This window comes from Klebsiella sp. CN_Kp091, from assembly GCF_040065095.1.
Classification (GTDB): domain Bacteria; phylum Pseudomonadota; class Gammaproteobacteria; order Enterobacterales; family Enterobacteriaceae; genus Klebsiella; species Klebsiella aerogenes.
In genome coordinates this window covers 114594-171749 of record NZ_JBEAIO010000005.1, presented here as the reverse complement: position 1 = coordinate 171749, position 57156 = coordinate 114594, and the positions used below count along the sequence as shown (strand labels likewise).

Below are 57156 nucleotides of genomic sequence, written 5' to 3'. Positions count from 1 at the left end.
AGAATAGCGTGGCTCTGCGCGCGCAGGCGCTGCACGTCGCGCCGCGCCTGCGGCGAGGTGATCCACTGGCTTTCGCCGCTGGCCATCGCCGTACGGCCATCAAGCGAAGCGCCCATCTTCAGTTGGATCCACGGAAAACCGGTGCGCATCCGCTTCAGAAAACCTTTATTCAGCGCTTCCGCTTCATTCATCATCAGCCCATGGCTGACGTCAATACCTGCCTGCTGCAGGCGATACAGGCCGCGACCGGCCACCTGCGGATTCGGGTCCTGCATTGCCGCTACCACGCGAGCAACGCCCGCGGCGATCAGCGCATCGCAGCACGGCGGCGTGCGGCCATGGTGGCTGCAGGGCTCGAGAGTGACGTAGGCGGTCGCGCCTTTGGCTTTCTCGCCGGCCATACGCAGCGCGTGCACTTCGGCGTGCGGCTCGCCGGCCCGATAGTGGAAGCCCTCGCCGACGATCTCGCCGTCTTTTACAATCACGCAGCCGACGTTGGGATTAGGATGGGTAGTAAAGCGTCCGCGCGCGGCAAGCTTCAGCGCTCGCGCCATGTACATTTCGTCCTGCATGGCTTAGTCCTGTAAACGGGCGATTTCTTCGCCGAACTCTTTAATATCTTCGAAACTGCGATAGACGGAAGCGAAGCGAATATAGGCGACCTTGTCGAGCTTCTTCAGCTGTTCCATCACCAGATTACCGATCATTTTACTCGCGACTTCACGTTCACCGGTGCCGCGCAGATGGGTTTTGATGTGATTTACCGCCATTTCAACGTCATCGGCGCTGACCGGCCGCTTTTCCAGCGCTTTCAACATCCCGCTACGCAGCTTGTCTTCGTTGAAAGGTTCGCGCACGTCGTTGCTTTTTACCACCCGCGGCATTACCAGTTCCGCCACTTCAAAAGTGGTAAAGCGTTCATTGCAGACCAGACACTGCCGACGACGACGCACGGAGGAGCCTTCGCCGACCAGGCGAGAATCGATGACTTTGGTATCCACGGCGAAACAGAAAGGGCAATGCATGGCGCGTCCTGACAGGTAGTTAATCTGAAGGGTAGTTTACCCTGAAGTCAGCGGACTACAAAGAAAGAGCTTTTGAGACAAAGGATCTATGGTAGGCCAATTCAGTTTAGCTACCATTAATCATCCTCTGTAAACGGAATCCTGACCATGACAAGACGTTACCTACAACTGGCTATCATCGGCAGCCTGTTCACCCTTACCGCCTGCGCCCAGCAAAGCGAAGTTCGTCAGATGAACGAGAGCGTCAGTACGCTGAGCAAAGAGATGACCCAGCTGAATCAGCAAACGATAAAAATCACTCAGCAAAACGCACTGAATGCTAAATCCACCAGCGGCGTCTACCTGCTACCGGATGCTAAAACGCCGGCGCGGCTGGAGAGCCAGATCGGCACCCTGCGCATGTCAGTGGGCAGTATTACGGCCGATGGCGACGGTTCGCGCCTGACCTTACGTATCCAGGGCGAGTCTAACGATCCGCTCCCGGCCTTCACCGCGACCGTCGCTTCCGGGCAGATCACCGGTACCACCCACAGCTATCAGGAAGTCAACGTCCAGGATCAGCTGATTAGCGCCCCGGCCAGCATCCTGGCGCCCAGCGATGTCGATATCCCGCTGCGCCTGAATGTGACGCCTGATAAAGTCGGCTTTATTCGTATCCACGATATCCAACCTGCCAGCGCGCAGTAAGCGCTCACGCCGGGCAAAACGGCCCGGCGCCCCACTTTTCATCTATCGAAGTTATCCATTTACAACTTTTCATAAGAGTTCATTAGAAATCGCTCCTGAAGGCGATTTTCAGTAGCATTTTGTCAAGAAATGCATAGAATCGTGAACGCAATCGATTACGCATGTTCTGGTTATGTGAAACAACACGTATTTTTGTGAGCAATGATTTCTATAATAGACCCCCACAGAAAGACGAAATATTTAGCAACGCTTCGGCAATTTTCTTAACGCCTTTTGGCTTAATTTAAACAGTGGCATCAACATGAAAAAAACATTACTGGCAGCGAGCGCTGTTGTGGCGCTTTCCGCTTCTTTCACCGCTGGCGCGGCAGAAACTGAAAAACCGCAGTACCTGTCTGATTGGTGGCACCAGAGTGTGAACGTAGTCGGTAGCTACCACACTCGTTTTGGACCGCAGATCCGTAACGATACCTATCTGGAATACGAAGCGTTTGCTAAAAAAGATTGGTTTGATTTCTACGGCTATATCGATGCGCCGGTCTTCTTCGGCGGCAACAGCACGGCGAAAGGTATCTGGAACAAAGGCTCCCCGCTGTTTATGGAGATCGAGCCGCGTTTCTCTATCGACAAGCTGACCAACACCGATCTGAGCTTCGGGCCGTTCAAAGAGTGGTACTTCGCGAACAACTATATCTACGATATGGGCCGCAACGACTCTCAGGAGCAAAGCACCTGGTATATGGGTCTGGGTACCGACATCGATACCGGTCTGCCGATGAGCCTGTCGCTGAACATCTATGCTAAATACCAGTGGCAGAACTACGGCGCCTCCAACGAAAACGAGTGGGACGGCTACCGCTTCAAGGTGAAATACTTCGTTCCGCTGACCGACCTGTGGGGCGGTTCGCTGAGCTATATCGGCTTCACCAACTTCGACTGGGGTTCTGACCTTGGCGACGACAACTTCTACGATATGAACGGTAAGCACGCGCGTACCAGCAACTCTATCGCGTCCAGCCACATCCTGGCGCTGAACTACGCGCACTGGCACTACTCTATCGTCGCACGTTACTTCCATAACGGCGGCCAGTGGGCTGATGATGCTAAGCTGAACTTCGGCGATGGCGATTTCAGCGTACGCTCTACCGGCTGGGGTGGTTACTTCGTTGTCGGTTACAACTTCTAAGCGCCTTTTCCTGTAACAGAGCGCCCGGTACGCGTTTACGCCAACCGGGCGTTTTTTTATCGCTCCTCACATCTCACCTTGCGTAAGAAATCACTCAATGAACGGTCGGCGCACTCGCTGAAACGACGCTCGGTCGCCCTTACCTCCAGACAACGGTCGAGTCGAAAGTTACGATAATCACTGCGCAGTTCGCACCAGGCCACCAGCAGCCAGCGCTCCCCCCAGAAAAACAGCCCCAGCGGCAGCACTTCACGCCGCGTCACCTGACCGGATTCATCCTGGTAGTGAAGCTGTAATACCTGCTGATTGGATACGGCCTGATGGATAACGTCAAAATGGGTTTTAGCATAACGATGCGCGCCAAGATCGGGGGCAAACAGCCGGGTCTGCTCCGCTTTGCGCCGCCTCTCTTCCGGCAAAATCGCCAGCATTTTTTCCTGGGCTGACTCCAGCGACTGCGAAAGCGCATCGCCGCCCCAGGTTTTTAACAGTCGAATCGCCGCAATGAGCGCTTCGGATTCTTTGGTGGTCAACATGAGTGGCGGCAGGTCGTAACCCGCCAGCAGACGATAACCGCTCCCGGCCTCCCCCTCAACCGGGACGCCTGAGAGCGAGAGGTCGCGGATATCGCGATAGACGGTACGCTCCGACACGCCCAACCGTTCCGCCAGCAGCGCCGCGGTAGTTAGCCGCCTGCCGCGCAGGATCTGCACTATCTGAAATAAACGGTCGGCGCGTCGGGTCATTTCTCGTTTCGCTAAATAGTCAGGTTAAGCTGGTTGATGCAAACCTACACGGTTGCCTTCGCTGTCGGTAAACAGGGCGATGGTGCCAATATCATTCGGCAGCGCCAGCGGGCCAAATACGCACGCTCCTCCCGCCGAGGCGATACGATCCAGCGTGGCGGCCAGGTTGTCGGTATGCAGATAAATAATAGCGCCCTGCGGCGATGGCGCGATACCGTCAAATTTAGCCAACGCGCCGCCGGGGGCCGGGTCCTGATGTGGGAAGACGGCCAGGTCCGCGCAATCCATGGTTTCACGACGTAACGTCACCTGCATTACCGGCTCATAAAACGCGACGGCGCGATCCATATCTGCGACCGGAATTTCAAACCAGTTAATCACGTTGTTCATACTTCCTCCTGCTCGTTAGTGAGTTCACAAGCAGTGTACGAGAGGGCTCCTGACAGCATACTGTCAGCAGTGTGCTAAACGGTTTTCAGAATTTGGCATATCAGGTTGTGGGTATACTCAACCTGCGCAGATATCCCTGTTTGAAGGGTTATTGCAAGCGCAGCGCCGCCGGGCAATATCCGCGGATAAGGAGCCGCTTTTGCGCCGGATGGCGGCTGCGCCTTATCCGGCCTACGGTCCGTGCGGCCTGCCGTTAATTTATTCACCATGCTGGCTGAAACTGCCGGTGTTGGTGGCCTCAAAATCGCTGAGACGTTCCCGGAAGGTCGGAGCAGCCCGCATAAATGCGGGTTGAGGGCCGTGATTTGCAGAGATAAATGTTGCAGGTAGCGAGCTGCCTGGCGAAGGTTTACTAAGTTTGTTTTATGCTGAAGATGAAGGTAGAAGCGAGGATTTCTGGAGAAATGAGGGCTAAAGAGGCGATTTTTCCGCACTTGTAGCCGAGGCCGGATAATTTTGGCAAAAAAAATCCCGGCCACAAAGCCGGGATTGCTTTATCTCAACTGAACCGATTACGGCAGAATAGACGGCTGATCCGCCCCTTCTTTTTCGACCTTCTGCTGGATCAGATGCTCGCGCTTCATGCCCAGTTTCAACGCCAGCGCGGACGCGACGTAGATAGAAGAAGCCGTACCGATGGATACACCGATCAGCATGGTCAGCGAGAAGCCTTCCAGAATCGGGCCGCCGAAGAGGAACAGCATCAGGATCACCATCAGGGTGGTACCAGAGGTGATCAAGGTACGGTGCAGCGTCTGGGTCAACGACACGTTAAAGATTTCGTACGGCGTACCGCGACGGATCTTACGGAAGTTTTCACGGATACGGTCCGATACCACGATACTATCGTTCAACGAGTAACCGATGACCGACATCAATGATGCGACGATGGTCAGGTCAATCTCGATATGGAACAACGACAGCACGCCCATGGTAATCACCACGTCGTGCGCCAGTGCGATAACGACCCCTGCCGCCAGTCGCCATTCAAAGCGGAAGCCGACATAGATAAGGATACACACCAGCGCCGCAATCAGCGCCAGAGCGCCAGTTTGCGCAAGGTCCGCGCCCACGCTCGGGCCAACGAACTCAATACGTTTCACCGTCGCGCTTTGGCTGGTCGATTCGTTAATTACGTTAACGACTTTGCTGCCCAGCTCCTGGCTGCCGTTGGCATCGTGTACCGGCGGCATACGCACCATGATGTCGCGGCTGCTGCCGAAGTTCTGCAGCTGCGGCTCCTCAAAGCCCGCTTTCTGCAGCGAATCGCGCAGCTGGTCCATATCAACCGGTTTTTCGAGGGTAATTTCAATCACCGTACCGCCGGTGAAATCGAGACCCCAGTTAAACCCGCGGACGCCGATGATGGCGATCGACACAATCAGCAGAAAACCTGAAATGCCGAAGGCCCAGTAGTCCCAGCGCATAAAGTCCCAGACTTTACGGCCGTGGTTCAATTGTTCAACAGTATATTCCTGTGCCACAACGCACTCCTCAGATAGACAGCTTTTTCACGCGCTTGCCGCCGTACAGCAGGTTCACGATGGCACGGGTGCCGACGATAGCGGTAAACATTGAGGTCGCGATACCGATACCGGTAGTAATCGCAAACCCTTTAATGGCACCGGTACCGACCGCGTACAGGATGATAACCTTAATTAGCGTCGTCACGTTGGCGTCGAAGATAGAGCTAAATGCGCCCTTATAACCTTCGTCAATCGCCTGCTGAACGGTACGTCCGTTGCTCAGCTCTTCTTTGATACGCTCGTTAATCAGTACGTTAGCATCGACCGCCACCGCAAGGGTTAAGACGATACCCGCGATCCCCGGCATGGTCAGCGTTGCCCCAGGAATCAGGGACATAATGCCGACAATCAGCACCAGGTTAGCAATCAGCGCAGAGGTCGCAATCAGGCCGAACTTCTTATAGAAGAAGATCATAAACAGGATAGAGACCACCAGACCGGCCAGACACGCTTCCAGGCCCTGCTTGATGTTCTGCATACCCAGAGTCGGGCCGATAGTACGCTCTTCAACAATCTGAATCGGCGCAATCAGGGCGCCCGCACGCAGCAGCAGAGAAAGCTGACGCGCTTCGGTCGGGTTGCTGATACCGGTGATACGGAAGCTATTGCCAAGGCGAGACTGGATATTGGCGATGTTAATCACCTCTTCCTCTTTCGCAAGGATAGCGCGACCGTTGGCATCTTTCTTACCGCTGTCTTTGTACTCCACGAACAGGGTCGCCATCGGTTTACCGATATTGTCCTTGGTGAAGTTAGACATGATGTTGCCACCTGCGCTATCGAGCGAGATGTTAACCTGCGGCTGGTTGTACTCGTCCATGCTGGAAGTGGAGTCGGTGATATGGTCGCCGGTCAGGATCACGCGCTTATACAGCACCACCGGACGGGCTTCACGGGTGTCTTTCACTTCCGAATCGCCCGGTACGCGGCCAGAAGCGGCTGCGGACTGATCGACGTTGGTGTTCACCAGACGGAATTCCAGCGTCGCGGTCGCGCCAAGGATTTCCTTCGCACGCGCGGTATCCTGGATACCCGGCAGTTCAACCACGATACGGTCGGAACCCTGACGCTGAACCAGCGGTTCGGCCACGCCGAGCTGGTTTACACGGTTACGCAGAATGTTGATGTTCTGCTGAACGGCGTATTCACGGGCTTCTTTCAGACGTTCGTCGGTCATCACCGCTTTCAGCGCATTGTTACCCTGGCTTGAAATAACCAGATCGCGATGGCGCGGGCTGAGATAAGAGATAGCCTGGTCGCGCGCCGCGCTGTCGCGGAAGACGATGCTCAGACCGTAGTTGTCTTCCTTACGCACGGTAGAGTAAGGAATGCCTTTGTCACGCAGCTCGCTGCGCAGGCTATCGATGTTTTGTTCCTGCAGTTTGCCTAATGCGGTGTCCATGTCCACTTCCATCAGGAAGTGCACGCCGCCGCGCAGGTCAAGACCCAGCTTCATCGGCTCGGCATACATCGCCGCCAGCCAGCGCGGGGTAGCAGGAGCAAGGTTTAGCGCCACGACGTATTTGTCACCCAGCAGATTAACCAGCGCTTCGCGCGCTCGCAGCTGAGTGTCGGTGGTGTCGAAGCGCGCAAGAATTGCGCCCTCTTCCAGTGCCACAGACTTCGCGGTGATTTTTTCTTCTTGTAAAGTTTTCTGGACCTGGATCAGCGTTTGCTCACTGGCGGCGACGCCGCGCGCGCCAGTGATTTGAACAGCCGGATCCTCACCATACAGGTTGGGAAGCGCGTAAATCAGGCCGACGATAATCACGACGACCAGCATCACGTACTTCCACAAAGGATAACGGTTTAACACGGCAGTTCCCTTAGGGAAAATGGTAATTACAGCGCCTTCATGGTGCCTTTCGGCAGAACGGCAGCTACGAAGTCACGTTTGATAACCACTTCGGTGGTATCGTTCAGCGCGATAGCGATGTAGCCGTTTTCCGCGACTTTAGTCACACGACCAACCAGACCGCCGTTTGTCAGGACTTCATCACCTTTGGCGATAGAGCTCATCAGATTCTTGTGCTCTTTAGTACGTTTCTGCTGTGGGCGCAGGATCATGAAGTAAAAAATCAGACCGAACACCACCAGCATCAGAATCAGAGACATTGGGCTGCCCTGCGCCGGCGCGCCGGTTGCTGCTACCGCATCAGAAATAAAAAAGCTCATTGAAATTCCCTCATTATTAAAATTAATCAACGTTCAAAGGAGGAACGGAACGCCCCTGACGTTGGTAAAAATCGGTCACGAAGCTCTCTAATTTACCCTCTTCGATAGCCTTGCGTAAACCAGCCATTAAACGCTGATAGTAGCGCAGGTTATGAATGGTATTGAGGCGCGCGCCCAATATTTCGTTGCAACGATCAAGATGATGCAAGTAAGCACGTGAATAATTGCGACACGTATAGCAATCGCACTCGGCATCCAGCGGCGATGTATCGCTTTTATGCTTCGCGTTGCGGATTTTCACTACGCCATCGGTCACGAAGAGATGGCCGTTACGCGCGTTGCGCGTCGGCATAACGCAGTCAAACATATCGATGCCGCGACGTACCCCTTCCACCAGGTCTTCCGGTTTCCCGACGCCCATCAGGTATCGCGGTTTATCTGCCGGGATCTGCGGGCAAACGTGCTCCAGGATACGGTGCATGTCTTCCTTCGGCTCGCCGACAGCCAAACCGCCGACAGCGTAGCCATCAAAGCCAATCTCTACCAGACCTTTCACCGAGATATCTCGTAAATCTTCGTAAACGCTGCCCTGAATGATGCCAAAGAGCGCGTTTTTGTTGCCGAGACCATCGAAACGGTCACGGCTGCGCTTCGCCCAGCGCAGAGACATCTCCATCGAACGCTTAGCGTAATCCCAGTCTGCCGGGTACGGCGTACATTCGTCGAAAATCATCACGATATCGGAACCGAGATCGTACTGAATCTCCATCGATTTTTCCGGATCGAGGAAAATCGGATCGCCGTTGATCGGATTGCGGAAGTGCACGCCCTGTTCGGTGATCTTACGGATATCGCCAAGGCTGAAGACCTGGAAACCGCCGGAATCGGTGAGGATCGGCCCTTTCCACTGCATGAAATCATGCAGGTCGCCGTGCAGCTTCATGATTTCCTGGCCCGGGCGCAGCCAGAGGTGGAAGGTGTTGCCGAGGATGATTTGCGCGCCGGTGGCTTCAACTTCTTCCGGCGTCATCCCTTTGACGGTGCCGTAGGTACCAACGGGCATAAAGGCTGGCGTTTCAACCACGCCGCGATCAAACACCAAACGGCCGCGACGCGCGCGGCCATCGGTGGTATCAAGTTCAAATTTCATTATTGCTCCTGCGTCAGAAAAACAGTCCGACGTTTAAATACTCGCCACGGAATGATTCCGTGGCTAAAAAATGCGTCAAGGCGTCAGAAAGCCAGCGTGCCGGCCTTTTTAGGGACGCTCAGAAATAGCCTGCGGATTGTACGTGATAAACATCGCGTCACCGTAGCTAAAAAAGCGATATTTTTGTTCTACCGCAGCCTTATAGGCGTTCATGGTGTGCTGATAGCCAGCGAAAGCGGAGACCAACATAATCAGTGTGGATTCAGGGAGATGGAAGTTAGTCACCAGCGCATCGATGACTTTGTACTGATATCCCGGATAGATAAAGATCTGCGTATCGGCAAAGAACGGCTCAATCAGGCCATTTTTCGCCGCCTGCGCCGCGCTTTCCAGCGAACGCACGGAAGTGGTGCCGACGGCGATGACGCGGTTACCGCGCGCTTTCGCCGCCAGAACCGCATCGACCACATCCTGCGGCACTTCCGCATATTCAGAGTGCATGATGTGCTCTTCGATGCTGTCAACGCGCACCGGCTGGAAGGTTCCTGCGCCAACGTGCAGCGTCACAAACGCCATCTCAATGCCTTTCGCGCGCAGCTTTTCCAGCAGCGGATCGTCAAAATGCAGGCCGGCGGTCGGCGCGGCGACCGCGCCCGGCTTGGTGCCGTAAACCGTCTGGTACAGCTCGCGATCGGCGTCTTCGTCCGGGCGGTCGATATACGGCGGCAGCGGCATATGACCGATGCTGTTCAGGATATCGAGCACCGGGCGCTCATCGTTGAATTCAACTTCAAACAGCGCGCCGTGGCGCGCCAGCATCGTGGCGTTAATGCTTTCGTCATCGCCTAACAGCAGCTCCGCCCCCGGCTTCGGCGCTTTAGAGGCGCGAATATGTGCCAGAATACGTTTATCATCCAGCATGCGCTCGACCAGCACTTCAATCTTGCCGCCGCTGGCTTTACGCCCAAACAGACGCGCCGGGATCACCCGGGTGTTGTTAAAGACCAGCAGATCGCCAGGGTTGAGCTTATCGAGCAGATCGGTGAAAGTACCGTGCGTCAGCGCGCCCGTCGGCCCGTCCAGCGACAGCAAGCGGCAGCTACTGCGCTCCGGCTGCGGATAGTGAGCAATCAGGGATTCAGGTAATTCAAAGGAAAAATCGGTAACGCGCATGACGATGACTCAGACTAAATAAAGAGGCGGGTAGTCTAGTGCCGGGCGGGTCTTCCTGCAACCGTTACCCTATTCAACGCTGGATATAATAGCGGAATACCATGATTAACCAGCAAGAACGGCATGGCCGTGTGAAGGATTGAAGTCGATATGAATTTTCTCGCGCATTTACATCTCGCCCACCTTGCGGATAGCTCGCTGCCGGGCAACCTGCTGGCCGATTTTGTCCGCGGTAACCCGCAGGGCGAGTATCCTGCGGATGTGGTTGACGGCATTTATATGCATCGGCGTATAGATGTAATGACCGACAATCTGGCGGAAGTCAAAACGGCGCGCGAATGGTTTCGCCCCGAGACCCGCCGCGTCGCGCCAATTTCCCTCGACGTCATGTGGGATCATTTCCTGTCGCATCACTGGGCGCAGCTGTCGCCGGATCTGCCGCTAAACGAGTTTGTGCGTTACGCCCACGCGCAGGTAGCGCAAATTCTGCCGGATTCGCCGCCGCGCTTTGTTAATCTCAACGAATATATGTGGTCCGAACGCTGGCTGGAACGTTATCAGGATATGGAATTCATTCAGCGCGTCCTGAACGGTATGGCCAGTCGCCGCCCGCGCCTCGATGCGCTGCGTGATTCATGGTACGACCTTGATAACCACTATGGGCAGCTGGAGCAGCAATTCTGGCGTTTTTATCCGCGAATGATGGAGCAGGCGAAAAAGAGAACGCTGTAAAACCTTGCGCTTTCTCACAAAACGATTATTCTGAAAGCGCTATTGAATAATTATCAATAGGCAAAACCTATCTCATCGATTGTCAGCGCCGCATTGAGTTCCTGCCCGCCTCTGCCTATACTGGCCCGCGTTGCGTTCCAATTAACCTTAGTAATAACAGGAGAATCATATGGTTCTGGTTACTCGTCAGGCTCCGGACTTTACCGCTGCAGCAGTATTAGGTAACGGCGAAATCGTTGAAAAATTCAACTTCAAACAGCACACCAACGGTAAAGCTACCGTCCTGTTCTTCTGGCCAATGGACTTCACTTTCGTTTGCCCGTCTGAACTGATCGCTTTCGACAAGCGCTACGAAGAATTCCAGAAACGCGGCGTAGAAGTGGTTGGCGTTTCCTTCGACTCCGAGTTCGTTCACAACGCATGGCGTAACACCCCGGTAGACCAGGGCGGTATTGGCCCGGTTAAATACGCGATGGTTGCCGACATCAAACGTGAAATTCAGAAAGCTTACGGTATCGAGCATCCGGACGAAGGCGTTGCGCTGCGCGGTTCCTTCCTGATCGACGCTAACGGCATCGTTCGCCACCAGGTTGTTAACGACCTGCCGCTGGGCCGTAACATCGACGAAATGCTGCGTATGGTTGACGCGCTGCAGTTCCACGAAGAGCACGGTGAAGTTTGCCCGGCTCAGTGGGAAAAAGGAAAAGAAGGTATGGCCGCTTCTCCGGAAGGCGTAGCTAAATACCTGACTGAAAACGTATCCAGCCTGTAATCGGCTAGACGTTTCCATAAAAAGGCTCGCCAATGCGAGCCTTTTTTGTGCCTGTTATATTCGCTGTAGTCCCGGTAAGTGCGGCGCCACCGGGCAAAAGTATCAGAACGCGAAGCAAGAACAGCCTAATACGCCCCAGAAAGCCTGCTCATCCGCCACCGGAATCGACGACTTGCGCGCAATATCATGCTGATGTCCGTGCACGCCGCAGCTGCCGCAGCACTGGTGCATCTGCACTACCGCGCCAATCTTCGCGGCCGCAGGCGGCGCCGAGCGATAATGCCCTGGCACTTTTACCACCGGCGACCACTCCGGCAATACCGGAATTGGCGGCGGCGCCAGCGGCGAGAAATGACCGGCCGCGTACACTACCTTGCCATCTACTACCGTCAGCACTGACTCTATGCCCTTAATTTCTTCTTCGGCAACGCTGAAGTAGTCTTTTGACAGCACCACCAGGTCAGCCAGTTGCCCTTTCTCAATGCGTCCTTTTTTACCCTGCTCGCTGGAGAACCACGCGCTACCGGCGGTCCATAGCTCAAGGGCGACGTCGCGCGGCAGACGGTTGTTATCGTCGTACATCGCCATGCCGCCGACGGTACGCCCGGAAACCAGCCAGTACAGTGCGGTCCACGGGTTATAACTGGCGACGCGGGTCGCATCGGTCCCCAACCCTACCGGCACGTCCAGTTCCAGCATTTTCGCCACCGGCGGCGTATGTTTCACCGCCTCTTTGCCGTAACGATCGACGAAATATTCCCCCTGGAAGGCCATCCGGTGCTGTACCGCGATGCCGCCGCCTAACGCCTTCACGCGTTCAATATTACGTTCGGTGATGGTTTCGGCGTGGTCAAAGAACCAGTGCAGGCCGTTAAATGGAATATCGCGGTTCACCTTCTCGAACACATCCAGCATTCGGCTAATCGACTCATCGTAGGTGGCATGCAGACGGAACGGCCAGCGGTGTTCTACCAGATGACGAACCACCCGCTCCAGCTCATCCTCCATGCCTTGCGGCAGATCCGGCCGCGGCTGCAGGAAGTCTTCAAAATCCGCCGCCGAGAAGACCAGCATTTCACCAGCGCCGTTGGCACGGTAGAAATCGGTGCCCTGCCCCGGCTTCAGCATGTCGGTCCAGCGCTCGAAATCTTCCAGCTCCTGCTTTGGCCTCTGGGTAAAGAGGTTGTAGGCGATACGCACGGTCATCTGCTCTTTGGCGTGCAGTTGCTCGATAATTTCGTAATCTTCCGGGTAGTTCTGGAAACCACCGCCGGCATCGATAGCGCTGGTTAATCCTAAACGGTTCAGTTCGCGCATAAACTGGCGCGTGGAGTTAACCTGTAGATCGAGCGGCAGCTTCGGTCCTTTGGCCAGCGTGGCATACAGGATCATAGCATTCGGTTTGGCGATCAGCATCCCGGTCGGGTTGCCGTTGTTATCGCGAACGATCTCGCCGCCCGCAGGATCCGGCGTCTCTTTGGTATAGCCAACGGCTTTCAGCGCCGCGCGGTTAAGCAGCGCGCGATCGTACAGATGCAGCACGAATACCGGCGTGTCAGGCGCCGCTTCATTCAGCTCTTCCAGCGTCGGCATGCGGCGTTCGGCAAACTGGAATTCGCTCCAGCCGCCGACCACCCTCACCCACTGCGGCGACGGCGTGCGATCGGCCTGATCTTTTAGCATACGCAGCGCATCCGCCAGCGAGGGCACTCCTTCCCAGCGCAGCTCGAGGTTATAGTTCAGGCCGCCACGAATCAGGTGCAGGTGGGAGTCGTTAAGACCTGGGATCACCGTATGGCCTTTAAGATCGACAATTTGCGTCCCCTCGGCGGCGAACGTCATGATTCGATCGTGGCTTCCGGTCGCGAGAATTTTTCCATCGGCGATGGCCACGGCTTCCGCCAGTGGGTTCGCGCGGTCGAGTGTATGAATCTGACCGTGGGTCAGAATCAGTGTGGCAGTTTGCGACATAACGCACTCCTTTAAGCTGGTTGAGCTAATTTTTTTTCAACCAACCGGCAAACAGACGGGTCACGATAGGCATCCACAACCAGACCACCAACGCGACCACCAGGGCATCGTTAATCAGATGCAGTAACAAGCTTCCCCGTAACTCCGGCAGCGCCATGCCGGTCAGCCATGGTACCAGGTTGGTACTTGGGAAGATGACCAGCAGGGTTATCAGGAACTGTTTCCAGCGCAGCGGCTGGCGAATATTGGCCGCAGGCGGGGTAAACCAGAACGCCGGTTCGGTGCGGATTTCGGTACGATCGCCATCATTGAGAAACGGCGCGATTTCCGCGACTAATTCACGACGGGTTTCCGACTGCGTCCAGGCGTAGAGATGTTCAATGGTGTCGAAGCGAATTATCACGCTCCAGAGATTTTGCCCGGCCGCCGGACGGATCACGTTGGCGCCAAGATGGCCGGGAAACTCCGCCGCAACCGGCATGATTTTCCCCAACCATGCTTCATAGCGCTGGCCGTTTTGTGGATCGAGATGATGACTGATGACCAGCGTCACTGATTTCTGTTGCGCCATTAAGAGTTCCTTGCTTCAGGGGAATGACGGGATTTCTCCCGCCATCAGCCATAAATGACAATACACAAAATCATTCATGCCGCATTGAGGCGGCAAGATTGCCCGCCCTCGAGCACTGACATCAGCCAGTGACCGGGGCGGGCAAGCGAAGCCAACAAAGAGGCAGCTTGCAGGATGAAGTGTTTTAGGCTTTACGTTCCGGCGCGCCGTGCACCATGGTATAAGCATAATCCACGCCCATACCGTAGGCGCCGCTATGTTCGCGAACCAGATCCATCACCGCGTCGTAAGTCTCTTTACGTGACCAGTCGCGCTGGTACTCCAGCAGAACCTGCTGCCAGGTCACCGGCACGGCGCCGGCCTGCACCATACGGTCGATGGCGCGCTCGTGAGCGTCAACGGAGGTACCACCGGAGGTATCGGTTACCACGTACACTTCATAACCTGCTTCCAGCGCCATCAGCGCCGGGAAAGTCAGGCACACTTCGGTCCACAGCGCGGAAATAATCAGTTTTTTACGTCCAGTGGCTTTTACCGCATTAACAAAACCGGCGTCTTCCCATGAGTTCATAGAAGTACGTTCAATCGGTTTCACTTCAGGATGAACCGCCAGCAGTTCTGGCCAGATATAGCCGCTGAAGCTTTTGGTTTCGACAGAGGTATAAATAACAGGAACGTTAAAAATCTTGCCCGCTTTGGCCAACGCGACGGTGTTATTTTTCAGCGTCTGGCGATCGATATTGGCCACGCCAAAAGCCATTTGCGGCTGGTGGTCAATAAAAATAAGGGTGGAATTAGACGGATCAATCAGTTCACGAATAGACATAACACATCCTATTAATCAATTAGTTAGGAAGATAATACACTGCCGTTGTGCTGTGCTGATTGTGGCCAATAACGCATGATGAGTATAGTCAGTAATTTCTAACGAGTTATTAAAGAAATCTTTCCGTTTTAATTCACTTGAGTAAAAATAGTGACCGTTTGAATAATCAAAAAATTACGGGGAACTGTTCTAATTTATTCACTGGAATTGAACATCGGCCTTCGGTAAAACAACATTATTATTAGACTGGCGGATCGAGACTAATGCGTTTAAACCTTGATGTACTTTTGATTCTTGATGCTCTGGATAGACATGGCTCTTTCGCGCTGGCGGCCGAGTCGCTATTTAAAACCCCCGCCGCGCTGAGCTATATGATCCAAAAACTGGAAAACGATCTGAACATCAGTCTGCTGGATCGTTCCGGGCACCGGGCGAAATTTACCGATACCGGTAAAATGATGCTGGAAAAGGGGCGCCTGCTGCTCAATGCCGCCAACGATCTGGAAAAACAGGCGCAGCTACTGAGTTCCGGCTGGGAGCGGGATCTGGCGATTGCGCTGGACGACTCTTTTCCTTTCCAGGCCCTATTGCCGCTGATTGAAAAGTTTTACGCGCAATATCCGCAAACCCGGCTCAACTTTACCCACCATACTCTGGCGGGCTCGTGGGAAGAGCTGACTCACAACGGCGCGGATATTATTCTTGGGGCGATTAACGAACCGCCGACCTCCGCGGAATGGTCATGGAAAATGCTCGGCGCGATGGACAACGTGTTCGTTGTCGCGCCCGGCCACCCGCTGGCGGAAACAACCCAGCCGCTGACCAACAAACAGCTCAGCCTGCATCGCGCGGTGGTTATTAGCGATAGCGCCCGCTACTGTCATCCATTGAACAGCAACCTGCTCGATGAGCAGGAGCAAATCCGGGTCGATGATTTCGCCACCAAAGTCGCGCTCCTGCGCGCCGGTTTGGGATGCGGGTTCCTGCCCCGCCACATCGCCCGCCCGTGGCTGGAGAGCGGTGAGTTGCTGGAGAAACCGGTGATTTCGAGCCGTGAGAAAGATATTACCTATATGGCCTGGCGTAGCGGCAATAACGGTCTGGCTCAGCGCTGGTGGCGAGAGGCTATTCTCGAAGACAGCTGTCTGAGCCAGCTCTACCGTTAACGGCTACACCAGACGCTTGCGGAAATCGCGGGCAGACTCAGCACATCATCGTGCATGTCGCCCGCGCCTTCTTTACGCTGCCACGTTTTCCCCTCCAGCAATGGCGATACGTCGATTACCACCTCGCAGGCGTGACCGCGGTTTATCGCCACCAGCACCCGCTGCTGTTTATAAACGCGAACAAAGACCACCACGTTATCTTCCGCATAGATGACCTGGCAGCCGCCGTAGCGCAGCGCCTGATACCCCTTACGCAAGGTAGTCATACGCTTATATAACGCCAACAAGGTTTCATCCTGCAGCGACGGATCCCATGGGAAGGGTTTACGGCAGAAGGGATCGTTGTTGCCATCGACGCCGACTTCATCACCATAGTAAATACACGGAACGCCCGGCCAGCAGAACAGCCAGACCACCGCCAGCGGCAGTCGCGCCACATCTTTACCCAGCAAGGATTTGAAACGCGCGGTATCGTGACTATCCAGTTGGTTAAACATCCGCAATTGCTGCTGATGCGACAGCCCGGCGCGATAGTTGTCCATCCACGCCATACAGGTTTGCGCATCAATGTGCTGCGGATCGTAGGAAATATCGGTATTAGCGAGGAACCCCCACAGCGGGAAGGTAAAACCGCGATAGTTCATCGCCGCATCTTCGGCATCAGCCTGCAGCCACTGACGCGCGTCGCCAAAATGCTCGCCGAATACAAAAGCCTCCGGCTGCTCCCGCTTCGCCGCCTGGGTGATACCGGCAATATGGCGCAGATTATTACGCGCGCCGCCATCTTCGCCCAGCATATGCACCACGTCCAGCCGCCAGCCATCCATACTCCACGGCGCTTTTAACCAGTGCCGCACCACGCTGTCTTCGCCCGCATAGATTTCGTTAACCAGGCTCGATGAACGGTAGTCAAGTTTTGGCAGACTGGCGTAACCCAGCCAGTTATGCGCCACCCCTTCCTGCGAAAAATTAAACCACTCACGCCAGGGTGAATCCGGCTGGTGGCAGGCGCCATTGCTCGCCTGCTGGTGGCGATCGAACCACGGGTGCGAATCACCGGTATGGTTAAACACGCCGTCGAGGATTAGGCGCATCCCTTCACGCTGCGTATTGTGGCGCAGACGCAACAGCGCGGCATCGCCGCCGAACTGCGGATCGACACGGCGGTAATCAGCGGTATCGTATTTATGTACGCTGGGCGCGACGAATACCGGGTTAAGATACAGCGCGGTCACGCCAAGCTGCTTCAGATAGGGAAGTTTCTCGCTAATACCGTCGAGGTCGCCGCCATAAAAGGTCGAACCGCCCGCTTCGCCGGTCAACGGCTCGTCCCACGCTTTTAGCACAATATTCTGGCCTGCGGCATGATGGTAATAAACCTGGTCCTGCCCGGCTTCTCGCGCCTCGCTACGGGCAAAACGGTCGGGAAAGATTTGATAAAAGACCTGATCGGCGACCCACTGCGGGCAGCTATCTGGCACATCAACCGCAAACTGTTCCAGCCGCGCGGGCGGAAAACGCTGGAAACCCTGCGGCGTAAACCACAGCTGGCGGTCAGCCCACAGCAGCTTAAAGCTATAGCGACGGCGCGGCTGGCCGTTCATCAGGTTTATCTCTCCACGCCAGGCGACGACATCGGCGTGTGGGGATTGGCGCAGGCGCTGCATGGGCAACGACAGCTCTTCATTGTCTTCTTCCGCGCGCAGCGTAATTCGCTGCGGCATTGTTTCGCCGCTTAGCCACAATGTGATAACGAGTCGTTCCTGCTGCTCTTTAATAAAAGGAGCAACCGGCAGGTGCCAGGCCTTCAACATCATCATTCCTCTTTTTGCGTAATGGCCACACCTTGCCACAGTGAACAGGCGTATAACTCATCATCAATAGAATAATTGGGGGAGGAGAAAGGAGGAGGATGTGATTTTTCCGGGCCGCGGCAAAGCCGGACCCGGAAGAGTGGAGAATTACTGCGCCTGGGCTAACTGGCGATCGCGGCGGGTCTTAATTTTCCAGCCAACCAGCAGCAGCACGATCCACGCAAAGCCGACGTACAGCGAAATGCGGGTATCCGGATGGTAGCCGATAAGCGCGATGATAAAGACCAGGAACAGCAGGCCGACCACGGTGGTGGCCACGCCGCCCGGTACTTTAAACTTCAGCGCCTTAACCTCTTCTGGCGACAGGCGACGACGGAAAGCGATTTGCGACAACAGGATCATAATCCACACCCACACGGTGGCGAAGGTCGCCAGCGAGGCAATCACCAGGAAGACGTTTTCCGGCATGATGTAGTTGAGATAGACCGCAAACAGCAGCGCCACGGTCATCACCAGTACCGTCACCCAGGGCGTACCGCGACGCGACGTTTTGGCGAACACCTTCGGCGCGCTCCCCTGCTCGGCCATTCCGTGCAGCATACGGCCAACGCCGAATACGTCGCTGTTAATCGCCGATAGCGAGGCGGTTAACACCACGAAGTTCAGGATGCCGGCGGCAAAGGTAATTCCCATATGCTGGAAGGTCAACACGAACGGGCTGCCGTTAGTGCCCACCAGGTTCCAGGGATAGATAGACATAATGACGAACAGCGTCCCCACGTAGAACACCAGGATACGCATCGGCACCGAATTAATCGCCCGCGGAATGGATTTTTCCGGATCCTTCGCTTCACCGGCGGTGATACCGATAATCTCAATTCCGCCGTAGGCGAACATCACCATCTGCAGCGACATCACCATTCCCAGCCAGCCGTTACTGAAGAAGCCGCCGTTGCTCCATAAGTTATGAATACCGGTTGGCTGACCGCCGTTGCCGATACCCCAGATGATGATGCCGAAACCGGCAAGGATCATGATGATAATCGTGGCGACTTTAAAGAATGAGAACCAGAACTCCAGTTCGCCGAACACCTTCACGCTCATCAGATTGACGGCGCAGATAATCAGCACCACGCTCAGTACCCATATCCAGTGCGGCACCGCCGGGAACCAGACGCCCATATAGATACCGAAGGCGGTCACGTCGGCAATCGCGACGATCAGGATTTCAAAACAATAGGTCCAGCCGGTGATATAGCCGGCCAGCCCGCCGAGGTTCTCCTGCGCATAACGCGAGAAAGAGCTGGCGGAAGGGTTATGCACCGACATTTCGCCCAGCGCGCGCATGATGATATACGCCGCCACGCCGCCGATAATGTATGCCAACAATACGCTCGGCCCCGCCATTTTAATGGCGTCTGCCGAACCATAGAACAGGCCGGTACCAATAGCGGAACCAAGGGCCATAAAGCGAATGTGCCGGGTACTTAGCCCGCGCTTAAGCTTGTTACTACTTTCCATCGTGTTCCATGCCGTTTTTCTCGTTTGTGCTTTGCGGGGGCAAAACGCAAAAGGGAATGACCAAAAAAACAAAAAACCACGGGACCTTAAGTCCCGTGGTTAAACACCTGCGTAAAGCGTCGGTTAGTGGGCTTTTGAGACCACCGGGCTACCCGCTGCGCGATCGATGATCGCGGCCAGCACAGCCATCACCGCGGTTGGCAGCAACCATGCCAGACCTTGCGCTGCCAGCGGCAGGCTCGCGGTCCATTGCGGCAGGATATCTGCGAACGCCGATGCTTTAACACCGTCAATGATACCAAACATCAGGCTGATAAACATTGCCGGCGCGATAACGCGGGAGGAATTATGCCACCAACCGCGGGTAAAGCTTAATACCACCAGTGCGATACACGGCGGATAAATAGCGGTTAACACCGGAATCGAGATCTGAATCAGATGGCTGAGCCCCAGGTTAGAAACCGCCATGGAGAACAGGCCGAGAATAAACACCAGCGAACGATACGACAGCGGCAGATACTGCGCGAAGAACTCAGCGCAGGCGCAGGTCAGGCCAACCGCGGTGACCAGACAGGCGATAAATATCAATGCCGCCAGCAGGAAGCTGCCCGCGCCGCCGAAGGTATGCTGCACGTAGGAGTGCAGAATAGCCGCGCCGTTTGCCGACTGATCGACCAGCGTCGCGCTATCGGAACCCAGGCGGAACAGCGCCAGGTACAGCAGCGTCAGGCCCACGCCGGCCATCAGACCAGCCCAGACGGTGTAGCGAGTCAGCAATCGGGCTTCGCTAACGCCGCGGGAACGCGCGGCATTAACGATAACGATACCGAAGACCATCGCTCCCAGCGTGTCCATGGTCAGATAGCCATTGACGAAACCATTAGAGAACGGCGCGGTACGATAGGCTTCCATCGCGTCGCTAATCGGGCCGGCCGGCCAGATTACCGCGGCCACCGCGAGCACGACCAGGGCGATAATTTTCAGCGGCGCCAGGAAATTGCCGACGGTATCCAGCAGTTTGCCCGGATAGAGGGAAACCAGAATCACCAGCGCGAAATAGATAACGCTATAGATAAGCAGCGGCAGCGCGCCGTCGCCGGTCAGCGGAGCAATCCCCACTTCAAATGAAACGGTGGCGGTACGCGGGGTCGCGAACAGCGGCCCAACCGCCAGGTAGCACACCACGGCCAGCAGAATGCCCGCAACTTTGCCGATTGGCGAGCTCAGACGCTCAACGCCGCCGCCGACTTTCGCCAGCGCGACTACCGTTAGCACCGGCAAACCCACGGCGGTAATCAGGAAGCCAATGGCTGCGGTCCAGACGTGTTCGCCGGCCTGTAAGCCAACCATCGGAGGGAAGATAATGTTGCCTGCGCCAACGAACAGCGCGAAGGTCATAAAGCCCAGCGCGATGATGTCGCGAGATTTTAACTGATGGGTCATAAATTCATTACTGCCTGTGGATGTGGTGTTGTAAAAAACGGAAAAATACCGTGCCTTCCTTTCGGGATGATACAGCGGCCATTGCCTGTAAACTCAGCGAGATATGCTCTCGAAGCGGCGTGGAAAAGAATTGTTTTTTGAATTACCACGCAAAAGCAGTCTTACCGGGACTGCATAGGGGGCAATTTAAACGCTTATAACGTTTTAAAGCAAGGTGGGATCGTAAAACCAGATGATTATGCTAACTATGATTTTGAACCTGGATTAATTGACCATAACGACGCAAAACGCGTGGCTAATCATGCGAACAATAAATAACCAGGCGTTCGTTTAATACGCAACGAAAAGTTGACTGCAAATGAAAATGACCAGCCGAAGCTGGTCATTGGCAAGGAAAGCTGACAGACGCCGCCTCAGGCGCCATTTTTGGCAATTAAACGTTCCGGCAGCAGGAAGCTAAAGCGCGTTCCCTTCCCGACCGTACTTTCGATTTCCAGCCGGCTTTCATGATGGCTAACCGCATGTTTCACAATAGCCAACCCTAAACCGCTGCCGCCGGTTTGCCGGGAACGCGCCTTGTCGACACGGTAGAACCGCTCGGTCAGCCGGGGTAAATGTTCAGGCGCGATACCAGGGCCGTTGTCCTCAACGCTAAACAGCGCGCCGTGTGGCGCCCGCTGCCAGCTGACGTGAATCTCAGTTCCCGCTGGCGTATGGTTAACGGCGTTGTACACCAGATTAGAAATCGCGCTGCGCAACTGCTCTTCGTTACCCATCACCTGGAGCGTTTCGTCGACGCTAAAGTGCAACTGATGCTTACCCTGGCTTAGCGTTTGCGCCTCGCGCTCAACCACCCGCAGCATCATCGGGACGTCGATTTTATCGTTCATCGCCAGCACCGGCGCGGCTTCAATACGCGAGAGCGTCAGCAACTGCTTCACCAACCCTTCCATCCGCTGCGTTTGCTCACGCATGGTATGCAGGGCTTTTTCCCGCGTCGGCCCTTCCAGCACCTGCTCCTGCATCATCTCGAGATAACCCTGCAGTACGGTGAGCGGCGTGCGCAGCTCGTGGCTGACGTTGGCGAAAAAGTTACGCCGCGCGCCTTCCAACTGGTGCATTTGCGTGACATCGCGCGCCACCATCAACCACTGTTTATCGCTATAAGGCATCACGCGAATTTCCAGATGACGGGCGTTATTGAGCACCAGATTAAGGGGCTTGGTGAAATCACGGTTTTTCAGATAGTTAGCAAACTCTGGGTAGCGCAGCAGGTTGAGGATATTCTGCCCGCTATCGTCCGGCCAGCGTAGATTAAGGATTTGTTGCGCCAGGCCATTACACCAGAAGATGGCGCCCTCTTCGGTGGTCAGCACCACCGCATCGGGTAAGGATTCCGCCCCGCTGCGAAAGCGCTTGATAAGGCTTCCCAGCTCGCGGCGACGTTTTTTATTACGCATCTGCATTTGATGCAGACCATACAGCAGCGGTTCCCAACTGCCGCTTCCCGGCGGCGGCGTCATACTGCGGTCGACCCACAGCCACCATGACAGACGTAACAAATTCCAGAAATGCCAAATAAGCAACCCGGTCACCGCCGCCAGTAAAAACCACGGCAGATGACCGAAAAACGCCCCGAGGATCAGGGCCGGGATACAACATAAGAAAAGCTCAAGCGCCAGCCTTTTCCATGACAGCCGTTCCAGCACGGGTCACACTCCTGTCAAAATTCAGAAACGGGCGGAGAAACGATATCCCGTGCCGCGAACCGTCTGTACCATTCGGTCATGGCCGCTATGTTCCAGCGCTTTGCGCAGGCGGCGAATATGCACATCCACCGTCCGGTCTTCAACGTAAACGTTGGTTCCCCAAACGTGATTCAGCAGCTGTTCACGGCTGTATACGCGTTCCGGGTGGGTCATAAAGAAGTGTAATAATTTAAACTCGGTCGGCCCCATATCCAGCGGATTTTCACCGGTCATGACGCGATGCGAGGAAGGATCCAGGCTCAGCCCCTGCATCTCAATCACCTCTTCAACCGCCATTGGCGAAATACGGCGCATCACCGCCTTAATTCGCGCCACCAGCTCCTTCGGCGAAAACGGTTTGGTAATATAATCATCCGCGCCGGTTTCCAGACCGCGAACGCGATCTTCTTCTTCGCCGCGCGCCGTCAGCATCACCACCGGAATATCGCGGGTCATCGCTTCGCGCTTAAGCTGTTTAATAAACTGTAGCCCCGATCCGCCCGGCAACATCCAGTCGAGGAGAATCAAATCGGGCCAGGGTTCATTGAGTTGATTCACCGCACTGTCAAAATCTTCCGCCTCGACGGGCTGAAAGCCGTTTTGCTCCAGAACAAAGCAGACCATTTCGCGGATTGGAGCTTCATCTTCAACGACCAGAATTCTTCTCGCCATTATTTACCCTGTGTTTTTTAGCCATCAGTATAGAAGTGCGCGGCCATTATGCGTCAGATTTGTGACAGATTTATGAAAAAATGACCGTCTGATGAATGCGGATTTTTAATGATGACACGCACTTAACGCATCCAGTCTCACCGTAATATGGCAAAAGGAATACGGGCGGCGGGATCGACGTTATAATGGCCGCCTGGCTTTTATCGCAACGGAATTTTTATGCGCATCCTTCATACCTCCGACTGGCACCTCGGCCAGAACTTCTACAGCAAAAGCCGCGCGGACGAACACGCCGCCTTTCTCGACTGGCTGCTGGCGCGCGCGCAGGAACACGAGGTGGATGCCATTATCGTCGCTGGCGATATTTTTGATACCGGCTCTCCGCCGAGCTACGCCCGCGAACTGTATAACCGTTTTGTCGTTCAGCTGCAGCAAACCGGCTGCCAGTTGGTGGTGCTGGCGGGCAATCACGATTCGGTGGCGACGTTAAACGAGTCGCGCGAAATTCTCGCCTTTCTGAAAACCACCGTGGTCGCTAACGCCGGCCACGCGCCCTTTATCTTACCGCGGCGCGACGGCACGCCCGGCGCGGTCTTCTGCCCGGTGCCGTTTTTGCGCCCGCGCGAACTGGTGGTCAGCCAGGCTGGCCACTCCAGCGGTGAAAAACAGCAGCAGTTACTTACCGCCATCAGCGACTATTATCAGCAGCAATATCAGCAGGCCTGCGATCTGCGCGGCGAACGCGTATTACCGATCATTGCCAGCGGCCACCTGACCACCGTCGGCGCCAGCAAAAGCGACGCGGTCCGTGAAATCTATATCGGCACCCTCGACGCCTTCCCGGCCAACCGCTTCCCGCCAGCCGATTACATCGCGCTCGGCCATATTCATCGCGCCCAGGTGGTTGGCGGCTGCGAGCATATTCGTTACAGCGGTTCGCCGCTGCCGCTGAGCTTTGATGAAACCGGAAAAAGCAAAAGCGTTAATCTGGTCTCGTTCAGCGAAGGCAAGCTCAGCGAGGTGACGCCGCTGCCGGTGCCGATCACCCAGCCGCTGGCGGTACTGAAAGGTGATTTCGCCAGCATCAGCGAACAGCTTCAGCAGTGGCAGGATAGCGCGCAGCAGCCGCCGGTCTGGCTGGATATCGAAATCACCAGTGATGAATACCTGCACGATATCCAAAGAAAAATTCAGCAGCAGACCGAATCGCTGCCGGTGGAAGTGCTGCTGGTGCGCCGCAGTCGCGCCCAGCGTGAACGCATTCTGGCCGGCGTTCAGCGAGAAACGCTGAGCGAACTGCAGGTTGAAGAGGTGTTTGCCCGCCGCCTGGCGCTGGAAACCCTTGATGCTCCGCAGCAACAGCGGCTGGAGCAACTGTTTACGGAAACGCTGCATAGCCTGAACGGTGAGGAACACCTGTGAAAATCCTGAGCCTACGCCTGAAAAACCTTAACTCGCTGAAAGGCGAATGGAAAATCGACTTTACCGCTGAACCATTCGCCAGCAATGGGTTATTCGCGATTACCGGGCCGACCGGCGCCGGGAAAACCACCCTGTTAGATGCCATCTGTCTCGCGCTGTACCACGAAACGCCGCGCCTGAGCAGCGTATCGCAATCGCAAAACGATCTGATGACCCGCGACACCGCCGAGTGCCTGGCGGAAGTTGAATTTGAGGTACGGGGCACCGCCTATCGCGCCTTCTGGAGTCAGAACCGCGCCCGCAACCAGCCGGATGGCAATCTGCAGGCGCCGCGCGTTGAGCTGGCGCGCTGCGACGACGGTAAAATTCTTGCCGACAAGGTCAAAGACAAACTGGAGCTGACGGCATCGATCACCGGCCTCGACTATGGGCGCTTTACCCGTTCAATGCTGCTTTCGCAGGGGCAATTCGCCGCTTTCCTCAATGCCAAACCGAAAGAGCGCGCCGAGCTGCTGGAAGAGCTGACCGGGACTGAAATTTACGGGCAAATTTCCGCGCAGGTCTTTGAAAAACATAAACTCGCCCGCATTGAGCTGGAGAAGCTGCAGGCGCAGGCCTCCGGCGTCGTACTGTTAAATGATGAGCAAGAGCAGGCGCTACAACAAAGTTTGCAAGTACTTACTGCTGAAGAACAGCAGCAGCTTGCCGAACAAACCCGTCAGCAAAATGGCCTACAGTGGCTGCGCCGCCGTCAGGAGCTAAACGCGGAAGCCACCCAGGCGCAGGCCGCTTTACAGCAGGCGTTACTGGCGCAGGAAGCCGCCGCACCGCAGCTGGCTGCGCTACAAGCCGCGCAGCCGGCAGAGCAACTGCGCCCAATATGGTCGCGGCTGCAGGAACACAGTACCGCGCTGGCGCAAACCCGCCGTCAGGTTGAGGAAGTAAATACTCGCTTACAGGATAGCCTGCGCCGTCGCGCCGGGATCCGCCAGGCTGCCCAACAACGGCTGGCTCAACTTGAAACCAGCCAGCAATCGTTGAATGAGTGGCTTAAAGCGCACGAGCGATTCCAGCAGTGGAGCACGGCGCTGGCGGGCTGGAAAGCCACCTTCCAGCAGCTTAACCGCGACGCTCAGCAACAGTTGACGCTACAACAGCGCCTGCAGGATGCCAGCCGCAAGCTCGGAGAATTGCCGGCCACCGCGCTAACCCTCGATGCGCAGCAGGTCAGCCGCGAGCTGGCACAGCATGCCGCCGCCCGCCCGCTGCGCCAACGGCTCTCAACCCTCCATCGCCAGCTGCAACCGCTGTACCTGCGTTTGCAGCAGCTGCAGAGCGCGGAAAACGCATCACAGCAGGAAAAAGAGAAGCTTGAAGCCGCGCTACAACAGCGGCGTCAGGCTTGGAAGGAAAAAAACCAACAATTCAGCGATGTAAAAGCCATCTGCGAACTGGAAGCGCGTATCGCCGGGCTGGAAGCCGAGCGCGCCCGCCTGCAGCCAGGCGCGCCTTGTCCACTGTGCGGTTCCGAGCATCATCCGGCGGTCGCGGAATACCAGGCGCTGGTGCCCGGCATCAACCAAACTCGCCGCGACGCGCTGGAGCGTGAAGTGCGGCAGCTGGCGGAAGAAGGCGCGCAGCTGCGCGGCCAGCTTGAAGCGCAGCTTAAACAACAGCAAAAAGACGCTGACGAGAAAACATCGCTTCTGCAGCAGGAGCAAGCGCTCACCTCTCAATGGCAAGACACCCTCGCGGAATTGGCGATTACGCTGACGCCGCAGGATGATATTGCCGGTTGGCTTGATAGCCAACAGCAGCATGAACAGCAGCTGTATCAGCATCAACAACGTCTGGCCTGGCAGGCGCAACAGCAGGAGAGCCAGCAGCAGCTGCAGCAGTTACAGCAGGATCTCGAACAACGCCGTAGCGCGCTGCATGCAGAGCTTGCTGTGTATTCGCTGGAACTGCCGCCTGCCGCGGAGGCTGACGGCTGGCTGGCCCAGCGTGAAGCCGAAACCCGCGGCTGGCAGGCGAAACAAAATGAAGCCGCCGCCCTGCAGGAACAGCGCCAGCAGTTAACGCCGCTGCTGGAAACCCTGCCTGAGTCAACGGAAACCGCGGATCCCGTGCCACTGGAGGGCTGGCGGCAGGTGCACGATGATTGCCTGGCGCTACAGAGTCAGTGGCAAACGCTGAGCCAGCAGGAAAGCCAGCAGCAGGCGCTGGTGAAGGAAAGCGAAAAGCAGTTTACCGCCGCGCTGGCCGCCAGCCCGTTTGTCGATCGGGCTGCATTTCTTGCCGCTCTGCTTGACGAGGCAACCCGCCAGCGGCTGGAACAACTCAAGCAGACGCTGGAAAAAGAAGTTCAGCACAATCAAACGCTGGCCCTGCGGGCGCAGACGTCGCTTGAACGCCATCAGCAACAGCCGCCCGGCGATATTGATATTAACCAGCCGCTGGAGCAGCTAGAGAATAGGCTGGAGCAGCTGGCGCGCCAGTTGCGGGAAAACAGCGCCCGTCAGGGTGAGATCCGCCAGCAGTTGAAGCAAAACAGCGATAACCAACAGCGCCAGCAATCATTACGTCAGCAGATGGAACAAGCCGCGCAGCAGGTCGAAGACTGGGCCTGGCTGAATGCGCTCATCGGTTCAAAAGAAGGCGATAAGTTCCGTAAATTCGCCCAGGGGCTGACGCTGGATAATCTGGTGTGGCTGGCTAACCAGCAGCTCAACCGCCTGCATGGTCGCTACTTGCTGCAACGCAAAGCCAGCGAGGCGCTGGAGCTGGAAGTGGTGGATACCTGGCAGGCCGACGCGGTGCGCGATACCCGCACGCTTTCCGGCGGCGAAAGCTTCCTTGTGAGCCTCGCGCTGGCGCTGGCGCTATCTGACCTGGTGAGCCATAAGACGCGGATTGATTCGCTATTCCTTGATGAAGGATTCGGCACCCTGGATAGCGAAACGCTGGATACCGCGCTGGATGCGCTCGACGCGCTTAACGCCAGCGGCAAAGTTATCGGCGTGATTAGCCACGTCGAGGCGATGAAAGAGCGTATCCCGGTGCAGATTAAAGTAAAAAAAATAAACGGTCTGGGATACAGTCGGTTGGAGAAAACGTTTGCGGTAGAGTGAAGTCTTCCCCTCTCCCACTGGGGAGAGGGAATGAGATCATAGCGGCCACAGCCATGCCGCGCCGCGTACGCCGCTGGAATCGCCGTGCATCGCCTGGCGAATCGGCGTCTCGCATTCTCCGCCGAATACCCACTGCTTCACCAGCCCCGGTACCGTTTGATACAGGCGTTCGACATTGCTCATCCCGCCGCCTAACACAATGACATCCGGGTCGAGGATATTCACCACATGCGCCAGCGATTTCGCCAGCCGCTGTTCGTAGCGGCTAAGCGCCAGTTCGGCCTTTTCGTCACCGTCACCCACCAGGCGCATAATCTCGCTGCCGGTTAACGGTTTTCCGCTCAGCCGCTGATAGTCGGTAGCGAAGCCGGTGCCGGAAATAAAGGTTTCAATACACCCCTGCTTGCCGCAGTAACAAGGGACCTGTTGGCGGTAGATCAGCTCATCTTCATCCATCCACGGCAGCGGGTTGTGTCCCCATTCGCCGGCAGTGCCATTGCCGCCGATATGCGCGCGCCCGTTCAACGCCACCCCCGCGCCGCAGCCGGTACCGATAATGACCGCAAACACGGTTTGCGCCCCCGCGGCCGCGCCATCAACTGCTTCCGAAACCGCCAGGCAGTTAGCATCGTTGGCAAGCCGGACCTCACGATTGAGGCGCTGGCTGAGGTCTTTATCGAAGGGTTGTCCGTTCAGCCAGGTCGAGTTGGCGTTTTTCACCACCCCGCTATACGGCGAAATCGAGCCGGGGATGCCCATACCGACGGTGCCGCGCTGCCCGGTCGCCTGCTCGGCCATCTCCACCAGCGAGGCAATGGTCTCGATGGTCTGGCGATAATCCTCCCGCGGGGTTGGCAAGCGGTGGCGAAATAACTGCTGGCCCTGCTCACTCAGGGCGATGACTTCTGTTTTTGTTCCACCTAAATCAATACCAATACGCACAGTCTGCTCCTCACCCCGATTAACAATGCAAGCATAGCGACAATTCGCTATCATGCCCGCCTGATTTAACGACAAAGCCGTGGAAATTATCATGCTGTGGTTCAAAAATTTAATGGTTTACCGTCTGAGCCGCGATATCGAGTTGCGCGCCGAAGAGATGGAAAAACAGCTGGCCGAGCTGACATTTACCCCTTGTGGCAGCCAGGATATGGCGAAAACCGGTTGGGTATCGCCGATGGGATCGCACAGCGACGCGCTGACGCATACGGCAAACGGCCAGATCGTTATCTGCGCCCGTAAAGAAGAAAAGATCCTGCCGTCGCCGGTGATCAAACAGGCGCTGGAAGCGAAGATCCTCAAGCTCGAAGCCGATCAGGGCCGCAAGCTGAAGAAAACGGAAAAAGATTCGCTGAAAGATGAAGTTCTGCACTCGCTGCTGCCGCGCGCCTTTAGCCGCTTCAGCCAAACGATGATGTGGATCGATACCGTCAACGGCCTGATCATGGTGGACTGCGCCAGCGCGAAGAAAGCGGAAGATACGCTGGCGCTGCTGCGTAAAACGCTGGGCTCGCTGCCGGTGGTGCCGCTGACGCTGGAAAATCCGATCGAGCTGACGCTGACCGAATGGGTGCGCTCCGGTAGCGTGGCTCAGGGCTTCCAGCTGCTTGACGAAGCCGAATTGAAAGCGATGCTGGAAGATGGTGGCGTGATCCGCGCGAAGAAACAGGATCTGGTGAGTGATGAGATCGCCGTACATATCGAAGCGGGTAAAGTGGTCACCAAACTGGCGCTCGACTGGCAGCAGCGTATCCAGTTTGTGATCTGCGACGACGCATCGATTAAACGTCTGAAGTTCTGCGACGAATTACGTGACCAGAATGAAGATATTGACCGCGAAGATTTTGCGCAGCGTTTTGACGCCGACTTTATTTTAATGACCGGCGAGCTGGCGGCATTGATTCAAAATCTGGTGGAAGGCCTGGGCGGCGAAGCCCAGCGCTAACGCGCCACCTTCCTGCCGGGCCCGGAAAGTGGACGCGGCAGGAAGGCGCTTAAATTACAGATAACGGCACAGGTAGGAAGTCGGTTCCGCCACCTGCAGGTGGAATTCGCTATTACCCGGCACGTTAAACACTTCGCCTGCCGCGTAAACTTTCCATTCAGTTTCACCCGGCAACAGCACGTTCAGCGCACCGCTGACCACGGTCATCTCTTCCGGCTGGGCGGTGCCAAAGGCGTATTCACCCTCTGCCATCACCCCAACGCTGGCGCGGCCGGTACTGCTGCTGGTGAAGCCGATAGATTTCACTTTCCCTGAAAAATACTCATTGCTTTGAAGCATAAACAAGACCTTATCATCGTTGGTTGAAGCTTCAATATAGGGGGCGCTCCTTGCCCCTGTCACGTAAAATTAATCGATAACGTCGGGTTAAACTAATAGTTCTGCCGCCAGTCGCGAAACCAGCACATTTGACAATAATACCGGGACATCCAGCGCCTTTTGTAATACGTCGCGGTGATGCTGATGATAACCAAGACAGTCGAGCACCAGTACATCCGCCCCCTGTTCGACTAAACCTCTTCCTGCATCCAGCAAATCGCTATCGCTGCCGCCTATCGGATTCGCCAGCGCATAGTAAGGCGTATTTTCTAAAGTGAGCCACTTTTGTCGCTGCAGGGGCAGGACTTCTTCAACGGGTACAATCACGCCCACCTGATGGCCATCGACAATCGATGCCACCAGCGGCGGAATAATCCGTTCAGGCTCAAGAAGGATAGCGTTGTGCGTCGCAAGGCCGCTCAACTGCTCGGAACTGAGAAGAAGAATGACATCATATTCCTGCCGATCCAGCATCTCGATAACGCAGCGCAGATCGCGCTCCACCTTTTGGCGGGAGACTTCCACCAGTTGGTTGTCATTGAGTAAGGTCAGCAGCCCCTGGTCGCCGGATTCCACGGCATAATCTTCCATAACGTCTTCACGCGTCATTTTACCTAACAGGCTAATATGGGTGATCTGCTCTTCCCTGATATGTTCGGTTAACAGCGGCAAAACTTCCGCCACCGGCGCTACGCCAATGGTCAAAATTGCCATCGTTGCACTCATATCATGTACCTTTTCACTACCACTGCTTCAACACAGGCTTTTCACACACGACATCCGCCCCCCTGGTGAGTAAAAATCAACCGTCGAGAAGCGTAGCAGCTCAGCGCCGCTGCGGAATGTAAAGATTCCAGAAGTTTCAGAGTCGCTCCTGAAAAATCCGTATGTTAGGTATTCATTAGTACCATTGATGAATTAAAAATGTGAGCTGGGCCCGGTATTGCCATCTTCATGACGCAAACCGGGCCGGGGGATTAGGTTTTCTCGGGATCTTCGTAACGCCGTTTGGCGTCTAACGCTTCCTGCTCGGAGGGATGTTCGCTGATTAGCGAATCGGGTGTCGGGTAATCCGCACGCAGCTGATACCAGGTGACCGTCTGACCCGCGGCGCCTTTTTCGACGGCGACAACGCGTGCTTGTCTCGGATAAGGAGGTCTGTTTGGCATTGTTCTTCCTTTTTCGGCTGTCAGAACAATTAAGTATAGGCTCCGCTTTCCCCCCTGACCCAGGTAAAATCCTAACTTACCGTCACATCGCACAGCATGGTCATAATCTGTTCAACCACCGCATCCGGCGTCGCGGTGGCGTCTACGGTATGATGGGCGGTTTCGCGGTACAGGGCTTCCCGTTGCGCCAGCACTTCGCCGACTTCCTCACGGACAGGCTTACCGGTCAGCGTTGGACGCTGTTCCGCCTGTGGGTATGCTTCCAGACGCTCAATCAAGGCGTTAACAGAAGCCTGCAGATAGATCACGATGCCGTTTTCACGCATAAACAGACGATTGCGTTCAGCAAGAATAATCCCTCCGCCGGTCGCAATCACCGTATCCGGCAGCGTAACGGCCTTCAGCGACAGCGTCTCCAGTTCACGAAAGCGCTCCCAGCCCTCTTTCTGCACGATTTCCGCTACCGTGCGTTTCTCATGAGCCTGTAAACGATGATCGGTATCGGAAAACTGGAAATGCAGCGCGCGCGCCAGGGCATGGCCGATCGTCGTTTTACCGCAGCCTCGCGGCCCGATGAGAAAAATTGGTTGTGTCATTACCGAAGACCCCCTGGTTCCGCGTGTCGCGGAGAAATAAAGGCGAAAAGTACGCCATGATACCTGCAAATGCCTGCCACGATAACCGTAAAATAATCGTTACATTTTTTAGGGAACCCTAGTTACCATAGAGTTTGAATGGATTCCGCATGTAAACTTATCATTGCATTTAGTGTTATGCCAGCTTTACTTAAAATCGAAGGATTATTTTTCATCCATCGTTTGCCGTAAACGGTAACACATTTCTGCACAGCTTTACGCTGCAACATATTTACAACACCGGCCGACCGTCGCACTCTGACGGTAAATGACCCGTGTGACAGAGGAATGTATCATGCAATCTGAAGAACAACGCCTTATTGATGGCCTGTTTTCCCGTTTAAAAGAGGCCGAGACGCACAGCGCATCGCGCGACGCCAGCGCCGAGGAGCGGATTGCCCAGCACGTAACCCAGCAGCCGGCGGCCCCGTACTATATGGCGCAAACTATCCTGATTCAGGAAGCGGCTATCAAACAGCTTAACGACCGCATTCAGGCGCTGGAGGCGCAGGTTAGCCAGCTGCAGGCGGCAAAACCGAGCAGCGGCGGCTTCCTGTCGGGCCTGTTCGGCGGCGGCCAGTCCCGCGGCTCCGATCCGATTCCCGGGGCCGAGCAATATGGCCGCCCGCAGGCCAATAACGCGCAACCGCAGTATGCGCCGCAGCAAAACTATGCCCCGCAGGCGGCCGGGCGCAGCGGCGGCGGCTTTATGGCGGGCGCGCTACAAACCGCGGCCGGGGTGGCAGGCGGCGTGGTGCTGGGCAATATGCTGACCAATATGTTCAGTGGTTCACACCCGCAGGAGATCGTGAACATCATCGATGAACAGCAGCCGCAGCAGCAACAAGACGTCAGCCCGGCGCTGGATAATAACGCCGCCGAGGATCCGTTCCGCCAGCAGGACGATCCTTTCCTGGCGGACAACAACACCCTTGACTCCGATTTCGACGCCGGCTTCGGCAATGACGATGATTTCGGTAGCGATGACGACAGCTGGGTTTAATCCTGCTGACGTTTAACCGCAAGCAGCCACTTTTCCAGCTCAGCGGCAAATAACTGCCGATCGCGCTGCGATAAACTATCCGGGCCGCCGGTCTGTACGCCGCTGGCCCGCATCGTCTCCATAAAATCACGCATCGTCAGGCGCTCGCGAATGGTCGCTTCACTGTAGCGCTCGCCCCGCGGATTCAGCGCCGCCCCCCCTTTCGCCAGCACTTCCGCCGCCAGCGGGATGTCGGCGGTGATCACCAAATCGCCCGGTTCACAGAGACGGACAATCTCGTTATCGGCAACATCAAAACCCTGTGCCACCCGCAGCGCGCGGACGTAGCGCGACGGCGGAACCCGCAGCGACTGGTTGGCGACCAGCGTCAACGGCGTCTGCGTGCGTTCGGCGGCGCGGAACAAAATTTCTTTAATGACATTCGGACACGCGTCCGCATCTACCCAAATCGCCATTTCGGCTCCTGTCGTTGGCAAAGGTTGCGACATTGTCGCCTGCTTTTCTCCCCCAGAAAAGCGCCAGGATGATAAGCTAGTGGGATCGTAACGAAAAATGCAGAGGGGAAAGGTAATGGATAAGAAAATTGGCTTTATCGGCTGCGGCAACATGGGTAAAGCCATTCTCGGCGGCCTGATCGCCAGCGGACAAGTGCAACCGGCGCAAATCTGGGTCTATACCCCATCGCCGGACAAAGTTGCCGCCCTGCATGACCAATACGGTATTAATGCGGCGGAAAGCGCACAGGAAGTCGCTCAGGTCGCCGATATCGTCTTCGGCGCGGTGAAGCCGGGGATCATGACCAAGGTATTAAGCGATATCGCATCCAGTCTGAACAAAGATTCGCTGGTGGTTTCGATAGCCGCAGGCGTCACGCTGGATCAGCTGGCGCGGGCGCTGGGCCACGATCGCAAAATTATTCGCGCCATGCCGAACACGCCGTCGCTGGTGAACGCCGGGATGACCTCCGTAACGCCAAACGCGCTGGTCAGCGCGGAAGAGATCGCCGAGGTGTTAACCATTTTCCGCTGCTTCGGCCAGGCGGAAACCATCGCCGAACCAATGATTCACCCGGTGGTTGGCGTCAGCGGTTCCGCGCCGGCTTACGTCTTTATGTTTATCGAAGCCATGGCCGATGCCGCCGTTCTCGGCGGTATGCCGCGTGCGCAGGCCTACAAATTCGCCGCGCAGGCGGTCATGGGGTCAGCGAAGATGGTACTGGAAAGCGGCGAACATCCGGGCGCGCTGAAAGATATGGTCTGCTCGCCGGGCGGCACCACCATTGAAGCGGTTCGCGTACTGGAAGAGAAAGGTTTCCGTTCAGCCGTTATCGAAGCGATGGCGAAATGTATGGAAAAATCAGAGCAACTGAGCCGTTCCTGATAAGCCTTAAAGAGACTACGGGTGAGGCGCCGCCCCACCCGTCATCTTATTTCTTCAGGCAGGTACTCATAAACTTATTACGATCGTCACCCTTCAGCGATTTCGACGACGCTTCTTTACTACAAGCGCTCATCTTCTGCTGTTGAGGCGTCAGCGTCTTGCCGGCCGCTGGCGCATCTTTCTTCAGGCAATTGCTCATAAAGGTTTTACGTTCATCACCTTTCAGCGACTTTGACGCCGCTTCGGTATTACATACGCTCATTTTCTGCTGCTGAGGCGTTAACGTTTTATCTGCGGCACTCACCGCGGCAACAAAGACCAAACCAAAAAGTAGGGTTACCAGAAATGTTATTTTCATCACACCATCCCTCTGTTAGTGGATCTCTGTAAGTCTGGTCGCTATCAGCAAAAAAACCAGCCGGTAACGCAAATTCATTACCGGCGCCGGGTTATTTCAGACCCAGCGCGTCTTTCATGGTGTAAAACAGATCGGTTTGATCGGTGAGCCCCACCACGTTGCCCGCATGCGGTCCGTATGCGGCAATGCGCAGTTGGGTACCGGTGTGCTCCATTGACTCTTCTTCAGAGTTGCCATAGCTCATCACCATTACCGCGCCATCTTTAGTGGTCAGCGCCTGGGTCAGGCCCGGAGCCTTGGTGTCTGCCGGGATAATCTGGCTGGAGTGGGCGTGATCGGCGGTGACGATAACCAGGGTATTGCCCTCTTTTTTGGCAAATTCCAGCGCTTTCTGTACCGCTTCATCGAGGTCGACGGTTTCGCCAATCTGGCCGCAAGGGTTTGCGGCATGGTCCTGTTTATCGATAGACGCTCCCTCAACCTGCAGGAAGAAACCTTTCTCGTTGCGGCTCAGGAGATCAATCGCTTTTTCGGTCATCTGCGCCAGCGTCGGTACGGAAGCATCGCGTTTCGGGTTTGGCGTACAGGTTACCGGCGGTTTGTCGATATTGCCGTGATAAGAGGCTTTCGGGCCTTCCCACCGCACCGGCATATTGCCATCGGAGAACAGACCGAGCAGCGGTTTACCCTGATTTGCTTCGCTGATAGCGGCGAGTGAAGCGGCGTCGGTCACAATCTGATAGCCGCGAGCGACCGCCTGCTCATGCAGGGTTTTCCCCTGCCACTCCCCCGCGGTCGCCGTTTCAGCAAAGGTCTTCGCCCCGCCGCCTAAAGAGACATCCGGACGGGCATTCAGCAGTTGTTCGGTGATAGAGCCCTTACCGCCTTTTTCCAGCGCGTTGCTGGCGCATTTTTCGCTGGTCACGCTGGGACCATAGCATTTACGCGAGGTCACATGGGCAACCTGCGCCGCCGGCGTCGCATCCTGCAGTTCAGCCGTCGAGACATTGCCGGTGGCAAGACCCGCGGCTTTCGCCAGCTCAAGGATGGTCTGGTGATCTTTTTCGTGGATATCAACGCCCAGCGCGCCGTTATAGCTTTTCACGCCGGTGGTCCATGCGGTTGCCGAAGCGGCGGAATCCGTCACGTAATCCGGCTTGCCGGTTTTTTTATCCAGAGAATAATGGGTGTATTGGCCCGTCAGCGGCAGGGCATCAATACCTTTAAAAAAACCGCCGGCGCCTTCGGCATAATTTCGTGCGGCGGTAATTTCTGAATCACCCATGCCATCGCCAATGAGCAAAATAATATTTTTCGCCGGCTTATTGATTAACGAAGCGCGCAGCGCTTCGGTCTGATCGCCCGTTAAACGGCGCGCCCCGCCTGGGGTCGTGATATCGCCCTGCGCCGCGCGATTTTCCAGCACCGGCGAAGAAGTTGTTTGTGCATGAATAACCGGGGGAGCCAGCAGCGGTAACAGGGCAATAAAGAGGGCAGATAATTTCACTTTGTCGTCTCCATGTAAAAAATACTTAAAAAACAAAACGAGGGAGACTTTATAAAAGTGGTGTGACAGAAAAATGACAGCATCCTTACTGGTCACATGATTAGTTACGAGGATGCCGGAGCAGCTTTTTTATATATTGCTGCAGAAGCTGGGTGTCACGGTCGTCCACCAGCGGCCCGGGCTTGACCTGCTCCATGGCGGTTTCGATATCCTGAATCAAACGTTGCTGCGCATCCTCAGCCATATGGCGCAGCAACGCGGTGACGACAATTTCCAGCGCCTCAACCTGTACCGTCAGCTCTTTTGCCTCTTCTTCTTTTTGCGCCAGATTGACCAACAGCTCAGCAATGAGATTTTTCATTACGCATTATCCTTAAGCAACATCCATAATGGCCTAGTTATGTCATACATCGGCATATCGATACCAGAATTATTTTCAAATAATAGGGTTATTCCTGCAATAATATTCAGCGAAACGTTTTTATTACCGCCGGACAACAAAGGGAAAGCTCCTATAATTAATAGCTAAAAGATAATTCTATAACCAAATTTAATAGTAAATAATAAAATGGAATATGCGTCGCACTATTTAAGGATAACTAAAGGTAATGGTTAATAGCTATATCAGCTGATTAATATAAGGCGCTCTTATGAGCGCCCAATATTTTTATTTAAACGGCCGCGCGGCGGCTTCGGCGTAACATAATCGCCAGTTGCCAGATATTAATCAGGACAATCAACGCAGTGGCAATAAACACCCAGCGGAAACCCGCCATTGCCGAGACCGAAGCGCCAATGAGCGGCCCGGCGACATTACCCAGATACATAAATGACTGGTTATAACCGAAAATACGCCCGGTGACGTTATCGCTGCAGTATTTCAAGAGCAGCGTCTGGACCGCCGGTAACATCGCGCCGTCGGCAAAGCCCAGCAGGAAGCGCAATACCCCGAGCTGCAGCGGCGAAGTCACGAACGACATCGCAAAGAACATCACCACCGCGCAACATAACGTCGCCAGCAGAATACGCGACGTCCCGATGCGATCGCCGAGTTTCCCCAGCCGAGGCGCGGAAATCAACGCCGAAATCCCCGGTACGGCGGCAATCATCCCCGCAAGAAAAGCGATGTTGTTACTATCCGGCGCCATCGACTTGATAAATAACGCCAGAATCGGCCCGATAGAGCCGTTACACAACTGGATAACCAGGGTGGTGAAAAACAGGCTAATCACCAGCCCCGGATGGGTCAATGAAGCAAAGACCGCTTTACCGCTCAGGCGTTCAGCTTTGCTCATTTGCGGCCGGGCGCCCTCTTTAATCAGAAACAAGGTCACGAGGAAGCTGACCGTCAGTAAAATCGCGGTAATGAAAAATACCGCCCGCAGGCCGACGTGGTCGGCAAGAAAACCGCCAAGCAGCGGGCCGCCGATCACACCGCTTATCTGCGCCGTCGACAGCGTACTTAGCGCCCAACCGCTGCGTTCACGCGGCACCTGCGAGGCCACCAGCGCCATGGCGTTGGGTATATAGCCTGAGGTTAGCCCCATTACCGCACGCAAAATAAAAAGCTGCCAAACGTTGGTCGCAAAAGCCTGTAGCAAAATCGCTATCGCCATGCCAAGGGAGGCGCGCAGCAGCATCAGTTTGCGCCCTTTGCGGTCTGCCAGGCTCCCCCACATCGGCGAGACAATCGCCGACACCAGGAAGGTGACGCTAAAGGTCAAGCCCGACCACATCGACAGCGCTTCATGTGAGGTAACGCCCAACTGAGAGACATACAGCGGTAAGAAGGGCAGAATTTGACTGATGGCGAGTCCGGTGAAAAAACAGCCGAACCAGACAGAAATGAGATTAACCTTCCAGGATTCCATAACTACGCGTATTCATTAGTGTTTCGTTAATTATTACCTAGCTTAGCAATTTCCGTCTTCGCACGTAGTACCAGAGATGCGCATGCCGCGAGTTTGGTGTTTTATCGCCCTGACCGCGGAGTAGACAAACATAATCGAAGATAACCGCATTTTCGTCAGTGCGATGTGCTGACGCACACCGGCGCATAGCGGCGAATGCGCAGCATTTAACCCTCTGCGGCAAAGGGTAAAGATTCAGGCAGCCATCTCGCTAAAACACATGCTATGTTATGTGTTTTGATGTAATCAGGATGGAAGTTGAAATGGCTAAAATGAGGGTTGGGATCGTTTTTGGCGGTAAGTCGGCAGAACATGAAGTGTCGCTGCAGTCAGCCAAAAATATCGTCGAAGCAATTGATAAAACGCGCTTTGATGTTGTGCTGCTGGGAATCGATAAACAGGGGCTTTGGCATATCAACGATGCCAGCAACTATCTGCTGAACCCGCAGGATCCCGCCCATATCGCGCTGCGCCCATCGGACGTGACGCTGGCGCAAATTCCCGGTCGCGATGCCCATCAGTTGATCAACGCCGATAGCGGCCAGCCGCTGGCGGCCATCGACGTCATCTTCCCGATTGTTCACGGCACCCTTGGCGAAGATGGCTCGCTGCAGGGAATGCTGCGGATGGCGAATTTGCCGTTCGTCGGATCCGATGTGCTGGGCTCCGCCGCCTGCATGGACAAAGACGTCACTAAACGCCTGCTACGCGATGCCGGTCTGTCGATTGCGCCGTTCATCACCCTGACTCGCGCCAACCGCCAGCAGTTCAGCTTTGCCGATATCAAAGCGAAGCTGGGGCTACCGCTGTTCGTGAAACCCGCGAACCAGGGTTCTTCCGTCGGCGTCAGCAAAGTGAAGACCGAAGAAGAGTATCTGCAGGCCATCGCGTTAGCCTTTGAATTCGACCATAAAGTGGTGGTTGAACAAGGGATTAAGGGCCGTGAAATCGAATGTGCCGTGCTGGGCAATGATTATCCCGAGGCCAGCACCTGCGGGGAGATCGTACTCAATAGCGAATTCTATGCCTACGATACCAAGTATATTGATGATAAAGGCGCGCAGGTGGTGGTTCCGGCAGCCATCGCCCCGGAGATCAACGACAAAATCCGCGATATCGCCGTCCGCGCTTATCAAACACTCGGCTGCAGCGGAATGGCCCGCGTTGACGTCTTCCTGACGGAAGATAACGAGGTGGTGATCAACGAAATCAACACGCTGCCGGGCTTTACCAACATCAGTATGTATCCGAAGCTGTGGCAGGCCAGCGGTCTGGATTACACCAGCCTGATAAGCCGCCTGATCGAGCTGGCGCTGGAGCGCCACGCTGCCGACCGCGCGCTGAAAACCTCAATGAACTAAGCCTCTTTCCCGGGTAGCGGCGTACCGCCTTACCCGGGCTACCTCTTTATCCGTGGCTGCTGAAACTGCCGGTGTTGGTGGCCTCAAAATCGCTGAGACGTTCCCGGAAGGCCGGGGCAGCCCGCATGGATGCGGGCTGAGGGCCGTGTTTTGCACGGACGCTGCCTCGGCCCGACCCGAAGCCTGAAGGGATAAGTCGAAGGAACCACGAAGTGGCGATTTTGGCGGCCAGAGCCCGGGAGTACAGAGGGCGGCGGCGACTGGCCGCCCTCTGTGCGCTCCCTGCGCCATGAGAGACATAACGCAGAAGAATTATCGGGAGCGCAATGTGCCTGGAAACAGCACAGAACAACCGTTTTTCCAGGTCGAAACGATCGCAAACCGATAATAATAACTACCACGTCTTGCCGGGGATATTACGCCTCTTCTGCCGGACGGCGGCGAATAACAAATCCCGCCAGCCAGAAGCTCACTACCCACGTCACCAAACCGACGGCATAAGATTGCCAGCCCTGCGCGTCAAACCCCAACAGCCCCACCACGCCATTGAGAATAAAAATTAACCCCAGCGCAAACGCGTAGTAGTGCCAGTCACGGCGGATTTTGTCGGTCAGCTTCATAACGACTCCTGCGGAAAAAAAACATCATCGCATAGCCGCCCGCCGCGCCAACAAGATTGTTCGCACAATGCGAAGCCGCTCTCCCTTTTGTGCAATGCGGGCTCGCCGACAGTTTTGTCAAAACAGGATTATTCCTGGCAGAAATTACCAGCAATCTGATACAGGGAAACGACCGGCGCTGCCAGAATTCCTGTCTATAGAGCTGGGGGAAAAACCAGCGGAACAGGTGTTGCGGAGGTTTATATGGCTGAATTTACGTTTTCAAAGACGCTGATGGGGAGCAACAAAAAGAAGGTATCGATCACCAGCGGTAACATTGCCTACGCGCTTTTTGTTCTGCTGTGCATCTGGGCCGGCGCGCAAATGTTGAGCATGCTGGTACACGCGCCAGGCGTATTCGAACATCTCATTCAGATTCAGGATACCAACCGCCCGCGCATTGAGATTGGGCTCGGCGTCGGTACCCTGTTCGGTTTAATTCCGTTCCTGTTTGGTAGCCTGCTGGTCGGCGCGCTGGGGCTTATCCTGCGCTGGTACCATAACCGTTAACGACGCGCCATACAGCTGGCGCGGCGATCGTCGACCCGCTTAGCAAACCACGCGGTAGTAAGATTGCGGGTGATTTTCGGGCTCTCAAGCTGGATCCCTGGCAACATCTCGCGCGGAAGCGTTTTCCCGGCCTTTTTCTCGGCGATTTTGAATATTTTCTTATACAAATCGCTCTCTTCAAATGCCAGGCTATCCCCTTTCTTCAGTTGACGATGGATATCGCCATCGCTCATCCCCAACTGCCCGGCTAAACGGCGCACCGCCAGCTCAGTCGTTCCGGGTTCATCGCTGTCATAGCGAATAAGATCGCCATCCAGCGCCAGCTTAACGCCGGTGGCTTTAACCACCGCATTCTGGAAGGCGGCGTTACGGCTGGCATACCAACCGGCATTGAAATCAGCAAAGCGGTACAGCGGCACGCTGTAGTTGGCCGGGTAGTTCAGCAGGTGATAAGTGCCAAACCACAACCCGCCGCGCAGGCTGAAGACTTCCTGGCGCACGGTGCCGTCCATTTTCCATGGGTAACCGTCGGTATGCTGCTGGGCAAAGGCGATGCTTACCTGCATCGGCCCGCCGGTATGCACCGGATTGAGGGAGCCGAACAGCTTCTGGCCCATCGGCACCATGCCAATGAAGTCATCAAAAATCGCGCTCAGCTGTTTTTCCGTTTTGACGTTATCGAGGCGCTCGCTGTAACTTTTACCGTTCGGCGAGGTGATTTTCAGCGCGGTATGCACCAGAAATACCGGGATATGCATTTTCTCCGCCCGGCGGTCAATTTCCTGCCAGGCTATTTTGCTTAGCCCCGGCACCGCCGGATCGGCCTGATAATTTGATTCCTGCTGGGCGACCGCCAGCACCGAACAGACGTTTTCTTCCGTCGGCGCCAGCTTCTGGCTGTCAAAGGTTTTGGCAATCGCCTGCGCCCAGGCCTCGCGGTCTTTGACGCTAGCGGGCATTTTTTGCCGCACCACGGCGGCGACATCCACCGGCTTCTCGCCTTCTTTCAACTTAGGCGCCTGCTGGCTGGTACAGGCGCTCAGCACCAACCCGGCCAGCAGCGTTAAAGAGAGTGAAACACTGCGAGAAACCTGCGCCATAAACCTTCCTTGCATACATTAATTAACGGTTGAAGAGACTTCCTGCAGCCCTTTGTTATCCAGTTCGCGCTCAAAGCTGCGCAGACGTTTATAGATGGACATCAGTTCCACCAGCGTGGTCCACGAACTAATCAGATACTGGAACGAGCCGCGTACCTGGCCGAACACGTTGGTGATCTGGGTCATCAGGCCGAGCGTAATCGTACCGGCGACAATCGACGGAAACAGCAGGAACAAGCCGAAAACGTTATCCACCTGCAGGTAAAGAATACGGGCGATATTGAAATACATATAGTGGAAATAGAGACGGAAGTAGTTGTGGCGCACCGCGCTGAACAGCTCGCGCACGGTCGGCGGCGTGGCGCGGTTGGCGTCGTCCTCGCCATACACCAGCTCTTTACGATAGGCGGCTTCTACCCGCTGGTTTTTAAATTGCAGGCCCGGCAGCTTGATCCCGACCACCGCCAGCAGCCCGGTTCCCATCAGCGACCACACGATAGCGGCGATCACAAGTCCATACGGTAAATGACCAACGATCGGCAGGTCCGGCACATGCGCCGACAGCGAAACTAGCACCGGCAGGAAGGCGATCAGGGTCATGACCGCATTAATAAAGCTTACGCCCATATCTTCAAGCGTCGCGGCGAAGCGCATGGTGTCTTCCTGCACACGCTGAGCGGCACCTTCGATATGGCGCAGATGCTGCCAGTGCTCCATATAGTGTTCGTTCATCGCGGTACGCCAGCGGAACACATAATGGCTGACGAAGAAGTTATTCAGCACGCCAATCACCACCGCAATCAGCGCGATACCGAGAAAAATACCAATCTCGTGGTAGAACTGATTGATGCTGACCTTATGGGGCGTGGCCAGCGCGCTCTGAATCAAATCATAGAACGGCGCATACCAGGCGTTGATCGCCACCCCAACTTCCACCAAAAACCAGGTGACAAAAATAATCAACGAGGTGCCGAGAATCGACCAGTATTGCCAGCGATGCGGGCTATAGATAAACCAGAACAGCGCGAAGGCGCCGACGCAGAACAGGTAATACGCGTAAAACACCAGATAGTTGAGCGACCAGAACCGCGCCGCGCTGATGGCGACATCCTGCGATGCGCCGGTTATCCGCAGCAGCCAGTCGCCGCCGCCCGCCTGCCAAAAGATCACCGCCAGCAGCGACCAGATAAAGGCAGAAATAAAAAACGGCCCCGGTTTGGGGAAAAAAGCTTTAAACATCGTACTCTCCTGCTAACTTCTTATCGTTCTGTTTTTGCTGTGTACCACACGTACGCCCGCCGCAACGCGCGGCGGCGAAGTAAAGCGGACCCATGATGAGACCGGATATCAGCGACTTAGTTCGTCTGCCATTCGGCAAGAATTGTTTCTACGGGTTTCACGCGTAAAGGATTACCAGGGAGGATGAAGGTCCGCCACACCTCGTTATAGTGAGCGATCAGCGTTTTGGCTTCAGCGGCGGCGCGGTTAGCGGTGGTATGGGCATCTTCGGCGATGGTGATGGCATAGCCGCGGCTGGCGCCGTTTTTGATGGTGGTATCGACGCAATAATCGGTCGCGCAGCCGCAAATAACAAAATCGTGAGTTCCGCTCTCGCGCAGCACCTGTTCAAGATCGGTTTTATAAAACGCATCACAGGCCGTTTTGGTGACGTAGCGCGCCCCGGCGGGTTGCGCCAGTTCAGGCAGCAGCGCAAACCCCTCGCTTCCCTCTTCCAGGCCGCCCGCTTCAGCGTGCTGAATGAAAATAACGCTATCGGCGGCGTGAATCAGGCGATTGATTTGCGCCACGCAGCGTTCGCGATCGATACGCGGCGTCTCGAATACGCCGTTTTGCATATCCACTACCATCAGAACCCGTTGAGATGCCATCACCACTCTCTTTTATAAGATGAATAAGAGCTTAATCATACGCGTCAGGCGGAAAAGCAGATATCTGAAAGCGGAAAAAAGTCATTTTTACGCACCGTTACGCTTTTCTGTGAAATATTGTCGTTATTCCCACTTTGCTCGCCGCGACTTCGTAGTATAAATACGGTGTATATCCCCTAATAAACGATGGATGCCTCCGTTGAAACGTAGTTTGCTCATTTTTGCTGCGCTGTGCGCGGCGTCGTGGACCTCAGCCCAGGCGGTTCAGCCGAGCGTTGATCCGGTATTTACTTCTGATGTGGTCGACCGCTTCGCCGAACATATTTATTACGGCAGCGGCGCCACCGGCATGGCGATGGTGGTTATTGACGGCAACCAGCGCGTATTCCGCAGCTTCGGCGAAACCCGTCCGGGTAATAATCAGCATCCACAATTGGATTCCGTTATCCGTATCGCCTCTCTGAGTAAGCTGATGACCAGTGAAATGTTGGTGAAACTGCTCGATCAGGGAGTGGTTAAGCTTGACGATCCGCTGAGTAAATACGCCCCGCCTGGCGCGCGCGTGCCAACCTACCAGGGTGTACCGATTACGCTGGTCAATCTCGCGACCCACACCAGCGCCCTGCCGCGCGAGCAGCCGGGCGGCGCGGCGCATCGCCCGGTTTTCGTCTGGCCGACCCGCCAGCAGCGCTGGAACTGGCTGTCGACGGCAACGCTTAAAACCACGCCGGGTTCGCAGGCGGCCTATTCCAACCTGGCCTTCGACCTGCTGGCCGATGCGCTATCGACCGCCGCCGGTAAGCCTTACCCGCAGCTGTTTGAAGAACAAATCACCCGCCCGCTCGGCATGAAGGACACCACCTTTACGCCATCGCCGGACCAGTGTCAGCGCCTGATGGTGGCGGAGAAAGGCGCCAGCCCGTGTAATAACACCCTCGCGGCCATCGGCAGCGGCGGTGTGTATTCGACGCCGGGCGATATGATGCGCTGGATGCAGCAGTTCCTCTCTTCAGATTTCTATACCCGCGGCCAGCAGGCCGATCGCATGCAGACGCTGATTTATCAACGTACCCAGCTCACCAGAGTGATTGGCATGGATGTCCCGGGTAAAGCCGATGCGCTGGGTCTGGGCTGGGTTTACATGAAGCCGAAAAACGGCCATCCGGGCATTATTCAGAAAACCGGCGGCGGCGGCGGATTTATTACCTATATGGCGATGAACCCGCAGGCTAACGTCGGGGTCTTCGTGGTTGTGACCCGTTCCGCGTTGACCCGCTTCAGCGCCATGAGCGACGGCGTCAACGACCTCGTCAGCGCCTTAAGCGGCGTGCAGCCGAATATGGAAACCGCCAGCCAGTAATCGTTGCGGGATGTTTTGCCACTGATTGTTAAGGATCGTTTTGGCGAAACATCCCGCTGTCGTTTGCGGTACACTACCTTCTTTCATTTCACAAAATCAGGCAAACCATGACAGATTTAATCACTCGCCCACGCCGCCTGCGTCAATCCGCCTCGCTGCGCGCCATGTTTGAAGAGACAACACTGAGTTTGAACGACCTGGTGTTGCCGATCTTTGTTGAAGAAGAAATTGACGATTACAAAGCCATCGAAGCGATGCCTGGCGTCATGCGTATTCCGGAAAAACATCTGGCGCGCGAAATTGAGCGCATCGCCAACGCCGGTATTCGTTCAGTGATGACTTTTGGCATCTCCCATCATACCGACGCGACCGGTAGCGATACCTGGAATGAAAACGGTCTGGTGGCGCGGATGACCCGTATCGCCAAACAGGCGGTGCCGGAAATGATCGTCATGTCCGATACCTGCTTCTGCGAATACACCTCGCACGGCCACTGCGGCGTGCTGTGCGAGCACGGCGTCGATAACGATGCGACTCTGGAAAATCTCGGTAAGCAGGCGGTGGTCGCCGCGGCCGCCGGCGCTGATTTCATCGCGCCATCCGCCGCGATGGACGGTCAGGTGCAGGCGATCCGCCGTTCGCTGGATGCCGCGGGCTTTACCAATACCGCGATTATGTCTTACTCGACCAAATTCGCGTCATCGTTCTACGGCCCGTTCCGTGAAGCCGCCGGTACCGCGCTGAAAGGCGATCGTAAAACCTACCAGATGAGCCCGATGAACCGTCGCGAGGCAATCCGCGAGTCGCTGCTCGATGAAGCGCAGGGCGCGGACTGCCTGATGGTGAAACCGGCTGGCGCCTATCTGGATATCCTGCGTGATATCCGCGAGCGCACCGACCTGCCGCTCGGCGCTTATCAGGTCAGCGGCGAGTACGCGATGATCAAATTTGCCGCGCAGGCTGGCGCTATCGACGAAGAGAAAGTGGTGCTGGAAAGCCTTGGCGCAATTAAACGCGCAGGCGCGGACCTGATCTTCAGCTATTTCGCCCTCGATCTGGCCGAGAAAAAAATCCTGCGTTAAACCTTCCCTCCCCCCGGTGGCGCTGACGCTTACCGGGGCTACCAACCAAATGCCAAATCGTAGCCCGGATAAGGCGTTAGCCGCTATCCGGGAATCAGATTTTGCGTGCCGTTTTCCATCTTCCGTGATGGCTCCTTGGCGAACCTTCTCTTCTCCTTTAACGTCTTAAATCACATTATAAACGCTGCCTACCAGGAGAAGCTGTGGTTGCTTATCGACGCTATTACATCAAAGGGGGAACCTGGTTCTTTACCGTTAATTTGAAAGACCATAGAAGCAGGCTTCTGACTGAAAGAATTGCATTATTTCGCTACTCCGTTTCCGTCGTAAAACAGCGTCGCCCTTTTATCATTAATGCTTGGGTGGTATTGCCTGAACATCTCCACTGTATCTGGACACTGCCCAACAATGATGACGATTTTTCTTCCCGCTGGCGCGATATCAAAGGCTGTTTTAGCAGAACATTAAAACGACAACATATCTGGCAACCTCGCTTCTGGGAGCATGCCATACGTGATGAAGAAGATTATCGCCGCCATGTTGATTACATACATATCAATCCATTAAAACATGGTTGGGTTACGCAGGTTATAGATTGGCCATTTTCAACCTTTCATCGAGATGTCCAACGCGGGCTATATCCTGAAAACTGGGCTGGCGAAAGCTTTGAGCTTAGCTGCGGCGAACGCCGATAGCCCCTCCCCGGTGGCGCTGACGCTTACCGGGGCTACAAATCGGCGCCAAACCGTAACCGCTATCCGGGAAACCTCACCTGCTGAGACCGAATCTTCACCGAATTGTAATCTGAACGACATCTGCGCCTTCTACTGTCTGGGCAGGACAGAGGAGGAGTCACTATGTTTAGTCTCGACAACGTTCTCGATGACCTGTGGCCTCAGGCAAGGCCCGCCCCCTGGCAGAAAAAAGTGTTGAAAAAGCTTCTGCATGAAGAAGAGTTCCAGCAATTTGCCGCCCGCCATCGTCACCTGAAAGGACTGGATACGGTCGAACAGGTCCTCGAACATCTCAATATCCGCTGCGCTATCCCGGCGCATGACCTTGAACAAATCCCCGAACATGGCCCGCTGGTGATTATCGCCAACCATCCGACCGGCACGCTCGATGGACTCGCTCTGCTCTATGCGGTCTCCCGCGTACGGCGCGATGTCAAAGTCGTCACTAACCGCATGCTGACCCATCTTGAACCGCTGAGCTCGCTGTTTATTCCGGTGGATAATATCAACGGCCGTACCGCCAAAGCGGCGCTGCAGCAGATGGATCAACAGCTTCAGCAGGACGGCGTGCTGATCTTCTTCCCGGCGGGGGAAGTCTCGCGTCTGACCCGCCGCGGCATCCGTGATAAAAAATGGCATCCCGGCTTCATCAAGCTGGCGGCGAAATACCGCGCGCCGCTGCTGCCGGCCTGGATCCGCGCCCACAACAGCCCGCTGTTCTACGCCAGCGCCCTGCTCTCCGAGAATCTGCCGCTGCTGCTATTAATGCAGCAGATGTTTCGCCGCCGCGATAGCAGCTTGCCGTTACGCATTGGCCAGCAAATCGCGTGGTCATCGTGGCATCAGCCGCCGCTTTCCGCCCGCGAACTGGCGGACCGCTGCTATCGCCACGTCGAGCGCCTCGGTAAAGGACACCCCGGCCTGTTTAAAAGCGAAAGCGCGATCGCCCGCCCGGAAGACCGCGCGCTGCTCAAACGCGAGCTGGCAAAAACCGAATGTCTGGGCAAAACCGCGGACGGTAAGCTGATTTATCTATGGCAGCGCAACGGTCAGGAAGAGGCGCCGCTGCTACGCGAACTGGGCCGTCTGCGGGAGATAGCCTTCCGGGCGGTCGGCGAAGGCAGCGGCAAACGCCGTGATATCGATAGCTACGATGATGACTACCTGCACCTGATTTTATGGGATGAAGAAGATCTGGAGATCGTCGGCGCCTACCGTTTTATGCCTACCGCCATGCAACTGGAAAAACGGGGACTGGAGGGCATCTACAGCTACAGCCTGTTCCACTACGACGCGCGGATGGACGATATTCTGCAGCACGGGATTGAACTGGGGCGCAGCTTCATTCAGCCGCGCTACTGGGGACGCCGCGGGCTGGATTATCTCTGGTCAGGCATCGGCGCCTGGCTGGCGCGAAACCCGCACTATCGCTATCTTTTTGGCCCGGTCTCGATTTCCGGCGGCTTGCCGCCCGATGCCCGCGATTTGCTGGTCGCCTTCTACCGCTTATGGTTTCCGGCGACGCATCCGCTGGCCAAATCCCGCCGCCCCTACCCAGCTTCGCTACCCGACGTGCTGGCGCAGTTTGGCGGCGAGGATTACACCGAAGACCTGACGCGGCTGAAGTCGCTGCTCGGTAATCTCGGCTGCGCCATTCCGCCGCTGTATAAACAGTACTCGGAAGTGTGCGAGCCGGGCGGCGTGCAGTTTATCGATTTCGGCAGCGATCCGGACTTTAATCACTGCGTCGATGGGCTGGTACTGGTGGATTTAACCTACCTCAAAGCCAACCGCTACCAGCGCTACATCGGCGCGCATCTCTAGCCGTTTATCCCGCCCGGTAGAACGGCTTATCGCCAAGAATTGTCGCGCGGTGCATGATGCGCCGCTGCGGCAGATAGTCGGCGTTAGCGTAATGCTGCGTCACCCGGTTATCCCAAATCGCCACGTCGTTCGGCTGCCAGCGCCAGCGCACCTGGAATTCCGGTTTAGTGACGTGAGCAAACAGGAAGTTCAGCAGCGCCTCGCTCTCTTTCTCGCTGACATCCACAATGCGGGTAGTAAACCCTTCATTGACGAACAGCGCCTGCTTACCGGTTACCGGATGGGTACGTACCACCGGGTGCAACAGCGGCGGGTTCTTCGCCACCGCCTCGCGCCAGCGCTGATGCTCCGCTTCCGTCTTGTTGTACTTGTACTCCTGGAACGATTTGCGGAAATCGTGCTCCGCGCGTAACCCGCTCAACAGCTGGCGGAACGGTTCGGATAGCGCTTCCCAGGCGGCAATACCGCTGGTCCACAGGGTATCGCCGCCGGTAGAAGGTAACTCCTTCGCCGCCAGAATCGCCCCTGCCGGCGGCGTGTCGATAAAGGTCACGTCGGTATGCCAGTTATCGTTGTCCGGCGGATTATCGTTATGGGTATCCAGCACGATAATTTCGTCAACGCCCGGCGCATGCGGATAGACCGGATGAATATGCAAATCGCCAAAACGTAACGCCAGATCGCGCTGCTGTTGCGGGGTGATATTTTGCTCGCGCAGGAACACCACCTGATGGCGCAGCACCGCGTGGTATAGCTGCTCAAACTGATTGTCGCTTAACGGACGGGTCAAATCGGCTCCGGCCACCTGCGCGCCAATATACGGCCCCAACGGGGTAATGCTCAGACGTTCACTCATTGTACTTCTCCATGCCAGGGCGTCAGGCGGCGCTGCAACGCGCGCAGTCCCAGTTCCAGAACAAATGCGATTATCGCAATCACCGCGATCCCGGCTAACACCACATCGGTCGCCAGGAATTCACCGGCGGATTGCACCATAAAACCTAAGCCGCGAGTGGCGGCAATCAGCTCCGCCGCCACCAGCGTTGACCAACCGACGCCAAGGCCAATGCGCAGGCCGGTAAGAATTTCCGGCAGCGCGCCCGGCAGGATCACCAGCCACAGCACCTGAGCGCGACTGGCCCCTAAAGACTGTGCGGCGCGAACGCGGACCTGCTGCGCGCTTTTAACCCCCGCCAGCGTCGACATCACTACCGGGGCGAAAATAGCCAGATAGATCAGTAAGATTTTCGGCGTTTCGCCAATGCCGAACCAGATGATCACCAGCGGCAGCCACGCCAGCGGCGGTACCGGACGATACAGTTCGATCAGCGGGTCGAGGATCCCGCGTACCGTTGGACTCAATCCCATGGCGATCCCCACCGGCACGCCAACGATCGCCGCCAGTACCAGCGCGATGGCGATACGCGTCAGGCTCGCCGCCAGATGCTGCCACAGGGTCGCGTCCATAAAGCCTTGCGGCCCGGCAATGGTCAGTAGCTTCTGTAATACCTGCCACGGCGAGGGTAAAAACAGCGGGCTAATCAGCTGCAGCGCGGTCACCGCCCACCAGATAGCCAGCAACACCGCCAGCGTCGCCACGCTAAGGGTCAGCTGCCGTGAGAGCGGCCAGCGCCACTTCAGCGCGCGCTGGCGCGGTTTATCATTGAGGACCACGCTCATGAGAAAGCCTCCCGTTGTTCGAACACCCTGCTAAGCACATATTCGCGCTGGGCGATAAATTGCGGATCCGATTTAATGCTGCGGCAGGATTCACCGGCGACAAAACGGCGGCCAAACTCCAGCGGCAGGCGTTCCTGCACCCGCCCCGGCCCCGGCGACAGCAGCACCAGCTCGCTGGCCATAAATACCGCTTCTTCGATATCGTGGGTAATCAACAGCACCTGCTTGCCGGTTTCATGCCACAGGCGCAGCAGCAGGGTTTGCATCTGCTCGCGAGTAAAGGCATCCAGCGCGCCGAAGGGCTCATCCAGCAGCAGAAGCTGCGGATCCGCCGCCAGCGCGCGCGCAATACCGACACGCTGGCGCTGGCCGCCGGAAAGCTGCCAGATAAAGCGCTTTTCCGCCCCCTGCAGGCCGACTTTTTTCAACATTTGCGCGGCGATTTCCCGGCGTCGGGTCTTTTCAACTCCCGCCAGCTGTAATCCCAGCGCGACGTTATCCAGCACGTTGCGCCACGGCAGCAGACCTTCATTTTGAAACACCACGCCGCGATCGGCGCCCGGCCCGTCGATGCGGCGGCCTTCAAGGGTGATGCTGCCGTGCTGGTAGGGCACGAATCCGGCAATCAGGTTCAGCAGCGTGGTTTTGCCGCAGCCGGAGGGGCCCAGCACCACCAGCAGTTCGCCGCTGTCCAGCGTCAGGTTGATATCCGCCAGCGCAGGTTTACCGCCATAATCAGCGGAGAGATGCGAGATTTGCAGCATCGGAGCCTCCTTTTATTTCACGAAACGGTCGGTAACGAACTGGCTATAGTCGGTTCCTGCGGCCGGCACTTTCCCCTGCTCTTTGAGGAATTTCGCGGTATCGATAATCGCCTGGTTCACCGGGCCGTTAAGCTCCTGCGCCTGCTGGGCGGCGGTAAGATAGGTATTGCCTTTGACTAACACCGGTACATCCGCCTCCGGCACGCCGCTCAGTCGCGACAGCTTGCTGAGATTTTCCGGCTGCTTCAGCCACGCATCCGGGTTGGCGATATAGGGCTGCTGCGCGTCGATGGCGCTTTTAGCAAAAGCTTTCACGATTTCCGGATGCTGCTCGGCAAAGTCTTTACGCACGACCCAGACATCCAGCGTCGGCGCGCCCCATTGTCCCACCTGCGCGGAGTCGGTCAGCACCTTACCCTCTTTTTCCAGTTCGTTAACGGCTGGCGCCCACACGTAAGCGCCATCGATATCGCCGCGCTGCCAGGCGGCAATAATCGCCGGCGGCTGCAGGTTGATAATCTGTACCTGGCCCGGTTTGATTCCCCAATGTTTCAGCGCGGAAAGCAGGCTGTAGTGGGTGGTCGAAATAAACGGTACCGCAATGCGTTTGCCAATCAGATCTTCCGGCTTAGTGATATCTTTCTTCACCACCAGCGCTTCGGAATTACCAAGCTTTGAGGCCAGCAGGAACACTTCAATCGGTACCTGCTGAGTGGCGGCCACCGCCAGCGGGCTGGAACCGAGGTTGCCGATTTGCACATCGCCTGAGGCCAGCGCGCGTACGATGCTGGAGCCGCTGTCGAATTTACGCCAGTCAACGGTGGCGCCGCTGGCTTTGGCGAAGGTGTTATCCGCCTGGGCGACTTTCGCCGGTTCAGCGGAGGTTTGATAGGCGACGGTGACGTTAACCGCCTGAGCCTGGAAGGCAGCGAAAGCCAGCGCCGCCAGAAGAGTAATTCGCGATGTGAATGCCATAGTGTCTGCTTCCCCTTAGTTGTTATGGGTGCAGTATTTCCGGCATCAACGTGGAGATGAAGTAATTAAAAATTCTGCCTAATAGCGAATCGTTTTTAGAAGAAAAACGGGATTAGATAGTTAAAAACAGGGATTAAAGAAATGGGTTCCCCCGGCTCGCGGTACTGGTAGCCCGGATCAGGCGCGGAGCGCCGCCATCCGGGGGGAAAGAAATACAGGTGTTAGCGGCCCGCCGCCAGCGCGGCGATATCCTGCGGCGTGGTGCGACAACAGCCGCCAATCAGCCTGGCGCCAGCCGCCAGCCACTGCGGCAAATAGGCCGCGAGCGTCGCGCAGGCTTCGCCGTGATGATGCCAGGTCTTGGTCAGCGCATCATAGTGCTCGCCGGAGTTAGGATAGACCACCAGCGGCAGCGACGTCAGGCTGTGCAGGTGCTGCAGCGCGGCGGTGGTATTTTCCAGCGCGATACAGTTAATCCCCAGCGCCAGCACCTGCGGATTATCGGCCAATACCGCAACAACCTCGCGCAGCGGCGTGCCGTCGCTGAGATGTTCGGCGTCGCGCAGGGTCAACGAGAACCAGGCGCGGGCGCGCGGGTAGTCTCGCAGCAGCGCCGCCAGCGCCGTGATTTCGGCAAACGACGGCAACGTTTCACAGGCCAGCAGATCCGCCCCGGCATCCAGCAGCGCTTCGACGCGCGGACGGTGGAATGCCTGAAACGCCTCCGCGCTGCGCTGATAATCGCCGCGATACTCAGAGCCATCCGCCAGATACGCGCCATACGGCCCGACCGACCCGGCCACCAGCAGCGTTCCCGCCTGCGGGTTTTCCGCCAGATACGCCTCGCGGGCTTTACGCGCCAGCTCGACGCTTTTACCAATCAGCGCCTTCGACTGCGCCTCATCCAGCCCGCGGGCGGCAAAGCCTGCCGGCGTTGCCTGATAGCTGGCGGTGATCGCCACCTGTGCGCCAGCGCGGAAATAGTCGAGATGCACATCGCGGATCAGCTGCGGGTTCTCCAGCAGTACCTTCGCCGACCATAAACTATCGGCCAGATTGCAGCCGCGCGCTTCCAGTTCCGTCGCCATCGCGCCATCCAGCAGCACGAACGGTTGCGTTTCAAGGATGGCGGTTAGCGGATTATTCTGCGGCATGTTGCGGCTCCTGAGTTAATTTCCGTGTACGAGTCAGATAGTAAGCGCCATAACATAGCGCGACGAACGGGATCCCGCACCACAGCGCAATACTCTGGCTTGGGTCAAAGGCCAGCCCCACGCAGGCCACCAGGCAAAGTACAAAACCCAGCGCCGGCACCAGCGGATACCACGGCGCGCGATAGTGCAGCTCGCTTAACGCTTTGCCCTGCTGCAGATGGCGGCGGCGGAAGACAAAATGCGACGCGCAGATGCTCAGCCATACCGCGACCACCGCAAAACCGGAAATCGCCGACAGCGCAACAAACACCGTATCCGGCGCGACTACGCTGGAAAATAGCGCCAGCACGCCGCCCAGCATGCTCACCGACAGCGCGGTTAGCGGCACGCCGCGTTTATTCACTTTGGCAAAGCAGGCTGGCAACGTCTTCTCATTTGATAGCGACCACAGCATCCGTCCGGAGGCATACAGGCCGGAGTTGGCCGCCGACAAAATCGCGGTCAGGATCACGAAGTTAAAAATATCCGCCGCATAAGGAATACCGACCTTTTCAAACACCAGTACGAACGGACTTTTTTCCACCCCCGCCTGCTGCATCGGGATCAGCGCCGCGAGCACGAAAACGGTGCCGATAAAGAAAATAATCAGCCGGGCAATAGTGGTGCGGATCGCGACCGGTATCACCTGATGCGGGTTTTGCGTCTCGCCGGCGGCGATGCCGATAAGTTCGGTGCCCGAGAAAGCGAAGTTCACCGCCACCATGGTCATCAGGATCGGCAGGCCGCCATGAGGGAACCAGCCTTCGGCGGTGATGTTATGCAGCCCCGGCGCCGGTGAACCGTCAGTCAGCGGAATAAAGCCGAAGATGGCCGCGCCGCCGAGAATAATAAAAGCAATGATGGTGATCACTTTGACCAGCGAGAACCAGAATTCGCCTTCGGCAAAGAAGCGGGTAGAGATAACATTCAGGGCGAAAATCACCGCGCAGAAAATCACGCACCAGACCCACACCGGCACCTGCGGGAACCAGTACTGCATACAGAATCCGGCGGCGGTAAAGCTCGAGCCGAGCGCCACGGTCCAGGTCAGCCAGTAGAGCCACGCCACGGTATAGCCGGTCGCCGGGCCAAGATAACGCGCGGCATACACGTGAAAGGCGCCGGTTTCCGGCATCGCCACCGACAGTTCGCCAAGACACTGCATCACCAGCCAGACCACCAGCGCGCCGATCAGATACGCCAGCAGCGTGCCCGCCGCGCCGGTGGTCGAGATAATATAGCCGGTATTGAAAAATAACCCTGTGCCAATGACGCCGCCCAGCGAGAGCATAATCAGGTGGCGCGTTTTCATGGTGCGCTTAAGTTGCCCACCTTGTTGTTGTGATGTTGTTTGCATATTGCCTTCTTTATGTATGGACGTCTAAACATCCAAATGAAGGTCATTTATACCGTGACGGTGGGGAAATTGCAAAACGGAGAAGGGAAAAAAACAGGGAGAACAGGAGTAGGAGCCTGGGTTTAAAGCTGCTTGGGCTGCGGAGCCTCTCCTTTTTACCGCAACCGCAAGCAGCCTTCGGCTACACAGAGCACACCTCGTTCCAGTAGGCTTCGCGCGTCCAGCGCCGCTCAGTATGTTTTGTCATGGCGAAACCACCGGGTTTCCACGTTGCCGAGATCCACGCCATACAGGCTGGCGACCGGCAAGATCGCCTCCATCATCCGTTGACCATCTTGCTGCCCGGCTTCTCCGTTAGATAAAAAAGCCAGCCAGCCGGTAATCCGTTGCCACAGCGCTACTTTCATTTCTCCTCCATCGGTCGGGTTTGCGTTGTTGTTATTTCAACCACAATCGCCGACGGGCGGGAAATATCAATTCCGAATTTGTAATCCTGGAAGATGCATATTCGCCGCTGCGCTTCGGTGACTAACCCCTTCCTGTAAAAGCGATTTGGTTAACAGCAATACCCCCATTTTTATTAAGAGATTTTGGTTATAGATAAGAATTTTTTCTTCTTTGCCGGACGAGGCGCTTTTGTGGGAGCGTGATAAACACAAAACAAAACAGGGATTCAGGGGAATGATGATGCATAAAACTTATACCAAAATCGCTTTTGCGCTGGGCGCGCTGCTGCTGGCCGCCCAGGCGCAGGCCGACCAGTTAGCCGATATCAAAGCCGCCGGGGTGGTGAAGGTCGCCACCTTCGACGCCAACCCGCCGTTTGGTTCCGTGGATGCTAAAACCCATCAGCTGGTGGGTTACGACGTCGATTTCGCGCAAGCTCTGGCAAAATCTCTTGGCGTCAAGCTTGAGCTGGTGGCCACTAACCCGGCTAACCGTATTCCGCTGTTGCAGTCCGGTAAGGCCGACCTGATCGTCGCCGATATCACCATTACCCCGGAGCGCGCGCAGGTAATTGATTTCTCTACGCCCTACTTTGTAACCGGCCAGCAGTTCCTGGTTCCGGCTAAGTCGCCGGATAAACTGGATGACTACAGCAAAGCGCGCATCGGCGCGGTAAAAGGTACCACCGGCGAACAGGCGCTGCACCAGCGCTTCCCGCAGTCGCGGGTACTCTCCTATGACGATATTCCATTGGCGCTGACCGCCCTGCGAAACGGTAACGTGCAGGCGATAACCCAGGACAGCACCATTCTCGCCGGGCTACTGGCGGGCGCGCCGGATAAAGCCAACTTTAAAATTCTGCCGGACCTGCTGAGCAAAGAAGAGATTGGCGTCGGCGTGAAAAAAGGCGAACCGGCGCTGCTGAAAGCGGTAAACGACGAGCTGGTTAAGCTGGAAAAATCCGGCCAGGCGGCGAAAATCTACGACACCTGGTTTGGCCCTGGCACCGCCTCTCCTCAGCCGCGCGCCTTTACCATAGAAGCGAAATAACCCTGATGTTTTCCGCCTTATTTTCACGCTCCGCGGCTTCAGCCGCGGATTTCTCGCATCTGCAGCAGGCCAGTATTACCTTTCGCGACGTGGTTAAACGCTACGGCGATCATCAGGTACTAAACGGCGTTAATTTAACGGTCAACCCCGGCGAAGTGGTGGCGATCCTCGGGCCATCAGGATCGGGTAAATCAACGCTGATCCGCCTGATCAACCAGCTTGAATCCTTAAGCGACGGCGAGATCCTCATCGATGGCAAACCGACCCGCCGCCTGACCGGCAGCGCGCTGCGCCAATTACGCAGCCGGATCGGCTTCGTTTTTCAGCAGTTCAATCTCTACGCTCACCTGACGGCGCAGGAGAATATTACCCTCGCGCTGGAGCGCGTGCACGGCTGGCAACACGATGCCGCCCAAAAGCGGGCGCTGGAATTACTCACCCAGGTCGGCCTCACGGATAAAGCGCGGCAGATGCCCGCTCAGCTCTCCGGCGGCCAGCAGCAGCGCGTCGCCATCGCCCGCGCCCTTGCCTCCTCGCCGCAAATCATCCTGTTCGATGAACCGACCTCGGCGCTGGATCCGGAGATGATCGGCGAAGTGCTGCAGGTGATGAAAGCCCTGGCCCACAGCGGTATCACCATGGTGGTGGTCACTCACGAGATGCAGTTTGCCCGCGAAATCGCCGATCGGGTGGTGTTTATCGACGGTGGCGAAATCCTCGAAACCGCGCCGCCGGCGGAATTTTTCGCCCGCCCGCAGCATGCGCGTACTCGCCGTTTTCTGCAGAAGGTGCTCGACCCGCTGCATCAGGAGAGCATTGAGTGATGGCGATACTCGACTGGCATGGCGTGCTCAGCGGGCAGCCGCTACAGTGGATAATCTCCGGCTTCCTGACCACCGTCTGGGTCAGCTTCGCCGGGATACTGCTGGCCACCGCGCTGGCGGTGCTGCTGCTGGCCCTGCGTCTCGGCGGCGGACGC

General features: G+C 56.3%; 57 protein-coding genes (2 of these 57 running past the window's edge). 19 read left to right on the top strand and 38 right to left on the bottom strand.

Translation table 11 applies throughout. From position 1 onward, the window contains the following. Positions 1-572: the 5' portion of a bifunctional diaminohydroxyphosphoribosylaminopyrimidine deaminase/5-amino-6-(5-phosphoribosylamino)uracil reductase RibD gene (gene ribD, locus ABLV17_RS05355; protein ID WP_087860404.1), read on the bottom strand. 532 nt of this gene lie to the left of the window's left edge; 572 of the gene's 1104 nt are visible here — the first part of the coding sequence; the start codon lies at positions 570-572; its stop codon lies beyond the left edge, outside the window. Positions 573-575: 3 nt separating this feature from the next. Then, a complete protein-coding gene (nrdR, locus tag ABLV17_RS05350; RefSeq protein ID WP_002890417.1) occupies positions 576-1025 on the bottom strand; it encodes a transcriptional regulator NrdR in 450 nt (149 codons plus the stop codon). A 147-nt stretch (positions 1026-1172) separates the two neighbouring features. Between nrdR and ABLV17_RS05345 the strand changes: the two genes are divergently transcribed. Further along, a complete protein-coding gene (locus tag ABLV17_RS05345; RefSeq protein ID WP_087860405.1) occupies positions 1173-1712 on the top strand; it encodes a DUF3251 domain-containing protein in 540 nt (179 codons plus the stop codon). Positions 1713-2013: 301 nt separating this feature from the next. Then, on the top strand, positions 2014-2898 hold the full coding sequence (locus ABLV17_RS05340) for a nucleoside-specific channel-forming protein Tsx (RefSeq protein WP_015367996.1): 885 nt from the start codon (positions 2014-2016) through the stop codon (positions 2896-2898). Positions 2899-2954: 56 nt separating this feature from the next. On the opposite strand, the gene ABLV17_RS05335 is transcribed toward ABLV17_RS05340, so the two are convergent. The 7 genes from ABLV17_RS05335 to queA form a co-directional block, all read right to left on the bottom strand. After that, positions 2955-3644, bottom strand: a complete 690-nt coding sequence (locus ABLV17_RS05335; RefSeq protein WP_087860406.1) for a YafY family protein — start codon at positions 3642-3644, stop codon at positions 2955-2957. 24 nt (positions 3645-3668) lie between these two features. Beyond that, positions 3669-4034, bottom strand: coding sequence for a VOC family protein (locus tag ABLV17_RS05330; RefSeq protein ID WP_015367998.1), 366 nt, complete (start codon positions 4032-4034; stop codon positions 3669-3671). Positions 4035-4606: 572 nt separating this feature from the next. Continuing rightward, positions 4607-5578, bottom strand: a complete 972-nt coding sequence (gene secF, locus ABLV17_RS05325; RefSeq protein ID WP_015367999.1) for a protein translocase subunit SecF — start codon at positions 5576-5578, stop codon at positions 4607-4609. A 10-nt stretch (positions 5579-5588) separates the two neighbouring features. Next, complete coding sequence (secD, locus tag ABLV17_RS05320) at positions 5589-7436, bottom strand: protein translocase subunit SecD (protein ID WP_308958998.1); 1848 nt, start codon at positions 7434-7436, stop codon at positions 5589-5591. 26 nt (positions 7437-7462) lie between these two features. Further along, complete coding sequence (gene yajC / locus ABLV17_RS05315) at positions 7463-7795, bottom strand: preprotein translocase subunit YajC (RefSeq protein WP_087860408.1); 333 nt, start codon at positions 7793-7795, stop codon at positions 7463-7465. Positions 7796-7817: 22 nt separating this feature from the next. Next, a complete protein-coding gene (gene tgt / locus ABLV17_RS05310) occupies positions 7818-8945 on the bottom strand; it encodes a tRNA guanosine(34) transglycosylase Tgt (RefSeq protein WP_015368001.1) in 1128 nt (375 codons plus the stop codon). Between the two features lie 108 nt (positions 8946-9053). Beyond that, the gene (queA, locus tag ABLV17_RS05305) at positions 9054-10118 is read right to left on the bottom strand and encodes a tRNA preQ1(34) S-adenosylmethionine ribosyltransferase-isomerase QueA (RefSeq protein WP_015368002.1); all 1065 of its coding nucleotides are present in this window, start codon (positions 10116-10118) and stop codon (positions 9054-9056) included. A 150-nt stretch (positions 10119-10268) separates the two neighbouring features. On the opposite strand from queA, the gene acpH reads away from it, so the two are divergent. Together acpH and ABLV17_RS05295 are read left to right on the top strand one after the other, a co-directional pair. Next, positions 10269-10850 carry an ACP phosphodiesterase gene (gene acpH / locus ABLV17_RS05300; protein WP_015704556.1) on the top strand — a complete coding sequence of 194 codons (582 nt, stop codon included), beginning with the start codon at positions 10269-10271 and terminating at the stop codon, positions 10848-10850. Positions 10851-11019: 169 nt separating this feature from the next. Next, entirely contained in the window at positions 11020-11622 is a 603-nt protein-coding gene (locus ABLV17_RS05295; protein WP_015368004.1) for a peroxiredoxin, read from the top strand. Positions 11623-11724: 102 nt separating this feature from the next. Here the strand turns inward: ABLV17_RS05295 and ABLV17_RS05290 are convergent, their stop codons facing one another. The 3 genes from ABLV17_RS05290 to ABLV17_RS05280 all read right to left on the bottom strand — a co-directional run bounded on the left by ABLV17_RS05290 (position 11725) and on the right by ABLV17_RS05280 (position 14990). Further along, positions 11725-13593 carry an amidohydrolase gene (locus ABLV17_RS05290; protein WP_047740003.1) on the bottom strand — a complete coding sequence of 623 codons (1869 nt, stop codon included), beginning with the start codon at positions 13591-13593 and terminating at the stop codon, positions 11725-11727. 25 nt (positions 13594-13618) lie between these two features. Further along, complete coding sequence (locus tag ABLV17_RS05285; RefSeq protein WP_015368006.1) at positions 13619-14164, bottom strand: antibiotic biosynthesis monooxygenase; 546 nt, start codon at positions 14162-14164, stop codon at positions 13619-13621. A gap of 184 nt (positions 14165-14348) precedes the next feature. Further along, positions 14349-14990, bottom strand: a complete 642-nt coding sequence (locus ABLV17_RS05280) for a hydrolase (RefSeq protein ID WP_045390940.1) — start codon at positions 14988-14990, stop codon at positions 14349-14351. A gap of 263 nt (positions 14991-15253) precedes the next feature. On the opposite strand from ABLV17_RS05280, the gene ABLV17_RS05275 reads away from it, so the two are divergent. Beyond that, positions 15254-16156, top strand: a complete 903-nt coding sequence (locus tag ABLV17_RS05275; RefSeq protein ID WP_087860411.1) for a LysR family transcriptional regulator — start codon at positions 15254-15256, stop codon at positions 16154-16156. On the opposite strand, the gene malZ is transcribed toward ABLV17_RS05275, so the two are convergent. The 5 genes from malZ to phoB form a co-directional block, all read right to left on the bottom strand. Next, entirely contained in the window at positions 16153-17970 is a 1818-nt protein-coding gene (malZ, locus tag ABLV17_RS05270; protein ID WP_308958600.1) for a maltodextrin glucosidase, read from the bottom strand. The two genes, ABLV17_RS05275 and malZ, sit on opposite strands and share 4 nt — an antisense overlap. Before the next feature lie 147 nt (positions 17971-18117). Beyond that, positions 18118-19491, bottom strand: coding sequence for a proline-specific permease ProY (gene proY, locus ABLV17_RS05265; protein WP_015368010.1), 1374 nt, complete (start codon positions 19489-19491; stop codon positions 18118-18120). Between the two features lie 123 nt (positions 19492-19614). Further along, positions 19615-20934, bottom strand: a complete 1320-nt coding sequence (gene brnQ / locus ABLV17_RS05260; protein ID WP_015368011.1) for a branched-chain amino acid transporter carrier protein BrnQ — start codon at positions 20932-20934, stop codon at positions 19615-19617. Positions 20935-21347: 413 nt separating this feature from the next. After that, complete coding sequence (phoR, locus tag ABLV17_RS05255; RefSeq protein WP_047076830.1) at positions 21348-22643, bottom strand: phosphate regulon sensor histidine kinase PhoR; 1296 nt, start codon at positions 22641-22643, stop codon at positions 21348-21350. Between the two features lie 21 nt (positions 22644-22664). Beyond that, positions 22665-23354, bottom strand: coding sequence for a phosphate response regulator transcription factor PhoB (phoB, locus tag ABLV17_RS05250; RefSeq protein ID WP_004099401.1), 690 nt, complete (start codon positions 23352-23354; stop codon positions 22665-22667). Positions 23355-23573: 219 nt separating this feature from the next. Between phoB and sbcD the strand changes: the two genes are divergently transcribed. Beyond that, the gene (gene sbcD, locus ABLV17_RS05245; RefSeq protein WP_113373725.1) at positions 23574-24776 is read left to right on the top strand and encodes an exonuclease subunit SbcD; all 1203 of its coding nucleotides are present in this window, start codon (positions 23574-23576) and stop codon (positions 24774-24776) included. After that, on the top strand, positions 24773-27907 hold the full coding sequence (gene sbcC / locus ABLV17_RS05240; RefSeq protein ID WP_308958598.1) for an exonuclease subunit SbcC: 3135 nt from the start codon (positions 24773-24775) through the stop codon (positions 27905-27907). The genes sbcD and sbcC overlap by 4 nt, the downstream gene beginning before the upstream one ends. Before the next feature lie 36 nt (positions 27908-27943). Here sbcC and mak read toward each other — a convergent pair whose 3' ends face one another. After that, entirely contained in the window at positions 27944-28849 is a 906-nt protein-coding gene (gene mak, locus ABLV17_RS05235) for a fructokinase (protein WP_087860416.1), read from the bottom strand. A 91-nt stretch (positions 28850-28940) separates the two neighbouring features. Between mak and rdgC the strand changes: the two genes are divergently transcribed. Then, on the top strand, positions 28941-29852 hold the full coding sequence (rdgC, locus tag ABLV17_RS05230; RefSeq protein WP_047050739.1) for a recombination-associated protein RdgC: 912 nt from the start codon (positions 28941-28943) through the stop codon (positions 29850-29852). Positions 29853-29906: 54 nt separating this feature from the next. Here the strand turns inward: rdgC and ppnP are convergent, their stop codons facing one another. From ppnP to aroL, 4 genes are all read right to left on the bottom strand, one after another. Further along, complete coding sequence (ppnP, locus tag ABLV17_RS05225) at positions 29907-30191, bottom strand: pyrimidine/purine nucleoside phosphorylase (RefSeq protein ID WP_015368017.1); 285 nt, start codon at positions 30189-30191, stop codon at positions 29907-29909. A gap of 87 nt (positions 30192-30278) precedes the next feature. Beyond that, the gene (locus ABLV17_RS05220) at positions 30279-30956 is read right to left on the bottom strand and encodes an AroM family protein (RefSeq protein ID WP_308958597.1); all 678 of its coding nucleotides are present in this window, start codon (positions 30954-30956) and stop codon (positions 30279-30281) included. 251 nt (positions 30957-31207) lie between these two features. Beyond that, on the bottom strand, positions 31208-31399 hold the full coding sequence (locus ABLV17_RS05215; protein WP_015368019.1) for a YaiA family protein: 192 nt from the start codon (positions 31397-31399) through the stop codon (positions 31208-31210). A gap of 71 nt (positions 31400-31470) precedes the next feature. Further along, positions 31471-31995 (bottom strand): shikimate kinase AroL, encoded by a 525-nt coding sequence (gene aroL, locus ABLV17_RS05210; RefSeq protein WP_032707531.1) that lies wholly within the window; start codon positions 31993-31995, stop codon positions 31471-31473. A gap of 334 nt (positions 31996-32329) precedes the next feature. On the opposite strand from aroL, the gene ABLV17_RS05205 reads away from it, so the two are divergent. Further along, positions 32330-33037, top strand: a complete 708-nt coding sequence (locus ABLV17_RS05205; RefSeq protein ID WP_047078667.1) for a DUF2076 domain-containing protein — start codon at positions 32330-32332, stop codon at positions 33035-33037. Here ABLV17_RS05205 and ABLV17_RS05200 read toward each other — a convergent pair. Then, on the bottom strand, positions 33034-33492 hold the full coding sequence (locus ABLV17_RS05200) for a YaiI/YqxD family protein (RefSeq protein ID WP_015368022.1): 459 nt from the start codon (positions 33490-33492) through the stop codon (positions 33034-33036). The genes ABLV17_RS05205 and ABLV17_RS05200 overlap by 4 nt on opposite strands. Positions 33493-33607: 115 nt before the next feature. Between ABLV17_RS05200 and proC the strand changes: the two genes are divergently transcribed. After that, the gene (proC, locus tag ABLV17_RS05195) at positions 33608-34417 is read left to right on the top strand and encodes a pyrroline-5-carboxylate reductase (protein WP_015368023.1); all 810 of its coding nucleotides are present in this window, start codon (positions 33608-33610) and stop codon (positions 34415-34417) included. Between the two features lie 46 nt (positions 34418-34463). Here proC and ABLV17_RS05190 read toward each other — a convergent pair whose 3' ends face one another. The 4 genes from ABLV17_RS05190 to ABLV17_RS05175 form a co-directional block, all read right to left on the bottom strand. Continuing rightward, the gene (locus tag ABLV17_RS05190) at positions 34464-34775 is read right to left on the bottom strand and encodes a PsiF family protein (protein WP_045390969.1); all 312 of its coding nucleotides are present in this window, start codon (positions 34773-34775) and stop codon (positions 34464-34466) included. A gap of 91 nt (positions 34776-34866) precedes the next feature. Beyond that, positions 34867-36282 carry an alkaline phosphatase gene (gene phoA / locus ABLV17_RS05185; RefSeq protein WP_015368025.1) on the bottom strand — a complete coding sequence of 472 codons (1416 nt, stop codon included), beginning with the start codon at positions 36280-36282 and terminating at the stop codon, positions 34867-34869. Between the two features lie 100 nt (positions 36283-36382). Beyond that, entirely contained in the window at positions 36383-36643 is a 261-nt protein-coding gene (iraP, locus tag ABLV17_RS05180; RefSeq protein ID WP_015368026.1) for an anti-adapter protein IraP, read from the bottom strand. 310 nt (positions 36644-36953) lie between these two features. Next, positions 36954-38153: a multidrug efflux MFS transporter gene (locus ABLV17_RS05175; RefSeq protein ID WP_020079514.1), complete on the bottom strand. Its 1200-nt coding sequence runs from the start codon at positions 38151-38153 to the stop codon at positions 36954-36956. A 302-nt stretch (positions 38154-38455) separates the two neighbouring features. Between ABLV17_RS05175 and ddlA the strand changes: the two genes are divergently transcribed. After that, on the top strand, positions 38456-39553 hold the full coding sequence (gene ddlA, locus ABLV17_RS05170) for a D-alanine--D-alanine ligase (RefSeq protein WP_213317083.1): 1098 nt from the start codon (positions 38456-38458) through the stop codon (positions 39551-39553). Positions 39554-39969: 416 nt separating this feature from the next. On the opposite strand, the gene ABLV17_RS05165 is transcribed toward ddlA, so the two are convergent. Continuing rightward, positions 39970-40173 (bottom strand): DUF2754 family protein, encoded by a 204-nt coding sequence (locus ABLV17_RS05165; RefSeq protein ID WP_045390980.1) that lies wholly within the window; start codon positions 40171-40173, stop codon positions 39970-39972. A gap of 243 nt (positions 40174-40416) precedes the next feature. Here ABLV17_RS05165 and ABLV17_RS05160 point away from each other — a divergent pair, with 243 nt between their 5' ends. After that, positions 40417-40722 carry a DUF2755 family protein gene (locus ABLV17_RS05160; RefSeq protein WP_015704540.1) on the top strand — a complete coding sequence of 102 codons (306 nt, stop codon included), beginning with the start codon at positions 40417-40419 and terminating at the stop codon, positions 40720-40722. On the opposite strand, the gene ABLV17_RS05155 is transcribed toward ABLV17_RS05160, so the two are convergent. The 3 genes from ABLV17_RS05155 to ABLV17_RS05145 all read right to left on the bottom strand — a co-directional run bounded on the left by ABLV17_RS05155 (position 40719) and on the right by ABLV17_RS05145 (position 43690). Continuing rightward, positions 40719-41822 carry a DUF1615 domain-containing protein gene (locus ABLV17_RS05155; protein ID WP_271031988.1) on the bottom strand — a complete coding sequence of 368 codons (1104 nt, stop codon included), beginning with the start codon at positions 41820-41822 and terminating at the stop codon, positions 40719-40721. The two genes, ABLV17_RS05160 and ABLV17_RS05155, sit on opposite strands and share 4 nt — an antisense overlap. A gap of 18 nt (positions 41823-41840) precedes the next feature. Beyond that, complete coding sequence (sbmA, locus tag ABLV17_RS05150; protein WP_046884025.1) at positions 41841-43061, bottom strand: peptide antibiotic transporter SbmA; 1221 nt, start codon at positions 43059-43061, stop codon at positions 41841-41843. Positions 43062-43177: 116 nt separating this feature from the next. Beyond that, complete coding sequence (locus tag ABLV17_RS05145; protein WP_183269041.1) at positions 43178-43690, bottom strand: isochorismatase family protein; 513 nt, start codon at positions 43688-43690, stop codon at positions 43178-43180. A 220-nt stretch (positions 43691-43910) separates the two neighbouring features. Between ABLV17_RS05145 and ampH the strand changes: the two genes are divergently transcribed. From ampH to ABLV17_RS05125, 4 genes are all read left to right on the top strand, one after another. After that, entirely contained in the window at positions 43911-45071 is a 1161-nt protein-coding gene (ampH, locus tag ABLV17_RS05140) for a D-alanyl-D-alanine-carboxypeptidase/endopeptidase AmpH (protein WP_020079517.1), read from the top strand. A gap of 107 nt (positions 45072-45178) precedes the next feature. Beyond that, entirely contained in the window at positions 45179-46153 is a 975-nt protein-coding gene (hemB, locus tag ABLV17_RS05135) for a porphobilinogen synthase (RefSeq protein WP_015704537.1), read from the top strand. Positions 46154-46356: 203 nt separating this feature from the next. Further along, a complete protein-coding gene (locus tag ABLV17_RS05130) occupies positions 46357-46848 on the top strand; it encodes a transposase (RefSeq protein WP_348854119.1) in 492 nt (163 codons plus the stop codon). A gap of 162 nt (positions 46849-47010) precedes the next feature. Next, positions 47011-48711, top strand: coding sequence for a GNAT family N-acyltransferase (locus ABLV17_RS05125; protein ID WP_348854118.1), 1701 nt, complete (start codon positions 47011-47013; stop codon positions 48709-48711). A 4-nt stretch (positions 48712-48715) separates the two neighbouring features. Here ABLV17_RS05125 and tauD read toward each other — a convergent pair whose 3' ends face one another. The 7 genes from tauD to ABLV17_RS05090 form a co-directional block, all read right to left on the bottom strand. Continuing rightward, the gene (tauD, locus tag ABLV17_RS05120) at positions 48716-49567 is read right to left on the bottom strand and encodes a taurine dioxygenase (protein WP_015704533.1); all 852 of its coding nucleotides are present in this window, start codon (positions 49565-49567) and stop codon (positions 48716-48718) included. Continuing rightward, positions 49564-50391 (bottom strand): taurine ABC transporter permease TauC, encoded by an 828-nt coding sequence (tauC, locus tag ABLV17_RS05115; RefSeq protein WP_020079520.1) that lies wholly within the window; start codon positions 50389-50391, stop codon positions 49564-49566. Before tauC ends, tauD begins: the two co-directional genes overlap by 4 nt. Beyond that, the gene (tauB, locus tag ABLV17_RS05110) at positions 50388-51155 is read right to left on the bottom strand and encodes a taurine ABC transporter ATP-binding subunit (RefSeq protein WP_015368106.1); all 768 of its coding nucleotides are present in this window, start codon (positions 51153-51155) and stop codon (positions 50388-50390) included. The genes tauC and tauB overlap by 4 nt, the downstream gene beginning before the upstream one ends. A 12-nt stretch (positions 51156-51167) precedes the next feature. Further along, positions 51168-52130, bottom strand: a complete 963-nt coding sequence (gene tauA, locus ABLV17_RS05105) for a taurine ABC transporter substrate-binding protein (protein WP_047042419.1) — start codon at positions 52128-52130, stop codon at positions 51168-51170. Between the two features lie 221 nt (positions 52131-52351). Further along, positions 52352-53284 (bottom strand): homocysteine S-methyltransferase, encoded by a 933-nt coding sequence (gene mmuM / locus ABLV17_RS05100; protein WP_015368104.1) that lies wholly within the window; start codon positions 53282-53284, stop codon positions 52352-52354. Then, a complete protein-coding gene (gene mmuP / locus ABLV17_RS05095; RefSeq protein WP_213317079.1) occupies positions 53271-54680 on the bottom strand; it encodes an S-methylmethionine permease in 1410 nt (469 codons plus the stop codon). The genes mmuM and mmuP overlap by 14 nt, the downstream gene beginning before the upstream one ends. Positions 54681-54910: 230 nt before the next feature. Next, on the bottom strand, positions 54911-55087 hold the full coding sequence (locus ABLV17_RS05090) for a hypothetical protein (RefSeq protein ID WP_015368101.1): 177 nt from the start codon (positions 55085-55087) through the stop codon (positions 54911-54913). A 277-nt stretch (positions 55088-55364) separates the two neighbouring features. Between ABLV17_RS05090 and ABLV17_RS05085 the strand changes: the two genes are divergently transcribed. The 3 genes in view from ABLV17_RS05085 to ABLV17_RS05075 are tightly spaced (at most 5 nt apart) and all read left to right on the top strand, a layout consistent with a single transcriptional unit that may run on beyond the window. Next, a complete protein-coding gene (locus ABLV17_RS05085; RefSeq protein ID WP_182015315.1) occupies positions 55365-56177 on the top strand; it encodes an ABC transporter substrate-binding protein in 813 nt (270 codons plus the stop codon). A 5-nt stretch (positions 56178-56182) separates the two neighbouring features. Continuing rightward, positions 56183-57001, top strand: coding sequence for an amino acid ABC transporter ATP-binding protein (locus ABLV17_RS05080; RefSeq protein WP_213317078.1), 819 nt, complete (start codon positions 56183-56185; stop codon positions 56999-57001). Then, on the top strand, positions 56998-57156 hold the start of the coding sequence (locus ABLV17_RS05075) for an amino acid ABC transporter permease (RefSeq protein ID WP_213317077.1). It continues 594 nt past the right edge of the window; the window shows 159 of its 753 coding nt (coding positions 1-159); the start codon lies at positions 56998-57000; its stop codon lies off the right edge, out of view. The genes ABLV17_RS05080 and ABLV17_RS05075 overlap by 4 nt, the downstream gene beginning before the upstream one ends.

Coding starts and splice junctions, on each gene's coding strand:
- nrdR (WP_002890417.1), bottom strand. CDS start 1,025: ATGCATTGCCCTTTCTGTTTCGCCGTGGATACCAAAGTCATCGATTCT.
- ABLV17_RS05345 (WP_087860405.1), top strand. CDS start 1,173: ATGACAAGACGTTACCTACAACTGGCTATCATCGGCAGCCTGTTCACC.
- ABLV17_RS05340 (WP_015367996.1), top strand. CDS start 2,014: ATGAAAAAAACATTACTGGCAGCGAGCGCTGTTGTGGCGCTTTCCGCT.
- ABLV17_RS05335 (WP_087860406.1), bottom strand. CDS start 3,644: ATGACCCGACGCGCCGACCGTTTATTTCAGATAGTGCAGATCCTGCGC.
- ABLV17_RS05330 (WP_015367998.1), bottom strand. CDS start 4,034: ATGAACAACGTGATTAACTGGTTTGAAATTCCGGTCGCAGATATGGAT.
- yajC (WP_087860408.1), bottom strand. CDS start 7,795: ATGAGCTTTTTTATTTCTGATGCGGTAGCAGCAACCGGCGCGCCGGCG.
- tgt (WP_015368001.1), bottom strand. CDS start 8,945: ATGAAATTTGAACTTGATACCACCGATGGCCGCGCGCGTCGCGGCCGT.
- queA (WP_015368002.1), bottom strand. CDS start 10,118: ATGCGCGTTACCGATTTTTCCTTTGAATTACCTGAATCCCTGATTGCT.
- acpH (WP_015704556.1), top strand. CDS start 10,269: ATGAATTTTCTCGCGCATTTACATCTCGCCCACCTTGCGGATAGCTCG.
- ABLV17_RS05295 (WP_015368004.1), top strand. CDS start 11,020: ATGGTTCTGGTTACTCGTCAGGCTCCGGACTTTACCGCTGCAGCAGTA.
- ABLV17_RS05290 (WP_047740003.1), bottom strand. CDS start 13,593: ATGTCGCAAACTGCCACACTGATTCTGACCCACGGTCAGATTCATACA.
- ABLV17_RS05285 (WP_015368006.1), bottom strand. CDS start 14,164: ATGGCGCAACAGAAATCAGTGACGCTGGTCATCAGTCATCATCTCGAT.
- ABLV17_RS05280 (WP_045390940.1), bottom strand. CDS start 14,990: ATGTCTATTCGTGAACTGATTGATCCGTCTAATTCCACCCTTATTTTT.
- ABLV17_RS05275 (WP_087860411.1), top strand. CDS start 15,254: ATGCGTTTAAACCTTGATGTACTTTTGATTCTTGATGCTCTGGATAGA.
- malZ (WP_308958600.1), bottom strand. CDS start 17,970: ATGTTGAAGGCCTGGCACCTGCCGGTTGCTCCTTTTATTAAAGAGCAG.
- proY (WP_015368010.1), bottom strand. CDS start 19,491: ATGGAAAGTAGTAACAAGCTTAAGCGCGGGCTAAGTACCCGGCACATT.
- brnQ (WP_015368011.1), bottom strand. CDS start 20,934: ATGACCCATCAGTTAAAATCTCGCGACATCATCGCGCTGGGCTTTATG.
- phoB (WP_004099401.1), bottom strand. CDS start 23,354: ATGGCGAGAAGAATTCTGGTCGTTGAAGATGAAGCTCCAATCCGCGAA.
- sbcD (WP_113373725.1), top strand. CDS start 23,574: ATGCGCATCCTTCATACCTCCGACTGGCACCTCGGCCAGAACTTCTAC.
- rdgC (WP_047050739.1), top strand. CDS start 28,941: ATGCTGTGGTTCAAAAATTTAATGGTTTACCGTCTGAGCCGCGATATC.
- ppnP (WP_015368017.1), bottom strand. CDS start 30,191: ATGCTTCAAAGCAATGAGTATTTTTCAGGGAAAGTGAAATCTATCGGC.
- ABLV17_RS05220 (WP_308958597.1), bottom strand. CDS start 30,956: ATGAGTGCAACGATGGCAATTTTGACCATTGGCGTAGCGCCGGTGGCG.
- ABLV17_RS05215 (WP_015368019.1), bottom strand. CDS start 31,399: ATGCCAAACAGACCTCCTTATCCGAGACAAGCACGCGTTGTCGCCGTC.
- aroL (WP_032707531.1), bottom strand. CDS start 31,995: ATGACACAACCAATTTTTCTCATCGGGCCGCGAGGCTGCGGTAAAACG.
- ABLV17_RS05205 (WP_047078667.1), top strand. CDS start 32,330: ATGCAATCTGAAGAACAACGCCTTATTGATGGCCTGTTTTCCCGTTTA.
- ABLV17_RS05200 (WP_015368022.1), bottom strand. CDS start 33,492: ATGGCGATTTGGGTAGATGCGGACGCGTGTCCGAATGTCATTAAAGAA.
- proC (WP_015368023.1), top strand. CDS start 33,608: ATGGATAAGAAAATTGGCTTTATCGGCTGCGGCAACATGGGTAAAGCC.
- ABLV17_RS05190 (WP_045390969.1), bottom strand. CDS start 34,775: ATGAAAATAACATTTCTGGTAACCCTACTTTTTGGTTTGGTCTTTGTT.
- iraP (WP_015368026.1), bottom strand. CDS start 36,643: ATGAAAAATCTCATTGCTGAGCTGTTGGTCAATCTGGCGCAAAAAGAA.
- ABLV17_RS05175 (WP_020079514.1), bottom strand. CDS start 38,153: ATGGAATCCTGGAAGGTTAATCTCATTTCTGTCTGGTTCGGCTGTTTT.
- ddlA (WP_213317083.1), top strand. CDS start 38,456: ATGGCTAAAATGAGGGTTGGGATCGTTTTTGGCGGTAAGTCGGCAGAA.
- ABLV17_RS05165 (WP_045390980.1), bottom strand. CDS start 40,173: ATGAAGCTGACCGACAAAATCCGCCGTGACTGGCACTACTACGCGTTT.
- ABLV17_RS05160 (WP_015704540.1), top strand. CDS start 40,417: ATGGCTGAATTTACGTTTTCAAAGACGCTGATGGGGAGCAACAAAAAG.
- ABLV17_RS05155 (WP_271031988.1), bottom strand. CDS start 41,822: ATGGCGCAGGTTTCTCGCAGTGTTTCACTCTCTTTAACGCTGCTGGCC.
- sbmA (WP_046884025.1), bottom strand. CDS start 43,061: ATGTTTAAAGCTTTTTTCCCCAAACCGGGGCCGTTTTTTATTTCTGCC.
- ABLV17_RS05145 (WP_183269041.1), bottom strand. CDS start 43,690: ATGGTAGTGGATATGCAAAACGGCGTATTCGAGACGCCGCGTATCGAT.
- hemB (WP_015704537.1), top strand. CDS start 45,179: ATGACAGATTTAATCACTCGCCCACGCCGCCTGCGTCAATCCGCCTCG.
- ABLV17_RS05125 (WP_348854118.1), top strand. CDS start 47,011: ATGTTTAGTCTCGACAACGTTCTCGATGACCTGTGGCCTCAGGCAAGG.
- tauD (WP_015704533.1), bottom strand. CDS start 49,567: ATGAGTGAACGTCTGAGCATTACCCCGTTGGGGCCGTATATTGGCGCG.
- tauC (WP_020079520.1), bottom strand. CDS start 50,391: ATGAGCGTGGTCCTCAATGATAAACCGCGCCAGCGCGCGCTGAAGTGG.
- tauB (WP_015368106.1), bottom strand. CDS start 51,155: ATGCTGCAAATCTCGCATCTCTCCGCTGATTATGGCGGTAAACCTGCG.
- tauA (WP_047042419.1), bottom strand. CDS start 52,130: ATGGCATTCACATCGCGAATTACTCTTCTGGCGGCGCTGGCTTTCGCT.
- mmuM (WP_015368104.1), bottom strand. CDS start 53,284: ATGCCGCAGAATAATCCGCTAACCGCCATCCTTGAAACGCAACCGTTC.
- mmuP (WP_213317079.1), bottom strand. CDS start 54,680: ATGCAAACAACATCACAACAACAAGGTGGGCAACTTAAGCGCACCATG.
- ABLV17_RS05090 (WP_015368101.1), bottom strand. CDS start 55,087: ATGAAAGTAGCGCTGTGGCAACGGATTACCGGCTGGCTGGCTTTTTTA.
- ABLV17_RS05085 (WP_182015315.1), top strand. CDS start 55,365: ATGATGCATAAAACTTATACCAAAATCGCTTTTGCGCTGGGCGCGCTG.
- ABLV17_RS05080 (WP_213317078.1), top strand. CDS start 56,183: ATGTTTTCCGCCTTATTTTCACGCTCCGCGGCTTCAGCCGCGGATTTC.